Genomic DNA, 57,105 nt, shown 5'->3' with positions numbered 1-57,105 from the left:
CGATGTCACATTTCACGTCGTTGGCCCGGGCGATCAGCACGAACAGCTGCACGAACGTCCGCAGCCCCCGGGTGCCCGCCTCCCCGATGGTGACGGTGCGCTGCACCGGCTCCTGGGCCGCGGTCCGAGTGGCCGAATGCGACCGCGCCACGGCCAGATCGATCGACGTGGTGGTGGCCAGCCGCTGCGCGGCCGCCATGAACGCCTCGGCCTCGTGGGGGTTGTCGGTGTTCTCGGCCTGCCGCAGCAGTGCCGCGATCCGGGCCAACATCCTGTCGTCACTCATGACGCCAACCACCTTGCCCAACAAGAACTTTCAGATACATAGCGTGCGTGTCATCCCCCATGGCGGCAGTGTACGACTACCGTCCGACAAACCCGTCCAGCGCACCCACCAGCTGCGGCGACAGCGGCGCCTTGTTGGCGTAGTTGGCGACGTTGTCGGTCGGATCATCGCGCAGCACATGGCTGACACCCTTGAGCCGAACCACCGTCAACGCAGTGTGGGCCAGCGCGTCGATCAGCGGCTGCTCCGCCTCGCAGAACGCCTGCACGTCGGAGTCCGAGCAGGTCAGCAGCACCGGGGTGCCGTTCGGGATCTTCGCGGCCAAAGACAGCGGATCGATGGCGTCGGCCTCCAACACCGCCTTCGCGTTGCCGGGGTTCAGGATCGCGCCCAGACCCTCGGGCAGCTTGGTCGGCGGCGTACCCGTGGCGCGCGTCGACGCGACGGCGTCGGTCCATTCCTTGAGCACCTGGTCGGCCTGCTCCCGGGTTTTGGCGCCGGCCTTCACGTCGGCGTCGACCGACGCCCGCACCCGATTGGTGATGACGTCCAGATACCGCCCGGCCAACGGCTGCAGCAGCCCGACAGAGTGGATCTTCGGGGCGCCCGAACTGGTGTCGGTCGCCACTGCCAGCGCGTGCACCGTGCCTTCACCCAGGCCGTACACGGAGATTCGTGAGGTGTCGGTGCCGGACTGGGTGGCCAGGAACCGCACGGCCGCCTTGGCCCCGGCGGTGTAGACGGCACTGCCCACCTCGCGCAGGTTCTGTGCGTGCGGCCCGACGCCGGTCTTGCCGGTGCCGACCTTGTCGTACCGCAGGCTGTCGACGTTCTTGCCGGACAGGTACTCGGCCAGCTGCCGCATGTTGCCGACCTTGCCGGCGACGGCGTTGTCACCGTTGCGGTCGGTCTGGCCGCTCTCGGAGATCATCAGCACCGACGGCGCCGCGGCGGCACCGGGCACATGGCGATAGCTGCCATGGATGGTCAGGCCGTCGGCGACGAAGCTGACGTCCTCGTCGACCCAGTCGCCACCCTTGCCCGAGCTGCACGCCGCCAACGCCAGCACCGTCAGCCAAACCAGCAGGCGGACAAGCCATTTCATGACAGAACCCCCGTCACAGGCGCACTTCGATCCAGCTCACGACGTCGTCGAGCACCACGGCCTTCTCCGGCTCGTTGAACACCTCGTGGTACAGCTCCGGATAGACCTTGAGCGCAACATCGGAGGAGCCGACGCAATCGACCAGCTTGCGGCTGCCGGCCACCGGCACCAGCTTGTCCTCTTCACCGTGCACCACCAGCAGGGGCGCGGTGATGGCGGCGGCGCGCTGCGGCATGGTCTCGCCGACCCCGATCAGCGCCTTGGCGACTCCGGCGGGGAATCCGCCGTGATAGACCAGCGGGTCGGCCTGGTAGGCCGCGACCACCTGCGGATCGCGCGAGATGGCCTCGAACGGCAGATTCTCGACCGGCAGGCCGGGCGCGACGGTGCCGACCACCTTCGCGAGCAAGGCCAGCGGCAGCGCGATCTGGGCGCGCGCATCGACCGCGGGGCCGGACAGCACCATGAGGTGGTAGTCGTCCGGGTGCTCGACGCCGTACGCGAAGACGATGCCGCCGCCCATGCTGTGGCCGAGAACAACGCGCTTCAACTCGGGGTATTCGGCGGTCGCGATGCCGACCAGGTGGTGAAAGTCCCCGGTGTACTCGGAGATGTCCCGGACGAACACGCGCTTACCGGCCGAGCGGCCATGGCCCCGGTGGTCGAGCGCGAAGGTGATCAGCCCGGCCTCACCGAACCGTTGGGCGACATGGTCATAACGACGGGCGTGCTCACCGAAACCGTGGGACAGCACCACCACGCCGGTCGGGTCGGTGCCCGGTACCCAGACGTCGTAGACGATCTTGGTGCCGCCGATGCCGTCGAAGCTGCGTTCGCTGCGGGTGGTGGACATGCACAGACAATATCTGGGGTCTGCCCGCGGCGCGTCCGTCGCCGCCGCGAGGACCGCCAGATGTCACACCCCCTGCGTACCCTGAGTCAGGTGAGCGTCCTCAGCGAATCTGGTGCAGCAGACACGTCGCCCCGGTCACGCGATGCGTTCCTGGCCGACGCGGGGCGGCACCGGCGCGAGCTGCTGGCCCACTGTTACCGCATGACCGGTTCTCTGCACGACGCGGAGGACCTGGTGCAAGAGACCTACCTGCGCGCCTGGAAGGCCTACGACAATTTCGAGGGCAAGTCGTCGGTGCGGACGTGGCTGTACCGCATCGCCACCAACACCTGCCTGACCTCGCTGGAGGGCCGTCAGCGCCGGCCGCTGCCGTCCGGGCTCGGCCAGCCGTCGGCCGATCCGCACGCCGAGATCACCGAGCGCACCGACACCGCCTGGCTCGAGCCGCTGCCCGACGTGCACGACGCACCGGGCGACCCGCAGACCATCGTCAGCTCACGTGAGTCGGTGCGCCTCGCGTTCATCGCTGCGCTGCAACATCTTTCACCCCGGCAGCGCGCGGTCCTGGTGCTGCGGGACGTGCTGCAATGGAAGGCGGCCGAAGTCGGCGAGGCCGTCGGGACGTCCACCGCTGCCGTCAACAGCCTGCTGCAGCGGGCCCGCGCCCAGCTCGATGCCGTCGGCCCGAGCGAGGACGACGTCCTCGTTGCCCCGGAATCCGACGAGGCCAAGGACCTGCTGGCGCGGTACGTCAACGCTTTCGAGTCCTACGACATGGATGCCCTGGTCGAGCTGTTCACCGCCGACTCGGTGTGGGAGATGCCGCCGTTCGACACCTGGTACTCCGGTCCCCGCGACATCGTCGAGCTGTCCCGGTTCAAGTGCCCGGCCGAGCACCCCGGCGACATGCGGTTCGTCGTCACCACCGCCAACGGGCAGTCCGCCGCGGGCATGTACATGCGCAACCCGGAAACCGGCCGACACGAGGCGTTCCAGCTGCATGTGCTGGACATCAAGCCCAATGGCATCTCGCACGTCGTCGCGTTCATGGACCCGACGCTGTTCGAGAAGTTCGGGCTGGCGCCCCACCTCTGACCGGGCTCCCAACCGTCGTGACCGCAGACCGGAAGCGCCCCTGGGCGCCTCGTTTCGGTTTCTGCGCACTACTGCCGCTAGTTTCTGGATCGACCCAGTGACATGTTCTGAGGTGATGTTTACCCAGGTGGAGTGCCTGCTATAGCACCTTTCTGGAACGTGTTCTTACTTTGTGGCTATGATCTTCGTCATGAAGACCAAAGGCGCTCTGCTGTGGGAAGTGAACTCCCCGTTCCAGGTCGAGGAGATCGACCTCGGTGACCCCGTTGCCGACGAAGTACAGATTCGGATGCATGCCGCGGGCATGTGCCACTCCGACTACCACCTGACCACCGGTGCCACTCCGATGCCGCTGCCCTGCCTCGGCGGGCACGAGGGCGCGGGCGTCGTCACCAAGGTCGGCAAGAACGTCACCGGCATCGAAGAGGGCGACCACGTCATCCTCGCGTTCATCCCGGCCTGCGGCTCCTGCCCGCCGTGCATGAAGGGCTTCCGCTCGCTGTGCGACCGCGGCGCCGTCCTGCTGGGTGGCAAGTCGATCGCCGACGGTACCAACCGCATTCACACCGCCGGCGGCAAAGAGGTCGCGGCGATGAACCTGCTGGGCACCTTCGCGCCGTACATGACGGTCCACAAGGATTCCGTCGTCAAGATCGACAAGGACATTCCGTTCGAGTCGGCCGCCATCATGGGCTGCGCGGTGCCGACCGGCTTCGGCTCGGCCACCAACGTCGCGCAGGTTCAGCCGGGTGAGTCGGTTGTCATCGTCGGCGTCGGCGGCATCGGCATGAGCGCGCTGCAGGGCGCCGTGATCTCGGGTGCCAAGCACGTCATCGCCATCGACCCCAACCCGTGGAAGCGTGAGCAGGCGCTGAAGTTCGGTGCGACGCACGTCTACCCGTCGATGGCCGAGGCCATCGCGCCGATGATCGACCTGACCTGGGGCCTGATGGCCGACACGGTGATCATCGCCGTCGGTGAGATGAAGGGCGAGTACATCGAAGAGGCCATGATCCTCACGGCCAAGACCGGCACCTGCGTTGTCACCGGCATGGGCTCGATGATGGATGCCGACGTCAAGCTGAACCTCTTCCTGTTCACCATGCTGCAGAAGACGTTGAAGGGCAACATCTTCGGTGGCGGCAGCTCGCACATCGAGACCCCGCGCCTGGCCGCGCTGTACAAGTCCGGCCTGCTGAACATCGACGACATGATCACGCGGACCTACAAGCTCGAGGACATCAACCAGGGCTACCAGGACATGCTGGACGGCAACAACATTCGCGGCGTCGTCACCTTCGACGAGTCCGACTGGTAACTGTTCTTCGCGCGCTGCAAGACTGCCCCTTCTCTTCGGAGAAGGGGCAGTCTTGCGTCTGGCCCCGCTAGCGGGAGGTGCCCCCAGCTCGCGGGAGTTACTCCTGCGGCGGGCCGGCAGGCGGCGCAGGCTCTGCCGGCGCGCTGCTCTTGTGACGCGAGCCGGTCCACTTCACGAATGCGTAGAGGACCCCACCCAGCACCGCGAGCGGCAGCAGCCACGGCAGCAGGAAGCCGAACGCCAAAACTAGGTGAGAACCAAAGGCCCACAACGTATCCCAGCCTCGCTCGACCTGCCCGAAAAACCCGTGATAGCGCTCCGAGACAGGGCCGCCCGGCTGTTCTGCGGTGATCTGCACATCGATGGAGCTGTAGGTGATCTGGTCGCGGAGAGAGTCACGCTGTGCCTGCAAACTCTGCAACTCGGCCTGCCGCTTCGACAGCGCATCCTCGGCTTTGATCAGCGCGTCAGGGTCTTTGGAATCGCGCATGATCGCAAGCAGTCGATCCACCGACGTCTTCAGCGCGGTGATCCGGGCGTCGAGGTCGACGCGCTGCGTGGTGACGTCGTCGGTCTTCACCTCGAGGGTCTGGACGGTGCCGAGCCCATTGAGCGAGGCCAGCGCGGCGTCGAGCCCATTGGCCGGAACGCGCAACACGAGGTGGACGCTCGCCCGGCCCGAGGTCGATCCGGCGTCGTCCGAGCGCTCGTCGACGCGCCCGCCCGCTTTGTCGACGAGCGCGGTGGCCTTGTCCGCCGCTGCCACCGGATCCGCGGTGACGAGGATCAGCGACGCGGTCTTGACGACGTCCCGCGCCGGCTCGACAGGTGGCGGGGGCGCCTCGGGGGCATTGCCTTTGAAGTCCGCCCCACTCTTGAGCGGCGCCGCCGCCGGTGCGGAGTCGTTGTGCCGCGTCGAGTTGCTGCCGCCACATCCGGCCACCAACCACACCGAGGCGATCAACAGAGCGAGAAATACGACCGGCCGGAACCGCGTGCGCGTCATGCCATCCGAGCGTACCGAGCGATTCACAGGTTTTCCGTGGCGAATGTGCAGCCAGCTGCCCTGCCGCTGCGCCACGAGTTCGTCGCGCTTTTGCCGAGCCTGACCAGAAGGCGATGTTGCACGCGAATTTTCGCCGTCAGGTCAGGCTCGCGCCGATCGTCGTCCGTAGCGGTGCCGAACGCAACTGCACGGCGCTTCGAGGCCGGTTTCTCCGCCACCTGGTTGCGTTCGACACCGCCCGCGAAGGTGCAGCCGGGATCGCGTCCGGACTCCCGCTCCGAAACGGCCGAACCCCCCCAATCTCGTTGGAGATTGGGGGGTTCGAAAGTGACCGGGAAGAACTGCTACTGCTGCTACTTCGGAGGCATCCTGATGCCGCCGTCGACGCGGACGACCTCGGCGTTCATGTACGAGTTGGTGATCAGCTCGATGACCATCGAGGCCAGCTCCTCGGGCTTGCCCAGGCGGTGCGGGAACAGCACCGACTCGCCGAGCTTGGCCTTGAACGCCTCCGAGGCTTCACCCTCGCCGTAGATCGGGGTGTCGATCAGGCCGGGGGCCACGGTGTTCACGCGGATGCCGACTGCCGACAGGTCGCGCGCGACCGGCAGGGTCAGGCCCACGACGCCACCCTTGGACGACGAGTACGCCGCCTGGCCGATCTGGCCGTCGAATGCCGCGACGCTGGTCATGTTGACGATGGCACCACGCTCACCGGCCTCGGTGAAGTCGTTCTTGCTCATCTGGGTGGCGGCGATCCGGATGCAGTCGAAGGTGCCCACCAGGTTGATGTCGAGGACCTTCTTGTACAGGTCCAGGTTGTGCGCCGACTCGAACTCGCCGTCCTTGCCGATGGTGCGCTGGGCCCAGCCGACACCGGCCGAGTTCACCAGGGCACGCAGCGGGCCGAGGTCAGCGGCGGTCTTGACCGCGTCGATGATCTGCTCGGTGTTGGTGACGTCGACGGTGACGAAGACACCACCGATCTCCTTGGCGAGCGCCTCGCCCTTCTCGGCCTGAAGGTCGGCAATGACGACCCGGGCACCCTTGGCGGCCAACTGACGGGCAACAGCCGCACCGATTCCTGACGCGCCGCCGGTGACGACCGCGCTAGCTCCATTGATATCCACGCCGACAGCGTATGCGAGGCCATCCATTCAGTGGGACAGACCTCACAATGCTCAGCGAACTACTGGTTGCAGATCGTCACACGGGTGTGGAAGTGCCAGCTATCGATGTTGACCACATCACCGGGATTGCCGGGCACCGACCCGCTGGAGTCGAGCTCCGGGATGTAGATCTGGTTGATGGTGGCACCGAACCCGAGGCCGGTGTTGTCCTTGATCCCGCCGTCCTGGTGGATGGTCCAATTCACCATGCCGTCGGAATAGGTGTAGGTCCGGACGATATCGAGCTTCTTGCCGATGCCGGTGTTCGGGTTCCGCGTGACCACCATGGGGCTGCCGTCCAACGGCACACAGGATCCCTCCGCGTGCGCCTGCGGGGTCGGCGACCACGCCAGCCCGGCGACCAGCGCGCCTGCCATGGCAGCAGTGACGACTGCATGTTTCACGTGAATCCTCCCCGCAAACCCGACGGTCCTACTGTAGCCGCGAATTCGCTTCGACTCTCGGGGTCCGTTCAGGCCAATCGCTCGAGCACCGTCGCGACCCACCGCCGCACCGCCTCCGCCTGCGTCCGACTCATGCCGTCGAACACCACCGAGCGGACCAACTCGGCATGCCCGGGCGCGGCGGCCTTGAGCGCGTCCCGCCCGCCCGTGGTGAGGGTGACGACGGCCGCACGCCGGTCGTCGGCCGCCCCGGACCGCTCGATGAGACCACGCGCCCGCATCCGCGCCAGTTGGTGCGAGACCCGGCTCTGCTCCCACCCCAGGTGCGCACCGAGCTCACCCATCCGGCACTCGGGCAGTTCGCTGAGCGCCACCAGCACGTCGTAGTCCGCCAGCGACAGTCCGTGGTCGCGTTGCAGCTGCCGATTGAGCGCCGCTTGCAGACCGCCACTCATCGCCAGGTAGGCCCGCCAGAGGTCCTGTTGGTCGTCAGTCAGCCACACGAAATATATGACACATCATTTATGTTGTGACGTCCAGTAGCGACACCTAAGCTCACCGACAACGACAGGGGTAGAAATGACGAGAAACCCGACTGCCGGCATTGACATCCGCCGCGCCGCCGATCGCGACGCGACCCGCATCTCGTGGCTGGATTCCAAGCATTCGTTCTCATTCGGCGATCATTACGACCCCGCCAACACCCACCACGGCTTGCTGCTGGTGAACAACGACGACCGCGTCGCGCCGGGCTCGGGCTTCGAGACCCATCCGCACCGCGACATGGAGATCGTCACCTGGGTACTGCGCGGGTCGCTGGTGCACCAGGACTCGACCGGCAACTCGGGCGTCATTTACCCCGGGCTGGCCCAGCGGATGTCCGCCGGGCACGGCATCCTGCACTCGGAGAAGAACGATTCGTGGCGCCTCACAGGAGCCGAATCCCACAGTGAGCCAGTGCATTTCGTGCAGATGTGGGTGGTTCCGGATGAGTCCGGGAAGACACCGGGCTACCAGCAGCTGGAGATCGACGACGAGCTGCTGCGCGGCAAGCTGGTGACCATCGCCTCGGGCATGCCCGGCCATGCCAACGACACCGCCATCACCATCGGCCAGCGCAACGCCGCGCTGCACGGCGCCCGGCTGGAACCGGGCGACAGCGTCGAACTGCCATCAGCCAAGTACCTGCACCTGTTCGTGGCGCGCGGCGAGGTTGCTCTCGAAGGCGCCGGGCCGCTTCAGGAAGGCGACGCCGTCCGGCTCACCGCCTCTGGCGGCCAGCGCATCACCGCCACCACACCGGCCGAAATCCTGGCGTGGGAAATGCACACCGACCTGTTCGGCTCGTAACCCCACGCCGGCGGCCCCGCCCTGACCCCGGTCGGCGGCGGGGCCAATTGCGCTGTCCACCAGGGTGATTCATCTGTCATGGTCCCGTGATGCCGGCGTGACCAAAGTTGACAGAGTGTTTGCTGTGGCTACGCTGAAGGTCGTTGTATCGAACCGGAGAAAGGGCCACAATGTCGTTTCTCGGGCCGGATACCCGACTCGACACCTACCGTCGCGCGCGGAGAATCCTCAGGCGCACAACACTTCTGGCCCTGTGCGCCGGCCTCGTCGGCGCCATCGGAGTACCGGCGGCCCATGCCGCCGACGGCCGCTCGCTACTGGTCAACGCCATCACCAACTACCGCGGCAGCTTCCTGGTCTACAACTTCGGCGGCGACCACCCCGCGCCCCTGCTCAACGCCGCGGGCAACTGGTATGAGTCCGGTAACGGCGGGCACCTGACCGTCATCAAAGCGGCGTCCCAGCGCATGAACCCGCGCCTGCTCGTCGACTCCCACCGCGGCATCCAGTCCCGCTGCGAGCGTGATCCCCGCGCCCGCACCGCCGAAGGACTGTGGCAAGCCTCTGAGGTCTTCACCCCACTGGAAGCCTGGCAGGCGCTGGGCCGACCCACCATCGCGGTGAACGCCAACTTCTTCGACATCCGGGGCCAGCAGGGCGGGTCGTGGATGTCCACGGGATGCAGCTCGCCGCTGGGCGCCTACGTCGACAACACCCGCGGCCAGGGCCGCGCCAACGCCGCCGTCACCGGCACCATCCCCTACGCGGGCAAGCAGGGCCTGTCCGGCGGTAACGAGGTGTGGACCGCGCTCAGCACCATGATCATTCCGTCCGACGGCGCGCCGTACATGATAACGCCAAGCAGCACAAGCGATTTCCACGCCGCGACCGCAGCGGTCAACAACCTGGTGAACCAGGGCGCCCGGTTCGTCGCGGTCAGCGGCATCGGCCTCTTGGCACCCGGCGACACCGGCCAACTGAACGACGGCGGCCCCAGCGCCGCCCGCACCGCGCTGGCCTACGTACGCAGCCGCGACGAGATGTATATCTTCCAGGGCGGCAGCTACACCCCCGACCAGATCCAGGATCTGTTCCGGGGGCTCGGCAGCGACACGGCCATCCTTCTGGACGGCGGCGGCTCCTCCGCCATCGTGCTGCGCCGCGACACCGGCGGCCGCTGGGCCGGCTCCGGCACGCCACGCGGTTCCTGCGACACCCCCGCAGTGCTGTGCGACTCCCGAGAGCGCGCACTACCCGGCTGGCTCGGCTTCGCTTGAGGCAGCAGGCGTCACGCCACTTCTCCACCGGTGCCACAGGCACCGGAATCAGCCTCGGCGCCAGCACTTTTCGGCTGCTGCACAGCCTTGGCGCCCTGGCGCTGGGACGCCGCGTCTCCACGCGCGAGGTGGCCCGGGTCGTCGCCCATACCCACCTGCTCACCCGGCAGCTGCTCGGTAGCGGTCGTGGCGCCCGCAGCTTCCGCACCTGTGTACGGATCGGACTTCGGGTCGGATTTCGGATCGGGCTCGCGCTCTTCTGCCTTGCCGTCGGCCTCTGTGTAGGCATTGGCCTCAGCGTGTGGCTTGTGGGGCGTCTGCTCGTCGGTCTGGTCGTCCTCGCGGGTCGCCTGATCGGCTGGGCCGACCCGCCGCCGCGAACAAGTTTCCAGACCGGCGCGCGAGCAGCGTCTCGACCAGTGCGCACCCTCGCGCGTTAGTCACAAAGACGCCCGACGCGCATTCGCGTCGGGCGTCCTCAATGCCGCATTTCCGGGTGTCAGCCGGCGTGTGCGCCCGAGCTACCACCGGTGCCGGCGGTCGACTTGGCGGCGCCGTCCTTCTTCTGCTGCTTGGTCTTCGGGGTGTCGGTCTTGGCCGACCCGTCGCCGCTCGCGGTTTTATCCGACTTGTCCTTGGCGGACTTGTCGGCCTTGGCCGGCTTGTCGCCGCTCGCGGTTTTGTCCGACTTGTCCTTGGCGGACTTGTCGGCCTTGGCCGGCTTGTCCGTCTTCGTGCCCGTCTTGTCCGCACCCGCGGTGGTCGCACCGGTGGAGTCGTCCGCGGCGTGCTTCGGCTTCTTGCCACTGTCCGGCGTGGACGGGGTGCCGTCCGCGGCGGCGTGCTTGCCCGAGGAACCGTCGGTGCCCGCCTTGGGATCTGTCGTCGGGTCGGCCTTGGGGTCCGTCTTGGTGTCGCCTGCCTTGGGGTCGGTCTTGGGGTCGGTCTTTGGATCTTCGGCGGTCGTCGCGGTGCCGGTCTTGTCCTCGGCCGCCTTGTCCTTTGCACCGGCCGACTGCTCGGTGGCCAGCTTGCCGTCCTTCTTGCTCGTACCGGTGAGGCCGGTGAGACTGGCCGACAACGGCTGCAGCTTCGGCGTGGTCGACGGAATGTCGGTCGCGGCCGCCGTGCTGACGACGCCCTGCTTTGCCGCCAGCGAGTTGACCGTCGCACCCTGCGTGAGGCCGCCGAGCGTGCCCAGCACGCCGTTGAGCAGGTTCTGCACCGTACCGGCCAGGCCGCTCAGCGGGTTGACGCCGCTGAACTTGCCACCGGTGATCAGCTTGATCAGCGCCTCGATCGCGTTGTCCGGCGCGGCCGTCGGGTTGGCGCTGAAGAACTCCTTCTTGAAGCCCGTGACCAGCGAGTTCATGATGTCTCCCGGCACTTGCTGCCAGTTGACGTTCGGGAACGAGAAGAACGGCGTCGGGGTGCCCGGGTCGTTCAGGGTGCGGCTGTAGGTGCCGTCCGGGTTGCGCACCACATCGGTGTAGCCCAGGTTCACCAGGCTGGTCATAGCCGGGGCCAGCGCGTTGGCCAGCTTGTAGATGGGGCTGCCCAGCGTGCCGAAGCTGATCATATTCAGCACGTCACCGGTCAGGTACATCGGTTCCATGAACGGCAGGGTTTTGGTCGGGACGGTCAGATAGATGTTGACCGCCAACGGATTTCCGGTCAGCAAGCCGCCGGCGAGGGCGCCCAGCTGCGTGGTCAGCTGGTTGGTCAGGGTGGCGGTCGAGATGCCGCGCAGCAGGTAGGTCGGCAGGGTGCCGGCAACCAGGTTGTTGGCCAGGCTGAACGGGTTGGGCCAGGCGGCCAGGTCGGAGAACGGCTGGTATTCGAGGGTCGCGTCGACCTTGACGGGCAGCAGGTTCGCGCCGCCGATGGACAGCCCGGTGTTCAGCAGCGGAATTCCGCCGCTGTGCGCGGCAGCCACATCCGGGGTGATCAGGTTGATGCCCAGCAGGTCGCCGAGCGGGTAGAAGCGCGCCAGCAGGCCGCCGTTGGCGCGGCCCAGGTTGTTCAGCAGGATCATCGGCAGGACGGTCAGGCTGCCGAGGACCGGGCTGGCGCCGGTATGCGTGGTCCCACCCGGCTGGTTGGACAAGTCCGCCAGCACCTTCGAATACGCCTGCCCCATGGAGAACGCTCCGAGGCCGAAGCCGACGCTGATAGGCACCCGCACGTCGATCAGGTCCAGCTTGTCCAAGCCCAGGATGCCGCCCACGGTGTCGATTGCGCCTTGCAGCACCGTCACCAGCGGGCCCAGCGCCGGCAGCTGCGAGGCCCGGCTGAGCACCGTGTTCAGCAGCCCCATGGCGCCGACATCGAGGTACTGCGTGTTGTTGATGGCGTTGGCGATGGCGTTCGCGGTGCCCGGGGTCCAGCCCAGGTCCAGCCCGGCGATCTTCAGCAAGCTGAACACCGGCCCGGCCGTGACGATCTTGACGCCCGGAATGTTCAGATTGCTCAGGTCGAGGATGTTGCTGAGGTTGATACCCAGAACGTCCAGCAGTCCGCTGAGGGTGATGTTGCCCTGGGCATCCATGAGTTGCAGGCCCTGCAGAAGCGGCACCAGCGCGCCCGTGATCAGCGGGCCCAGGGCCGCGTTGAGCAGCGGCGTCAGCTGGATGGGCAGCGCGTCGAGAATCTGGCTGAGCAGATTCTTCGGCAGCTGGTTGATGAGATTGGTGAGGTTCAGCCCGCTGAGACCGCCGAGGCCGCTGAGCGCCTGGACGATCGCCGGCGCCAGTGCGTCGATGCCGTTCTGCACCTGGTTGTACACGGCATTGCCCAAGCCGCCGGTGATGTCGGGCCAGACGCCCGGCTTCGGGAACGGCGTGGTGAACGCGGACAGGTTGACCGCCGGGTGCGACGACGGCACCACCACCGGTCGCGGAGCCGGCGCGTTCGGCACCGACGCCGTCACGGTCATCGCGGTAGCTGTTGCGGCAGCCGCACCCAGCAATGCCGCCCGCTTTGCTTGAACCCGCCCAGCGAGTTGCATAACAGCCATCAGCCCCGTCCCCTCAGCCACCGCAACTGGTTATCAACCGGACGGTAACATTAATGCATCGCAGCTCCAACACCCACCCTGACCTGCCGCTTTCCCAGATTTGGCAAATGGCTGAATAAGGCTCACCCCGGCCGGTGAACGCGGCGCAGTCAGCAAATTTTCGCGCAGTGAAAATTCTTTGCTGAAACACGAGCGAGACGTGACGTGACCACACCCGCAGCCTGGCAAATGTTGACGCTATTGGTGACTGTGATGCCCGACCGCCGCAGGTCCGAACGTGATTCAAGCCATAGTCGTCGCAAGCCACCTGACACCAACCACCTTCGCAACCAAGACGAAGACAGCCGGCTCACAGTGTGCTGACAGGCAGCGCGCATCAATTCAGGCAAACACGAAAACCCGCGCCCTCGGCTACAGCTGCGGCGTCAGATCCAATTTGGTCAGAGCACTCATCTGACTGACCTTCCAATCGGCTCCCGCGCGCTTCAGGACGAGCCGGTAGGAGAGGTACCGCAGCGAGGGGATGCCTTTGGTCAGCGGGCTGGTCGCGACGGAGTTGGTGTAGACAATGGCGGTGGCCTCATTTGCACCGATACTTTCCACCGCTGTGCCCATCACCTTGGTCTGATTGGTGACCTGAGCCTGCTTGTTGCTGGCGACGATCGAGTCGACGAACTTGCGGTACTCCTCGGCGAAGCCGCCGGTCAAGTACTGCTGCGCCCGGTCCGCCAGCTTGTCCATGTCGTTCGGCGAGTACGACCACAGCGTGGTCACCGCCGCGGCAGCGGTCTTTGCGACCTCGAATTTGTTGTGCACCAAGGCACGGTCCGCCAGATACGGCTGAGCCGCGGCACCCGCGAACGCGGTGGCACCGACGAACAATGCCGCCGCCACGACACCCGCCGCCAGCAGCTTGCGCCCGGCAGGACGGTGCGGCACCAGCACCACGGGCGCCGCCTCGGACTCCTCGGCCGTTACCTCGTCGGTCGCTTCGGTATCCGAATCTTCTTGCGCGGCAGCATCTTCGGGCTTAGCTTCGGCGTCGGTTTGCGTGGCGGCATCGTCAGCGGCAGCCCCGTCAGCGGCGACGTCTTCAGCCGCGGTCTCTCCAGCCGCAGCCGCGCCGACGCCGACCTGATGCCGCGGCAGCCGGTGGCGGCGCCGGGCAGCCTTGCCCTGCGGCGCATCGGCCGTCCCCTGCGCAGCGTCGGCCACTGACTCCCCGGGGGTCACATCACCGGATTCATGCGGCTGATCTTCCACTGCTGCCCTTCCTGCGTTGCCGTTACCACCCAACGCGATCCGCTTTCCACGGTCGCGTTGCCGTCCGGCGTCGTCGTCGTCAGCTTCATCGCGATCAGCACGTCCGCGCTGCCGTCGTCATTCCACCGCGCGACACCCGCGGCCTCAACCGTCCCCTCCGCCGGCTGTGCGCGCGCCACCTGGAGCACGATCTGGTCACGCCTGTCCTTGAACTGCTTGGCGAACTCGCCAGTGGCTTGTCCCGCAATCCGCTCGACGTATTTGTTGGCGTGGAACGGGTCGACCGCGGTGAAACCCTTCATGAACTCCTCCACGTAGCCCAGCACGGCCGCCGACTTGGCCTGGCTCGTCACGTCTTCCTCGTGCTGCACCAACAGATAGCTGCTGGCCGCGATCGTGGCGATCACCAAAACCGTTGTCACGCAAGCAATGACAGTCAGCACCACGCGGCGAGGCGTCGCCGCCACGGCCTTGAAGTAATCACCGGCGACAAAGCGCTTGGCGGCATCGATCTTGCGGCGCGGGCTCATCAACGTCCTCCCCGCGGGCTCTTGAGCACTGTCAGGTTCGACAACTGCCACTTGCCGTCCCGCGACTTCACGAAGTCCACCCGCACGGTCGCGGTGATGAACCGCAGCGAGTTGGTGTCGACGCCGCGCTGCCCCTGTAGGGCGAGCAGCATCGTCGCCTTGTCGGCGTCGGCAGTCAACACCGCGCTGCTCACCGCGTAGTACTGGTTGGTCGTCGGCTTCTTGCTGCTGATCTGCTGCTGCTTGATCAGCTGGTCGCGGTAACCGTCGGTGACCAACGCCTGGGCGGTCTTGAAGTCGTTCTGATAGGTGTCGACGCCGTAGCTCAGGACGTGCTCGACGATCTTGGGGCCCTGCTCCGAAATCTGGTGCCGCGCCTCGTCGACCGCGCGGTCATGGCGGAACTGCACGCCGTAGCTCAGCCCCACTGCGGCCACACAGATCAGGGCCGCGGCCGCGAGCACCTGCCCGGCCCGCCGGCCCGGGTCGCGCTCGGGCGCCGAAACGACGCGAACTTCCGTGTGCACCAACAGATCTGCAAAGGTGCGATGACGCGGATCCCACAGTGGCCACAGCCAGCCGAGCAGTACCGCAGCGGTGTCGAGCAGATGCGCGAGGTCACGCAGGATGAGCCGGCCCATGCCGGCAGGAACGCCGGCGGGTACCCGCTCCACCCGGATCGAGAACAGCGAACGGCCCAGGCTCCACCCCGTGATCGACGGCAGCAGCCACCGGTTCACCAGGATCGCGGCCGCCGCCAGCGTCGCCAGCCCGGCGTACACCCACAGCGTCCAGTCGGCCCGGGCAGCGTAGCCCAGCAAGGCCATGACGGCGATGACTGCCACGCCCAGCACCACGTCGAGCGCGAAGGCGCCCGCGCGCGCCGGCCACGACGCCAGCACCGGTGCCGCCTGGACCGCCGCCTCGGCGTGCCCAGACTCGGTGCTCACTGCCTCGGGGCTCGTCGTCTCCTGTCCAACCGTCACGAGGTGACCTGGTCGAGCTTGGCCACCTTGAACTTCCCGTCCACCGGTGCCATCTGCGCTCGCATCCGGTAACCGACTTCCTTGTCCTTCTCAGCGCTGTTGCTGATCTTCACGCGCAGCGCCACCAGGACGTCGATGGACCCGTCGTCGTTGTGCTTCTCGACGGCGGCCCGCATCTGTGAGATCTGCACCTGCACATTGGCGGCCTTGTACGCATCGAGCGTGATACCGCTCATGAACGAAGCCTGCGTCGCGTACGCGCCGGTGGCGCACTCGATGATCTTCGTCTGCGCAGCGATCATGGCCGACGTATCAGGCGCCTGGGTGGCCGTCACGCAGTCCTTGGCCGCCGTGATGGCGGCCGTCTCGTTCGCCGCCAGCGCCTGGCTCTCGCGATGCGACTTGAGCGCGAACCAACCGCCCGTGCCAACCGCGGCGGCCAGAATCACCAATAGTGCACACACCGTCAGGGCGATGCCCCGCCCGATCCGGGCGGGGCGCCGCGCACCCTCTGATTCGCCGGTTACGTCCGGTTCCTCGATCGATTCCTCGGCAGACGGCTCTGTCGTCACCACGTCCTGCGACGTGACGTCCTGCTCATCGGTGGGGTTCAGCTGGCTGGTGCCAGCATCTCCTTCCATCCGTCGTCTCCTGGGTTGCTCGAGTTGTTGACCGAATACTTCACACCATTCGGTCCGACCACTTGACCGCTCTGCGGGTTGTAGGTGGCCGCTGGTCCTGCAGCCGGAGTGTAGATGCACGGGTTGGGTTGCTGTCCACTACAGGCGACAGTGCCCTGCCCCGGGGCACTGACCGGGTCACTGGACGGAGCCGACGCCCGCTCCGGAGGCGGCAGCATGTTGGCCGGCAGTGGGTTCATCCCGTTGTTGATCGACGGCGCCGGGATCACCTTGCCCGGATCGACCGGCTGATCACAGCGCGCGGCCGGAGCCGGGCAGTTCACGACCTGGTCCGGGTCGCCGTACCAGGGGTTGGTACCCAGCGGCTCGTAGGGCTTGTTGTCGCGGCACTCCATCGGGCTGGCCGCGCGCTTCGCCGGGTTGTCCACACAGGGCAGGTTGCGCGAACCGCGGACCGTGTTCTGGGCGTCCTTCGGAATCTTGCAGTACAGGCCCGACGCCAGCGGCGCGGTGGACGTATCCGCCGGGGACCGCCACTGTGACGCCGGCAGGAAGCCGGTGAGGCATGGCGGCGGCTGGTTGATGCCCAGCGCCAGGTTGATCGGCAGTTCCTTCTCGTAGACCGCGGTCAGCGAGTCGACGATCGGACCGGCCATCGGCAGCACCACGAGCACCTGTTCGAGGCCCTTGTTGTACCGCTTCAGCATGTCCAGGACGATCTCGACGTTGGCCAGCGACTGCGGCAACGCATCACGGACCTCGCCGAACACCGCGTTGAGCTGGTCAGCCGTCGGCGCGCCCTGCTGGATGGCGCCACGCAGCGCCGCGTCCTGCTGGGCCGACTGCGCCGCCAGCACGTTCAGGTTCCGGGCCCACCGCGAGATGGCGTCGCCGGACTGGACCTGACTGTCGATGATCGGTCCCGAGTTCTGGATGATGTCGTCGACCGAACCGAGGTTGTCCTTGAAGTCCCCCGCCAGCGCTTGAGTGCCGTCGACGAGGTGCTGCAGTGACGGACCGAGGCCGCCGATCGCTTCCGAGGTGTAGTCGAGCAGTGCCCCGATCTTCTCCTTGGGCAACGCCTTCAGGCCATTCTCGGCCGAGTCGAGCGCCGGGCCGACTTCCTTGGGCACCGTGCCCTTGGAGATGGTCTGGCCCTCTTTGAAGTACTGGCTGGGGTTGTCCGGCGACACCAGGTCGATGAACTGCTCACCGACCGCCGACACCGAGTGGACATTGGCCACCGTGTCGACCGGAATCTTGTACTTGTCGTCGATGTCCATCTTGACGCGGGCGCCGGTCTCGGTCGGCTCCACCGCCAGCACCTTGCCGATGGTGATGCCGTGGTAGGTGACGTTGGCCGTCTTGTACAGACCCGCCGAGTTCGGCAGGTCGGCATACAGGCGGTACATGCCCACGCCGAGGTAGGTCGGCAACTGCAGGTAGACCAGGGACAGGCCGACGAGCGCGGCCACCGTGAGGATGCTGAAGATCACCAACTGCATCTTCAGAAACCGGGTGAGCATCGGTCACTCCCCCCTTTCCACTCGCGGCCCGCCCGGCGCGGTGGCCGGGTTCGGGGTGAATCGGACATCCGGGATCATCGTCGCCGGATCGCGGCCCCACGACTGCTCCAGCGCGCGGGCCATACCCGACAGACCCGTGCCGGTCAGGATGCCGTTGTCGACGGCACTCAGCGTCAGGTCCAGGTGCAGCGAGATGTTCATGTAGTCGCCACGGATGACCTTCGGGATGTTGTCGATCGGGAACGGCAGCGTGAACAGCAGCTTCATGGCCGGCACCAGGTTCGGTGACGTCTTGGCAATCTGTTTGAGCGCCCGCTGCAGCGTCGCCAGGTTGGTGTGGAGGTTGGCGTTGCTGTTCGACAGCGTCGTGTCGGCGGCCTTCGACAACCGGCCCAGCGCCAGCACCGCGTTGGTGAACAGGTCCTGGGTCTTGTTGAAGTGCTCGATCAGCGGCGGCGTCTCGGTGAGCACCCGGTCCAGGGTGTCGTTGCGGTCCGCCACGACCTTCAGCAGCGTGTCACTCGACCGGATGGCCCGCGTGATGTCGTCGCGCTGCTGGTTGAGCTCGTCGGTGAAGGTGTCCAACCGGTGCAGGAACTCTTTGATCTGATCGGCGCGCCCGTTGAGGATGTTGTAGACCTCGGACTGGATCTTCTCGATGTTCGGCACACCACCGCCGGTCAGGATGCCGGAGATACCGGCCAGCGTCGTCTCGATGGTCGGGAACGGCTTCGAGTTCTCGAGGGTGATGGTGTCGCCGTTGCGCAGGGGCTGCGCGTCGGGATGGGCCGGCTGGTCCAGCTCGACGTGCTGCGAGCCCAGGAGGCTCGTCTGGCCGACCCTGGCAAACACGTTGCGGGGCAAGTGAATACCCGGGTTCAGATCGACCGTCAGAGTGGGAACCCAGTTCTTCAGGGCAATCGCACGCACCCGGCCGACGAACACGTCGGCCACCCGGACGCGGCTGTTGGCGTTGAGGCCCAACGTGTCCGACATCTGGATGTAGACCGTCCAGTTGCCGTCCACCGTGCCCGGTCCACCGGGCAGCGGCACGTTGGCGATGCCGCGCCAACCGCAGGAGCTGAGGATCAGCGCCGCGGCAGCCAACACGCCGACCCGGCGGGCGTTACGCGCCCAGCTCCGCGATTTCGGATCGATCGACCCGGTCATCACTGGCCTCCAACTTCAGCAGGAAGTGCGGGTCCGGCCGGCGCCGGCGCCGGTCCCGGGGCGGGCCCGGGTGCCATGGCACTCATCGGACTCGGGTCATTGCCCGGTCGCGGCGGCGAAACCGGTCCTGGCTGCGGGTACCACGGCGGCGGCAGCGGGCTGCTCTCGTTGTAGGCATCCGGCGGACCGGCCATGTTGACGCCACCGGTCGGCGGAATGATGTCCGGCCCACCCATGAGCTCGGCCAACGACTCCGGGGTCAGCAGGTCCTGGGTCGACTGCCCGACCTTCAGCCCCTGCATACCCGGCGCGGTGACCCAGCCTGCCTCGTGCTGACCGTGCGACCACGGGGTGTCACGCGAGAACACACCCGGCACAGTGGTGTCCTTGAACCCGCCCGGGGGCTGCAGGCGCGGCTCCGAGTAGGTGACCAGCTTCGGCAGCGTCATGGCGGTGGTCGCCATGTTGATGCCGAACGGCAGGTAGTTGAACTTGATCGCGTCCATGACCGGCGCCAGGTACTGCGCGCACAGTTCAGCGGAGTCCTGGTAGCCCAACCGGCTGCCGGCCTGGATCGAGCTGCAGATGAACTGCAGCGGGTTCGAGAAGTTCGTGACACCCGGCAGCACGGGTGCGGAGACCAGACCGCCGGTGGCCGGCGAGTAGATGTTCTCCAGGTTGGCCAGGAAGTTCGGGTAGGCGTGCAACGCCCGCTCCAGACCGTCGCGCGCCTCCGGCTGCACGACGGCCGTCGTCGCCTCGGAGACATCGTTGATGTCGTGGGCGAGAACGCTGCCGTTCTTGTCCAGGAAGCTGCGGGTCGTGGCCATCACCTTGTTCAGGTCCTTGAGCGCGCTCGCCAGTTCCTGATCGGTGTTGGTGAACTTATTGGTGAACGAGGCCAGGTCGTTGTTCAGCGAGACGAACTGCTGGTCACTCTTGTGCAGGGCGTTGACGAACACCGCCAGGCTCTTGATCACCTGGATGAAGTCGCCGCGGCCCTGGTTCAGAGTGTTCACCGCATCAGACAACCCCTTGAGGGTCTTGTTGATCTGCGCGCCCTTGCCCTCGAAGCCGTTGGCGAACGACTCGATGATGTCGCCGAACGGTCCCTTGGGCTGTTCCTTGGTGGGACCCAGCTCGGCGAGGATGCGAGTCAGCTGGTTGCGCAGCTCGTCGTACTCGATCGGGATCTGGGTCCGCTCGATCGGGATGACGGCACCGTCTTTCATCGCCGGTCCGCCGGTGTACGGCGGCGACAACTGGATCACGCGCGACGCCACCAGACTCGGGTTCAGCACCGAGGCGGACGCGTTCTGCGGCACCTTGTACTTGCTCGAGTAGTGGAAGACGACCTTCATCTTCCCGTCGGGCGACGTCTCGAGGGTGTCGATGGCCCCGACCTCGACGCCCATGATGAGGACCTTGTCGCCGGGGTACAGCGCCAGCACCTCAGGGAAGTACGCCGTCACCGTCGTGGTGGTCAGCTTGCGGTACAGCTGCAGCCCGAAGAACCCGACGAGCACGATCGCCACGAGCGCAAGGGCACCACCGATGAGCGTCCCCTTGGACAGGTTCGGCTTCTTGATATTCCGGATGTTGAAAACAGTCGACATCGTGGCGGCCCTATCCTTGCGACCCTGGCGGGAGGAACGGCGGGTTACCCGGCAACGGCGCGGTACCGGCCGGTCCGGCGTTGGGACCCGGCCCTGGCGGCGCCGGCGGAGCGATCAGCGGCCCGGGGATCGGAGCGAATCCGGGAGCGATGTCGTTGTCACCGGGCTGCGGCGTCAGCGGAACCGTCCGGGCACCAACGGGAGCGGGCGGCAACGGCACCGGCGTACCGGGCACGTTCTCGGCCGGCTGTCCCGGGAAGGCGGCCGACGGCACACCCGGGCCGGTGGGCACACCGGCCGGGTTCGGCGCCGAGGAGACGACATCCGGCGGCGCGTAGCCGGGGCCACCGAACGGACCGACGCTGAGGTGCGAGCACGGCAGCGGATCGGCCGGCGACGGGTCTGCGCCGGCCCCCGGGGTGTACGAGCACGGCGAGCCGGGAGGTACCGCGGGGCCGGGGTGCTCCGGCGTGCCTTCAAGCTTCGGCGGAGCCGGCGGCGGTGCACCGTTCGCGAAGCGCGTGCCGTTGGGATCCGGCCACTGCGCCTCGGGCAGACCGGCGCTGCGCCAGAAGTCTTGGGGGTTCAGCCCGCGCTTCTTGAACGCGGCGTCCACGAACGGCTGCATCAGCTGCGGCGGCAGGATGTTCTCGACCATGACCTTGAAGTACGGGCCCGATGCGATGGCCTCCGACAGCGAAGCCACGAACTTGCCCGCCGACACCAGCGTGTCGGCCAGGTCCTGCCTGCGCGCGACGAGGATGTCGCCGATGGTCTTGAGCTGCTCCAGCACGTGGTTGATGTTGGGGTTCTCGTCGATGGTCGCCTGGAGTTGGTGCGACACCTTCGAGATCCGCTCCAGCAGCAGGCCGATGGCCTCACCGCGCTGGTTCAGGGCGTGCAGCAGCGTCTGGGCGTTGACGAGCAGCGCGTTCACCTGACCACTGCGGTCGCTGAGGACCGTGGCGATCTTGTTGGCGTTGGCCAACAGCGACCGGACCTGGTCGTCACGCTTGCCGATGGTCTCCGAGAGCTTTTGCACCCCTTCGAGCGCGGCGCTCAGGTGCGGCGAGGTCTGGTCGGCGGTCTCGGACAGCACGTTCAGCGAGTCCTTGATCGTCTTGGTGTCCCAGCCCTGCGAGGCCCGCGTGACATCGAAGATCGCGTCGTAGATCTGGTACGGCGTGGACGTCTGCCCCAGCGGCAGGGTGCCCCTTGCCGGCAGCTTGTGGGTGCCCTTGGGCTCGATCTCGATGGCCTTGCGACCCAGGATGGTCTCGGTCTTGATCAGCGCGCGGCTGTCCGAGCCGATGGTGTTGGTGCCGATCTGGAAGCCGATGATCACCTTGTCGCGATCGATGTCCATGGACTTGACCTGGCCGACGTTCACACCGTCGATGCGGACGAAGTCGCCCACCATGAGGCCGCCGGTATCGCTGAACTGGCCGTAGTACGTCGGGGACGCGAAGAGCATGGGCACGTTCGTGACGGACGCTCCGACCGCCGTCACCAGCGCGACGACAGCGAGGCCCATTGCGCCTCTGCGGACCCGGTCGGATCCTTCTATGGTCCTCACTTCGGCGTGCACCTTCCCGACGGCTGGTTGAAGAGCTTGACCGTGCGCACCGGACCGCCCGGCTGCAAACCGTTCATCTTCACCTCGACGTCACAGACGTAGAAGTTGAAGAAGTCACCGTAGACACCACCTGCGCGGCCCAGAATCTTCAGCGCCTGCGGGACCTTCTGCAGGGTGTCGTTCAGCTGCTCCTTCTGGTCGACCAATGACTGCTGCGTGGTCTCCACGTAGCCGAGGGTGTCGTGCAGCAACGGGCGGTTGTCGCCCAGCAAGTCACCGAGGGAGTTGGCGGCATTGCTGATGTTGGCCACCGAGTCGGCGATCGGGTCAGCGCGGTTCTTCAGCCCGGTCACCAGCGCCTCGAAGTTCTTGAGCGTGTCGTCGAACTGCTTCTGGTGCTTGACCGTGGTGTCGAGGACCGTGTTGAGGTTCTTGATCACCTCACCGATGGCCTGGTCCTGCTCCCCGATGGTCGAGCTGAACTGCGCGGTCTGATCGAGGATGTTGTTGATGGTCCCGCCCTCGCCCTGGAAGATCGTCACGATCGACGAGGCGATGGTGTTGACCTTCTGCGGATCCAGCGAACGGAACAACGGCCGGAAGCCACCGACCAGCGCGTCGAGGTCAAGCGCGGGCTCGGTGCGCTCGATCGGGATGGTGCCGCCGGGCGGCAGGATCTGGTTGCTCTCACCCCGCCGCAGGTCCAGGAACCGGTTACCGAGCAGATCCAGGTAGCGGATGTGCGCCGAGGTCTGCTGGTACAGCGGAACCGACTTGTCGACGTTGAAGTGCACCCGCACCTTGCCGCCGGGGATCAGTTCGACATCGGTGACCTTGCCGACCTCGACGCCGAAGGCACGCACGAACTGGTCGGCCTTGAGGCCGCTCGTGTTGTCGAAGATCGCGTAGTAGTCGTTGTTCCGGCTGAACCGGAACTGACCGAACACGATGAAGATGCCTGCCGTGAACGCCAGCAGGACCGCGGAGAAGATGGCGAGTTTGATCGCCGTGCCCTTGATGCTCATGGGTTGATCGTGTTCTCCCCGTCTTGACGACCCCAGACGTATTCGGACGCGAACGGCGAACCGAGACCGAAGTGGTTGTACGGCGCGATCGACGCGCCAGTGTCCATCACCATGTACGGCATCGGGAGGATGTCCTTGGTGACCGTCCAGCAACCCGGGCGGCCCATCGGACCGCCGGAGGCGTTGATCCGCGGGAGGTTGTCCGGGTAGACGTACTGGTTGGCCGCGCCGACGAGCTCGGTGTGGGTGACCAGCGAGAAGCCGTTGCCGCCCAAGCCCTTGGCCGCGGCCGGCGCACCGGCGGCGAACCCGCGGAACAAGCAGTCGAGCTCGGGGGCGTATTTGTCCAGCAGTGCCGAGGTCGGCAGCAGGTCCTGCGCACCGCGGACCAGGTACGGGCCGCCGCGCTCGAGGATGTCACCGCCGGTGTTGCCGAACCCGACCGCCGACATCAGCGCCTGATCGATGTTGCCGCGCTGATCGTTCAGGGTGCGCTCGGTGGTCACGGCATTCTTGAGCCCGTCCCACAGGTCCGGCGACGCCTTCGCGTAGACCTCGGTCAGGTCGGCCAGCGCCTTGGTGTCGTGCCGGAAGGTCGGCATCCGCTGATTCAGGTCGGCCAGAATGGTGTTGCCGTTGACCAACGCCTGACCGAACTTCTCCCCCAGCCCGTCGAGGGCCTGGGCGGCCGCCGTCAGCGTCTGGTTCAGCTTGATCGGGTCGACCTGCTCGGAGATCGCCGTGATGGTCTCGAACAACGTGTTGAACTCCGTCGTGACGCACGCGGTCGGCGGCGTCGGCGGGGAGCACTTGGACACGTCGATGGTGTCGCCACCCCGCAGGCGCTGCAGCGCCGGGCTCGGCGGTGAGGTGAACGAGACGTACTTGTTGCCGAAGGCCGTGGTGGCCAGCAGCTTCACGTCGACGTTCTTGGGCAGCAGGCCCAGGTACTGCGGGTCGACGTTCAGGACCAGCTTGGCCTCGGGCGTCTGGCCCTGATGCCCGACGACCTGAATTTCCTTGACGCGGCCGATGGGCACGCCGTTGTAGGTGGCCTTCGAGCCGGGATCCATGGACAGACCCGACCGCGGGGTCAGCACGTAGAGCTGGGCCTTGGTGTCGAAATACCCACGGAACTGGGCCCAGGTCAGGCTCAGCACCACGGCGGTGACGATCGCCATGATCACGCCGGCGATCTTGTAGGGCGGGGTCCGGTCCTTGTTGAGCGGCGCGCGCACCTGCCCATCGGCGACCGGCGGCAGCGGCTGTGGATTCGTCATCGGGTCACACCGTCAGGTTGAAGTTCGGGTCGGTGCCATACAGCGCCAACGAGAAGAGCAGAACGACCGTGACGATCGCGATCAGTGACGTACGCATCGAGCGGCCCACCGCCTCGCCCACACCGACGGCGCCGCCGCTGGCGTAGTAACCGAAGTAGGCGTGGTTGAGGAGGACGACCACCGACATGATGATGACCTCGAGGAACGACCACATGACGTCGTCGACGCGCAGGAACGTGTGGAAGTAGTGCTCGTAGGTACCGACCGACTGTCCGTAGAACAGAGTGGTCACCAGCTGAGCCGACAGGAACGACAGCAGGATGGCCATCGCGTACAGCGGGATGATGACGACCATGCCCGCGATCAACCGGGTCGACACCAGGAAGGACAGGGACTTGACGCCCATGACCTCGAGGGCGTCGACCTCTTCACTGATGCGCATGGCGCCGAGCTCGGCGGTGGCACCGGCGCCGACCGTCGCGGCCAGGGCCTGACCGGTCACGACCGGGGCGACGACGCGAATATTGGCCAGGGCGGCGAAGAAGCCAGTAAAGGCCGCGACACCGATGTTGCCCAGGGACGCGAAACCCTGGATGGCGATCAGTGAGCCGGCGGCCAGGGTGACGAAGCCGATGATGGCCACCGTGCCGCCGATGACGGCCATGGCGCCCGTGCCCATGCCGACCTCGGCGATGAGCCGCAGTACCTCTTTGCGGTAGTAGCGGAACGCGTGCGGGATGTGCCCGACCGCCGAGACGACGAAGACCGCGACGTGACCGAGGCTGTCGAACATCCTCGCCGGCGCAGCACCGATTTCGGCGACCTTGGAGAACGCCCGGGGGAACCGCCCCCGGAGAACTGTCGATGTACTCATTCCGTCACCCGGCCTGCGTTCCGAACTTGACGCCGATCGTGGTGAGCACGACGTTCACCCCGAACAGCGCGATGACACAGAGCACCAGCGTTTCGTTCACCGCGGTGCCGACACCCTTGGAGCCGCCTGCCACGGTGAGCCCGCGGTAACAACCGACCAGCCCAGCGATCAGGCCGAAGATGGTGGCCTTGAGCACCGAGATCACGACCTCGGGGAAGCCCGTCAGCAGCGTCAGCGTCGAGACGTAGGCGCCGGCGTTGACGTTCTGGATGTAGACACCGAAGAAGTAGCCACCGACCAGGCCGATGATGATCACCGCGCCGTTGAGCATGAAGGCGACGAACGTGGAGGCCACCACGCGTGGCACCACCAGGCGCTCGATCGGGTCGATGCCCAGCACCTCCATGGCGTCGATCTCTTCACGGACCGTCCGGGCGCCGAGGTCGGCGCAGATGGCCGTCGACCCCGCGCCGGCAACCACGAGCACCGTCACCAGCGGGCCCAGCTGGGTGACAGCACCCAGGGCCGCGCCGGCGCCGGAGACGTCAGCCGCGCCGAACTCCGCGAGCAGGATGTTCAGCGTGAAGATGATCAGCACCGTCAGCGGGATGGAGACCGCCAGCGTGGGCAGGAAGGCCACCCGGATCAGGAACCAGCTCTGAAGGACGAACTCCTTCCACTGGAAGGGCCGCGAGACCAGCGCCTTGAAGGTGAGGATGCACATCTTGACGAAGCCACCGATCTTGGTGAATGGCTTGTCCAACTGGTCCTTGAGATAACTGACCAAGGTGTTGTCCGAGGCTGTCACTGATCAGCCTTCCCTTCCGGAAAACGGCCGTTCCGCGGCTTCACGCGTGGCACGCCCCCTCCTTAGCCCCTAGCACAAACTGAGTGATTTCTGTCTCGCTACTCCCGAGTAGTAAGACGGACCACAGGAGAGTACCCGATACACCGCGTACCCCGTGACCCAACTGAGGGATAATTGCGTTCAGTTTCAGCAAACGCGACATGGGCCCATCCGCCCTCCGCTCAGGTGGTGGAATTTCTCAGCGCGTCGTCACTTGCCACGCTTACGACACACTTGTATCACCGAACCGCTCGCGTAGTTCCGTTTTAAGTACCTTGCCAGAAGGATTTCGCGGAAGCGCGTCGACGATTTCGAGTGCCTTGGGGTGCTTGTACCGCGCCAGTCGTTCGGTCAGGAAATCATCGAGATCCGCCAGCGTCAGGGCACTTTCGCATTCGACGTGCGCGTTCGGCGTCACCGCGACGACCGCGACGGGCACCTCACCCCACTTTTCATGGGGGCGTCCGATCACCGCGACTTCGGTAATTGACGGGTGCGCGGCCAGAATGTTCTCTACCTCTGCACAGTAAATATTTTCGCCGCCGGAAATAATCATGTCCTTTTTACGGTCGACGACCCAGATGTAACCCTCATCGTCCTGGCGAACCAAGTCGCCGGAATGGAACCAACCGCCGGCGAATGCCTCGGCCGTCGCTTTCGGGTTGTTCCAATATCCCGCCATGAGGGTGGGTGCACGGTAGACGATCTCCCCGACCTCGCCGACAGGCACGTCGTTCATGTTGTCGTCGACCACGCGCGCGGACACGGTCGGGATCACCCGTCCGACCGATCCGAGCTTGCGCAGCGCGTCCTGGCTCAACAGCATGCACGTCACCGGCGACATCTCGGTCTGACCGAACGCAGCAAAGATCTGCGTGCCGGGGAACGTCGCCGCCATCTCCCTCAGAAGAGTGTCCGACGCGGGCGCCGCGCCCCACGACAACACACGCAGTTTCACGTTGCGGGGCTTGGCCTGCTGTGCTGCGCACACCGCCTGCCACTGGGCCGGAACCAGGAAGATCGAGGAGACGCCCTCGGCCTCCAGCACGTCGAGCAGGGCGCCGGGGTCGAACGCGCCTAGCGGGTAGATGACCGTCGGCAGACCCAGCAGCAGGCCGCCGATCATGTTGCCGATGCCGGCGATGTGGAAGAAGGGGACGCCGATGAAGCCGACGTCGTTGTTGATGTCTGGCGCGATGGTGAACAGGTTGGTCATGCCCTGACCCATGATGTTGACGTGCGTGAGCACGGCACCCTTGGGGTACCCGGTAGTGCCTGAGGTGTACATGATCAGCGCCGGCGAGTCCTCGGGGATATCGACAGGCGCGGGTGGCGCTCCTTCCTCGGCGAGCACATCCTCGTAACCGAGCACGTCGCCCTCGGTTGCGCCGCCGGCGACGATCACTGTGCCCAGCGACGGTTCCAGCTCCCGCACCGCGGTGGCTACCGGGGCCAGCACCTGCTCGGTGATCACGGCCTTCGGGTCACAGTCCCGGACCAGGTAGGCGATCTCGGGCGGCGTCATACGGAAGTTGACCGGCACCGCAATGGCGCCGAGCAGGTTGGCGGCCAGGAACGCCTCGACATATTCGGTACGGTTCAGCATCAGGATGAGCACGCGGTCGCCGAAGCCGACCCCTCGACGGCTCAGCGCTCCCGCGAGTTTCGTGACCCGACGCTGCAGCTCACCCCACGTGACGGTCTGGCCCACGAACCGCATCGCGGTGGCCTCCGGCTGCATGAGGGCGTGGCGGGCGAGGTGGGTGGTCCAGTTCTGCCGACGAGCCAGATAGGGCTGCTCGAGTGCTGCGGATGACACGGTCTGCTCCTGCGTCTCGATCGGCATCGCGGCGGAATTGACGTGACCACGACAAGCGATGCTGATATTTGATCAAATATAGTGTTGCCGCCGTCACAATAAGACGCCGGCACCAGCCGGACAACCGCCGGGGTCGCCCTGCCTGCCCAGAAGAAGGACTGCCGTGAACGCCTCGGCCAAACCGCTACCCGGCCCCCAGCGGGCCCGCCGGCGGGAACAGCTGTCCGACGAGGTGGCGGCCCATCTCCGGGCGGCCATCATGTCGGGCAGTTTGCGTCCGGGCACCTTCGTCCGGCTCGACGAGACCGCTGACGCGCTCGGCGTGAGCATCACGCCGGTCCGCGAGGCGCTACGCACCCTGCGCGGCGAGGGCATGGTCCAACTCGAACCCAACCGTGGTCACGTGGTGGCCGCGTTCACGCGCGACGACATCGCCGACGTCTTCTGGCTGCAGGCCACCATCGCCACCGAGATCGCGGCGAACGCGGCCCGGCGCATCACCGAGCCCGTGATCGCCGAACTCGGCAGGCTCACCGACGAGCTCGCCGATGCCGTCGCCGCGGGTGATGTCGACGCAATCGCCCTGGCGGAGTTCCTGTTTCACCGCGAGTTCAACCGCGCCGCCGGCCGAACCAAACTGGCGTGGTTCCTACTCCATGCGGCGCGGTACCTACCAGTGCGCATCTACGCCGCCGACCCGGAGTGGGGCGCCGCGGCCGTCGCCAATCACCGGGCACTGGTTGCGGCGTTGCGGGACAAGGACATCGATGAGGTCGTCCGGCAAACCCGCCGCCAGTTCGACGACGCCGCCGAGCGGTTGACCGACCGCCTCGACGAACTCGGGCTATGGCCCTCGGGCTAGCTAGCTGGCCGAGAGCTGCTCGGCGCGCGTCTTGAGGTTTCCGGCCAGGTGATCGAGTGCGTCATTGACGACCTTCTTGACCATCATCGACGGGATGCCCGGCATGTCGACCTCGACATCCATGTCGACGGTCAGCAGGGCACTCGCCCCGAGATCGACCACCGAGAACAGCTGCTCCTGCTTGGAGAACAGGTTGCCCTGCTGCATGACGGTCTGGATCTGACCGTCGCCCGGGTAGTAGACCGCCTGGATGTACGAGCCGTCCATGCCCTGAATCTTGGTGTCCAGCCGGAGCTGGCTGGGACGACCGTCGTCGTAGCGGTGCAGGATCCAGCAGCCGGTGACCTCTTCGTTCCACTGCGGGTAGGCCTCGAAGTCGGCCACGATCCCCAGGATGTGCGTTGCTGGTGCGGCCACCTCGACGGTCTTGCTCACGATCGGCATGCCGCCGAGCATATCGAGGAGCGCATTCCGTCGATCCCGCGCATGCGTCCGCTGACCCTGAACTGACGGCGCACGTCTCTCGACATTTCCCGCCCTGGGTACAGGCTCAACGCGTCCGGCGCCCTCCGCCGAGGTTGATCCTGCGTGTGCGGCGCATTTCTGCGAGTAGCCTGCGCCCCGACCTCAGGCTCAGCTGACGACGGCGGTCTCCAGCAGCTCGCGGATGGGTGCCGGGATAGGGACGGGACGCCGGGCGTCCCGGTCGACGTAGACGTGCACCCAGCTGCCGACCGCGGCGGCGAGCCGCGCATCAGCCTGAGTGGAGTGCTCCGTTTCCTCGGCCCACAGCCCGGTGCGGTAGGTGACGCTGCTGTTGCCCAACCGGGTCACCGCCAGCCCTACCACCAGCTGCGACGGAAACCTCAGCTCCGCGAAGTAGCGGCAGCCCGATTCGGCGACCACCCCGAGCCACGGCGCGGCAACCGGGTCGATGTCGCACGTGGTGTTGATCCACGCGTTGATCGCGGTATCGAACAGCTCGTAGTAGACCGCGTTGTTGAGGTGGCCGAACATGTCGTTGTCGGTCCAGCGGGTCTGCACGGGCCAGTGCACCGGAAATTCCGCGGCGGTCAGTGCCTGCTCCATGCCCGCCAGTCTGTCAGGCTGGTGCCATGTTGATTCGCGGTGCCGTACTCGAAGAGATCGGGCGAGCCCGCCCGTATGCCGAATCACGGCCACTCACCATCAGCGAGCTGAATCTGGACGCGCCGGGCGACGGCGAGGTGCTGGTGCGTATAGAGGCGGCAGGCCTCTGCCATTCCGATCTGTCGGTGGTGGACGGCAACCGGGTCCGTCCGGTGCCGATGCTGCTCGGCCACGAGGCCGCCGGCATCGTCGAACAACTCGGTGGCACTTCGGATTTGGCCGTCGGACAGCGGGTGGTCATGACGTTCCTGCCACGCTGCGGCCAGTGCCGGTCCTGCGCGACCGACGGCCTGGCCCCCTGCATCCCGGGCAGCGCCGCCAACGGCGCGGGCACGCTGCTCAGCGGCGAGACGCGGCTGTCCCGGAGCGGCCGGGCGGTTCTGCATCACCTCGGGGTGTCCGCCTTCGCGACGTACGCGGTGGTGGATCGCCGATCGGTGGTACCGGTAGACGCTGACGTACCTCCGGTGGTCGCATCACTGCTCGGCTGCGCGGTGCTGACGGGCGGCGGCGCGGTCCTCAACGCCGGCCAGCCGAAACCCGGGCAGACGGTGGCCATCGTCGGCATGGGCGGGGTCGGCATGGCCGCCATGCTCACTGCCCTGGCGCACGACGACGTGCGGGTCGTCGCGGTGGACCGGCTGCCCGACAAGCTCGAGCAGGCCCGCGCGCTCGGCGCGCACGATGCGGTCACCGACCCCGGCGACATCAAGGCCGACGTGGTGATCGAGGCCGCCGGCCACCCCGCCGCCCTGGAGACCGCGATCGGCATGACCGCCCCCGGCGGCAAGACCATCACCGTCGGGCTGCCGCACCCTGATGCGCGAATCACGTTGTCGCCCTTGGCTTTGGTCGCCGATGGCCGCTCGCTGATCGGGAGCTACCTCGGGTCAGCGGTGCCGGCGCGAGACATTCCACGCTTCGTCGACCTGTGGCGGTCCGGCCGGCTGCCCGTCGAGAAGCTGGTGTCCGACACCATCACCCTCGACGACATCAACACCGGCATGGACGCCCTGGCCGACGGCCGCGCCGTGCGCCAGATCATTACCTTCTAGCAAGCCCAACGTGAAGAAGATCGCGTGATTTCACCCACCGAATCTTCGTCATCTAGTTCACGTTCGGCGGGCGGAAAATGCCTAGAACCAGCCGTCCCGCATCTCCAGCGTCGTCCGGTCCAGCGACTCCAGCAGGTCCAATTGCGGTGCGGTCTTGGGCAATTCGAACCGGAAGAAGTACCGGGCCGCCTGGCGCTTGCCGTCATAGAAATCGCCGTCTTTGCCCGCGGCCGCGACAAACTGCTCCAGCCACAGCCACGCCACGACGATGTGCCCGAACGCTTCCAGGTAGACGTGGCTGTTGGCCATCACCGCAGGGACGTCGCCCGAGCCGAACATGCCGGCGGTCACTCCAACCAGCCGCTGCCACGACGCGTCGAGCGCGGCCGCCAACTCGGCGCCCTCGCCACCCAGGGCGGAGGCCGTCCCCACCGTCTCGGCGATGACCTGCCCGAGTGCCGCCAGGCTTGCCCCGCCGCGCTGAGTCACCTTGCGGCCCAACAGGTCCAGGCTCTGGATGCCGTTGGTACCCTCGTGGATCGGGTTCAGCCGGTTGTCCCGGTAATGCTGCTCGACGTCGTACTCACGCGTGTAGCCGTACCCGCCGTGCACCTGGATCGCCAGGTTGTTGGCTTCCAGGCACCACTGCGACGGCCAGCTCTTGGCCACCGGCGTCAGGATGTCGATCAAGAGACCGGCCGTGTCGGCCTCGGCGTCCGATTCCGCACTGTGCTGCACATCCGCCAGCCGCGCACAGTACAGACCCAGGGCCATTCCGCCTTCGACATAGGCCTTCTGCGCCAATAACATTCGACGGACGTCGGGATGTTCGATGATGGGCACCTGAGGCGTCGTCGGGTCCTTGACGTCCAGCGGCCGGCCCTGCGGCCGCTCCCGCGCGTACTGCACCGACTTGAGGTAGCCGGTGTAGCCCAGCGCCACCGCGCCCATGCCGACGGCCAGCCGGGCCTCGTTCATCATCTGGAACATGTAGACGATGCCGCGGTGCGGCTCGCCGACCAGATAGCCGACCGCGCCGTTCTCGCCGCCCGGATTGAACTGTGTGTCACCGAAATTCAGCACGGTGTTGGTGACGCCGCGCTGCCCCATCTTGTGGTTCAGCCCCGCGATGGCGACGTCGTTGCGCTCGCCGATGGACCCGTCGGCGTTCACCAGGTACTTGGGCACGATGAACAGCGAGATGCCCTTGGTGCCAGGGGGCCCGCCGGGGAGCTTGGCCAGCACCAGATTGACGATGTTGTCGGTGATCTCGTGCTCGGCGCCCGAAATCCACATCTTCGACCCGAACAGCCGATAGGTGCCGTCCTCGCGCGGTTCGGCGCGCGTGGCCACGTCGGCCAGCGACGATCCGGCCTGGGTCTCCGAGAGCGCCATGGTGCCCGAGAAGCAGCCTTCGAGCATGGGTTTGACGTAGGTCTCGATCTGCTCGGGCGTACCGAACCTGGTCAGCAGATTGGCGTTGGCGATGGTCAGCATCAGATACCCCGATGTCGACACGTTGGCGGCGGCGATCCAGGCAAACGCCGCCTGTGCGACGACCGCGGGCAGTTGCGCCCCGCCGACCGACTCCTCCATCGACATGCCGATGAGATCAGCCGAGACGAATGCGTCCCAGGCCTCTTTGATCTCGGGGACCATCGTGACGGTCTGTCCGTCGAAGGTCGGCTCGTTGGCGTCGCTCTTCTTGTTATGCGGCGCGAAGTAACGCTCAGCCAGCTGCTCGCTGAGGTCCAGGACCCCGTCGAAGGTCTCGCGTGAATGGTCGGCGAACCGCTTGCGGCCGGTGAGTTCGTCGACCTTCAGCCATTCGTACAGCAGGAAGTCGAGGTCCCGGCGGGACAGCAGCAGAGATTTCATCGGGCCTCGGTCACCTCTCGAACGCGCTGGTCAGTGTGATGCGCCGCCGCCGAGGGGGTCCTCGGTGCGGATCGTTTCGTCGCGGATCAGTCCGCGCAGCAGTGCGGTGCTGAACTCGACGGCGATCTCGGAAGCCGTGCGCCGGCCGTGCGGCCGCAGCCACCGGTAGGCGCCCAGCGTCATCCCGATGTAGCCCAGTGCCAGCACATGCGAGTCGCAGTCGTTGAACTCGCCGCTGGCGATGCCGCGGTCGATGACGTCGCGGACGTGCTCATAGACCGTGGTCTCGGCCTTGCGGATGTACGCCACCTGCTCCTCGGTGAACCACTCCGTGATGTACGGCCCCTCCTGGAAGTACACCGCCGCGGACTCCAGGTCGGTGGCGATGCCGGTCAGCAGGCGCCGGGTGAAGTTGAAGATGGTCTCGCGCGCCGAGGCCGTCGGATCGTCATGCAGGGCGTCGACGGTGAAGTCGGCGGTCGACTTGTAGATGTCCCACAGGATCAGCGACTTGCTGGCGTAGTAGTGGTAGACGGTCGCCTTGTTGAGTCCGACGGCGTCGGCGACGTCATCCATGCGGGTGCCGTGGTAGCCGCGGGCCGCGAACAACTTGGCGGCCACTGCCAACAACTCCTCGCGCCGCGACGAGCCGTTCGACCCAGACGACGCCCCCGCGGGCGACCCCGTTGCAGCACCTTTTGTCGACGACTCTGTGGACATGTCAGCTCACTCTATGCAGCCGGGCGCCAGTCCCGGGACCAATCAACTGGTTGGCCAGTCTATGCCGTGGCATGTCCACAGCCGATCCGCCACTCACTGGCCAGCTCCAGCAGCTAAGCTCACGAGTAACAAGCTTGTCGGTTGGAGGTACTGATGGATCCGAGTCCGGATTACGACGCGAGCGACGAGATCGAGTACTTCTTCAACTGGGTCCCGTGGGGCCTGCGCGGCGTGTACCCGCCCCCGGCATATCCCCCGGTCTAGCCGCCTCTGAATTTCACCCCACCGACCGGTGTCTCGGCGCGTGCCGTCGCACCGGTCGGAATTTTGCTGTACCAAATCGCCGCCGTCCCGTAGACATATCCCCGGCATCGCCCCGCAGTGGATTTTTGGTCGGGTTATGAGCGACTGCTAATTTATGAGCGATTGCTAACTGGTATAGGGGGCAAGGGCACCGTCCAGACGTGGATGGGGGAGACTCTTGCAAGCAAACCAACACAGATCGGATCGAATTCGATGATCATCGGGATTCCCCGCGAGTCTCTGGCTGGTGAGACGCGGGTTGCCGCCACTCCTGCAACTGTCGGGCAGCTGATCAAGCTCGGCTATTCGGTAGTGGTCGAATCTGGCGCGGGTGCCGCCTCCAGTTTCGCCGACGCCGCCTATGTAGAGGCCGGGGCCAGTATCGGCTCCTCCGCAGAGGCGCTGTGCGCGGACATCGTTTTGAAGGTCAACGCGCCTGACGACGGTGAGATCGCCGCCCTCAAGGACGGCGCCACCCTGGTCTCGCTCATCTCCCCCGCCTTGAAGCCGGAACTGGTCGAGAAGCTCGCCACCCGCCCGATCACGGTGCTGGCCATGGACGCGGTGCCGCGTATCTCGCGCGCCCAGTCCCTGGACGTGCTGTCCTCGATGGCCAACATCGCCGGCTACCGCGCCGTCGTCGAGGCCGCCCACGCTTTTGGGCGGTTCTTCACCGGCCAGGTCACCGCGGCCGGCAAGGTTCCCCCGGCCAAGGTCCTCGTCGTCGGTGCCGGTGTGGCCGGTCTGGCCGCGATCGGCGCCGCCGGCTCGCTGGGCGCCATCGTGCGCGCGACCGACCCGCGCCCCGAGGTCGCCGACCAGGTCGCCTCCCTCGGCGGGGAGTACCTGTCCGTCGCGGATCAAACGGCCGAGGTCGCCGAAGTTTCCAAAACCGGCTACGCCAAAGAGATGGACGACGACTACAAGGCACGCGAGGCGCAGCTGTACGCCGAGCAGTGCAAGGACGTCGACATCATCATCACGACCGCGCTGATCCCGGGCCGTCCCGCGCCGCGGATCATCACCGGGGAGATGGTGGCCTCGATGAAGTCCGGTTCGGTGATCGTCGACATGGCCGCGGCCAACGGCGGCAACGTCGAGGGCACCGTCAAGGACCAGGCCATCGTTACCGACAATGGTGTCACGATCATCGGGTACACCGACCTGGCCGGCCGCCTGCCTGCGCAGGCCTCCCAGCTGTACGGCACCAACCTGGTCAACCTGCTCAAGCTGCTCACCCCGGAGAAGGACGGCCAGGTCGTCCTCGATTTCGACGACGTGGTGCAGCGCGGGGTGACCGTCGTGCGCGACGGTGAGATCACCTGGCCGCCGCCCCCGGTGCAGGTCTCCGCCGCTCCGGCCGCAGCCGCTGCCGCCGCTCCCGTGGTCTCGAAGATCAAGGAGCCGATGTCGACGCAGCGTCGTCTGGGCATCACCTTCGGCGCCGCGGCCGTGCTGTTCGCGCTGATCGCCGCGTCGCCGGCCGCTCTGCAGGTCCACCTGACGGTGTTCGCGCTGGCGATCGTGATCGGCTACTACGTGATCGGGCACGTGCACCATGCGCTGCACACCCCGCTGATGTCCGTGACCAACGCGATCTCCGGGATCATCGTGGTCGGCGCGCTGCTGCAGATCGGGCATGACAACACCCCGATCACCGCCCTCGCCGGCGTGGCCATCTTGCTGGCCTCGATCAACGTCTTCGGTGGCTTCGCGGTGACCCGCCGCATGCTGGCCATGTTCTCCCGCAGCTAGAGCCTGCTGACCTCAGAACCTTTGGAACGGATTCATGTTCAACGCAGAAACCATCACCAACGTGGCGAACGCGGCCTACGTCGTCGCTGCCCTGTTGTTCATCCTCGCTCTGGCCGGCCTGTCCAAGCACGAGACCTCCAAGGCCGGTAACGCCTTCGGCATGGCCGGCATGGGCGTGGCGCTGGTCGCCACCATCGTCCTGGCCATCAACAAGCACATCGAGCCCCTGGGCCTGGCGCTGCTGATCGGCGCCATGGCCGTCGGTGCTGCCATCGGTCTGTGGCGCGCCAAGGTCGTCGAGATGACCGGCATGCCCGAACTGATCGCGCTGCTGCACTCGTTCGTCGGTCTGGCCGCAGTGCTGGTCGGCTGGAGCGGCTACCTGCACGCCGAGTTCGACCCGAACGGCCAGGGCGCGCTCGAGCTGGCCAAAGAGGGCATGCTGGGGATTCATTCGGCCGAGGTCTTCATCGGTGTGTTCATCGGTGCGGTGACCTTCACCGGTTCGATCGTGGCCAACCTGAAGCTCTCGGCCAAGATCAAGTCCGCGCCGCTGATGCTGCCGGGCAAGAACTTCCTCAACGTCGGCTCGCTGGTGCTGTTCGTCGCGCTGACCGTGTGGTTCTGCATCGCGCCGAACCTGTGGCTGCTGGTCGGCGTCACGGTCCTGGCCCTGCTGCTCGGCTGGCACCTGGTCGCCTCCATCGGCGGTGGCGACATGCCCGTGGTGGTGTCGATGCTCAACAGCTACTCCGGTTGGGCCGCGGCCGCCTCAGGCTTCCTGCTCTCGAACGACCTGCTGATCATCACCGGTGCGCTCGTCGGCTCCTCCGGTGCCTACCTGTCGTACATCATGTGCAAGGCCATGAACCGGTCGTTCATCTCGGTCATCGCCGGTGGCTTCGGCATCGAGGCCGGCCCGGCCGAGGACAAGGACTACGGCGAGCACCGCGAGATCACCGCCGAAGGCGCCGCCGAAATGCTCGCGTCGGCCAGTTCGGTGATCATCACGCCCGGCTACGGCATGGCCGTCGCCCAGGCCCAGTACGGCGTGGCCGACCTGACCCGCAAGCTGCGCGAGAAGGGCGTCACCGTCCGCTTCGGTATCCACCCCGTCGCGGGCCGTCTGCCCGGCCACATGAACGTGCTGCTGGCCGAGGCCAAGGTGCCCTACGACATCGTCCTGGAAATGGACGAGATCAACGACGACTTCGACGACACCGACGTCGTGCTCGTCATCGGCGCCAACGACACCGTCAACCCGGCCGCGTCCGAAGACCCGGGCAGCCCGATCGCCGGCATGCCGGTGCTCACGGTATGGAACGCCAACAACGTCATCGTGTTCAAGCGCTCCATGGCCTCGGGCTACGCCGGCGTGCAGAACCCGCTGTTCTTCCGCGACAACAGCCAGATGCTGTTCGGCGACGCCCGCGACCGCGTCAACGACATCCTGGCCGCGCTGTAGTTCTTCCGCACAGACTGCCCCTCACTTTCGAGTGAGGGGCAGTTTTGCGTTCGGGCGTCAGCGGACGAAATCGGTTATCGCCGCGAGGAATTGGTCAGGCGTCTCGACCATGGGGCTGCTCCCCGAACCAGCGATGAATCATTTCCCGCCACCAGCGCCGAGCTGGGGCGACTGCTCACGCACAGGCGGTGAGGTGACCGTGACGCGGGTACCGCCATCGGCCGAGTCGACGAGCATCGAACCACCCATCGCCTCCAACCGCGCCAGCAGCGAGCCCAGCCCGACGTGCCCGTCGGCCACGTACCGGGCCACCACGGCCGGATCGAAGCCGACGCCGTCATCCGACACCGTCAGGACGACGCGATCGCCGATACAGCCCAGCCGCACCCACACCGATGTGGCTTGCGCATGCTTGCCGATGTTGGTGAGCAGCTCGCGGGCAGCCCGGTACAGCAGTTGCTGAGAATCGGGCTTGCCGACATCCTCGAGGTCGGCCCGCACGTCCACCTCGTAGCGAGACTCGAACTGCCGCAGCAGTTCCCGCACAGCGGGCGTGAGGCCGAGCTGGGCGAGCACCTGCGGGTGCAGCTCGGTGACCGTCGAGCGCAGTGCCGCCGCGGTGTCTTCCAACGCCGCGTAGACCGCGTCGAGTTCCGGGCCGGGCGTTCGTTCCCGGATTTCATCCAGCTGGAGACGGGCCGCCAGCAGGGTCTGCAACGGGCCGTCGTGCAGCCCGTCGGCCACTTCCCGGTTGTGCCGCTCGTCGGACTGCATGGCCTCGGACACGAGTTGGCGGCGAACGTCCTGCAGGGCCTGCACGCGCTCCTGACGTCGCACCAGGACGAAGCACAACACCGTGGTGGCGACGGCGAGCCAGATCAGGAATCCGAAGTGGGTGTAGACCATGTTCGGCAGGCCCATGCGGTCGTCGTGCTTGGAGTAGAAGATCCACACCGCCAGATAGCCCGTCGCCGTCAAGGTGCCGATCGCCGCTGTCATCAGTGGGCGATCCTGGAACGCGACCGAGATCGGCAGCAGGAAGAACACCGGCAGCAGGGCCGCGGTCGCGCCGCCGGACACCAGGCACAGCGCGAGGATCACCACCAGGTCGATGCCGGTGGACGCCCAGTCCGCCCAACGTGGCACCGGGCCGCGCAGCACTGCCACCAGCCAGATCACCGCTGCGATCGCGTACAGCCCCAGGATCGCCGCGTACACCTCCGGCAGCCAGTGGTCGACCTCCCAAATCCACACCAGGACGCCGATCAGCGCGATCAGCGGCAGCCGCAGCCCGGCGGATATCCGCACCGGCTCAGCAACCAGGTACTCGCCGATCCGGCGGAGTGTCGGGCTCACCTCAGTCCAGCAGCTTCCGACGCATCGCCTCGGCCACGGCCGCCGCGCGGTCCCCGACTCCGAGCTTCTCGTACAACCGCTGCACATGGGTCTTCACCGTCGACGGCGCCAGGTACAGCTCCTTGGCCATGGCCGGGATGGTCGCGCCCTTGGCGATCAGCTGCAGCACCTCGCGTTCGCGCGGACTGAGCGCCGGGGCATCGGGCTCGGCCCGGCGCCGGATCTCACCGGCCAGCCCAGCGGCCAGGCTGGGTGCGACGACGTCGCGGCCCTTCGCGCATTCGAGGATCGCATTGACGAGCTCACTGCGGGTCGACTCTTTCGGCAGGAAGCCGGCCGCGCCGTCCTGCAGGGCCCGGTACACGATCTCGGCCTCGTCGTGAGCGGACAGCAGCAGTACCCGGGTCGGCAGTCCGTCGCGCCGCACCGCCGCCGCCACCTCGGCGCCGTCCATGCCGGGCATGCGGTAGTCCAGCAGGGCGACCTGGGGCTTGTGCGTACGGATCGCCGCCAGCGCCGACGTCCCGTCGTTCGCTTCGGCCAGCACCTCGATGGAGCCGCTCGCCGTGAGCGCGCGGACGACACCGTCACGAAACATCGGGTGGTCGTCGCCCACCACCACGCGAACCCGTTCGTCGGTCATGCCGTCAGCGTCGCACGGCGACCAGCGAAAAGTACTCCGATCGCCAATTGACGGCCACGTGTCCCCCGATCAGGGGACGCGGGAATCCTCCGGGGGCTGGGCCGATCACCCGATACCCGCAGAGCTCGCGTCGGGGCACTCTTGAGTCATCACCGGAACACACCGGGGCAACACACCAAAAGCTTACTCACACAGGAGAATTCAGATGAGCAGCACCGCCCGCACCTTCGGCTTCTCGATCATCGCCGCCGGCGTCTTGGGGGGCTCGGCACTCGGCCTGGCCGGCGCCGCCGGCGCCACCACTCTCGGACCGGACGTCCGTCCGCCGCACATCGTGGCCACCCCGTCGATCACCGCGCCGCCGGCCGGCACGCCGCTGCCGGGCGTGCTGTGGCACCGCGGCATCTACCGCGTGGCCACCCTGATGCCCGGCCAGGTCCGCTGACCTACCCAAAGCCCGGACTCCCTCCCCGAAGTCGTCGCGGGGAGGGAGTCCGTCGTCGCGCACGGCCCTGGCCGCTGCGTCACCGACCGCCCGTCACATCGTTAGACAAGTGGCATATCGTGGCGGTCATGGACTTCGCGTTGTCGGCAAAAGCGCAGGATTACCAGCACAGGCTCACCGAGTTCATGACCGAGCTCGTGCTGCCCGCCGAGGCCTCCTACCACGCCTATCGCGAGGAGAAGGGCCCGAAGGACCACACGGTGCCGCCGGTGGTCGAGGAGCTCAAGATCGAGGCGCGCAAGCGTAGCCTGTGGAATCTGTTCCTGCCCTCGGAGTCCGGGCTGACCAACCTGGAGTACGCCCCGCTGGCCGAGATTTCCGGTTGGAGCATGGAGATCGCCCCCGAGGCCATCAACTGTGCCGCGCCGGACACCGGCAACATGGAGACGCTGCACCTGTTCGCCAACGAGCAGCAGCGCAAGCAGTGGCTCGAACCCCTCCTGGGCGGTGAAATCCGCAGCGCCTTCGCCATGACCGAGCCGGCCGTGGCGTCCTCGGATGCCCGCAACATCGAGACGACGATGCTGCGCGACGGCGGCGACTACGTCATCAACGGCCGCAAGTGGTGGATCACCGGCGCTGCCGACCCGCGCTGCAAGATCCTGATCGTCATGGGGCGCACCAATCCGGATGCGGCGTCACACGCCCAGCAGTCGATGATCCTGGTGCCGGCCGATACCCCCGGTGTGGATATTCAGCGGTCGCTGCCGGTGTTCGGCTGGCAGGACCAGCATGGGCACTGCGAGATCGTCTTCGACAACGTCCGCGTCCCGGCGGAGAACCTGCTGCACGAGGAAGGCTCCGGTTTCGCCATCGCGCAGGCCCGGCTGGGGCCGGGCCGCATCCACCACTGCATGCGCGCCCTCGGTGCCGCCGAGCGTGCCCTGGCCCTGATGATCGACCGGGTGTCCACGCGCGTGGCATTCGGCAAGCCGCTGGCCGAGCAGGGCGTGGTGCGTGAGTCGATTGCCAAGTCGCGCAACGCGATAGATCAAGCCAGGCTCTTATGCGAGAAGGCCGCCTGGACCATCGACCAGCACGGCAACAAGGCCGCGCATGTGCTGGTGTCGCAGATCAAGTCGGTGGCCCCGCAGGTCGCTTGCGACGTGATCGATCGCGCCATCCAGGTGCACGGCGCCGCCGGAATCTGCGATGACGTGCCGCTGGCCCGGCTCTACGCCTGGCACCGGGCGATGCGGTTGTTCGACGGGCCTGACGAGGTGCACATGCGCACCATCGCCCGCGCCGAACTCGGCCGAGAGAAGTCGGCACTGGCGGCCGCGGCGTTGGGTCGCTGATGCGATCGACTGGCTTGGAACTCGCCGGCGCCTGGAACTTCCGCGATGTCGCCGAGGAGACGGGCATCGCTCCCGGCCGGTTGTTCCGCTCCAGCGAGCTGAGCGGACTGGCCGAAGACGGCCGTAAAGCGTTGCAGCACTACGGTATCACCGATGTCGCCGACCTTCGGTCGCTACACGAGGTCGAGCGCCGCGGCCCCGGCCAGGTACCCGACGGCGTCGCTGTCCATCTGCTGCCGTTCCACGAGCTGGCCGCCGCCGGCACCGAGGAAGCCGAGGCGCCGCACGAGAACGCCTTCGAGAAGATGATGACGACGAAGCCCGACGACGAGGACGTCGCCGCGGCCGCCGGTCGCTTCATGGTCGAGGAGTACCGTCGCTTCCCCACCCTGCCGGGCGCGCATCTCGCAATACGCCAGGTGATTTCGATGCTCGCCGACTCCCGCCCGGTGATCGCGCACTGTTTCGCCGGCAAGGATCGCACCGGGTTCACGGTGGCGACGGTGCTCGGTGCCGTCGGGGTGGAGCGCGACGCGATCCTCACTGATTTCCTGCGCAGCAACGACGCGGTGCCGCAGCTGCGGGAGGGCATCCTGGAGACCATCCGCACCCGGGCCGGGCAGACGGCCGAGGTCGTCACGTTCGCCGAGGCCCGGCTCACCGAAGAGGTGCTCGGCGTCCGCGAGGAGTACCTGGACGCAGCGCTCGGGGTCGTGGCGGCCGACTACGGTTCGCAGGCGAATTACCTTGCCGCCATTGGCGTTACCGATGAGCAGCTGGCGCGGTTGCGGAGCGTCTTGCGCGGCTGGTAGCTGCACGGACAACTAAGCGCGCGCAGTGAGTGCCACCCGAACCTCGTCTGCCACTTTCATCGCGCCCATCAACATCGAATACTGCTTGATGCGATGGTCGCTGTGCCGTACCACCGCCTCACCGGTGATCCGCAGGTCCGCGCCGTCCTGCACCACCTGAACGACGACGGTCTGCTCGTGGCTCTGGCCACTGAGGTCCAGGGTCCCGATGAGCCGCCACGAGTCGCCGCTGCGTTCGATCGATGACGAGCGGAACTTCGCCTGCGGAAAGCGCTTGGCCTGCAACGTTTTCAGCGCATTGTTGCGAACCAACGTCTTCTCTGGGCCGGACAACGGCGTCATACCGCCCTCGCCCGTCAGCACATCCAGAGAGTTCAGGTCGACGGTCACCTCGACCACGGTCGGTTCGTCCCCGTCCACATCCACCGCCGCCGACCATGATCGCATCGCGATGGTCAACCGGTGTCCCATCCGGGCCGCGGTACCGGTGACGCCGGTGTGCAGAAGTAGCTCGCCGGCCGACGAGTCCAGAGTCCGTTTTCCTGCAGTCAACTACCCACCACCAATCCTGTCACCCATGCCCCCGCAGCCAGCAGCGCGGCGGTGAACTCCACTCCCATCGCCAGGGCCACGCCCTTGATGGCGTGCTTGGTCGACGTCCACGCCCGGGTCGTGTCCCGCAGCGCCGAGTACTCGCACAGGTACACCCCCAGCACGAAGCCGAGGGCAAGCCCCAGCACCGGGATCACGAAAAACCCGATGACACCCAGGATTCCGCCGACGACGAGGCTGCGGGCGGACACCTCGGCCCGCCGCATCCGGCGCATCGGCCAGAGGTACTTGATGACCTCACCGGCCAGGAACAACGCCGCCGCGACACCGAGCACCACCCAGGCCGTCGCGGTGTGGACGGCTACCGCCCACACCGCGATCGCGAGGAACACGAGGAGCCCGCCGGGTAGCACCGGCACCAGGATGCCGACCAGACCGATCGCGATGACCAGCGCGACGAGCACTGTTCCCAAGGTGTTCACGATCAGGGTTCCAGGACGGCCTTGCCGTGAATCTTCCCGTCGGCCAACGCTTGCAGGGCGGCTGCACCGTCGGACAACGGAAAGCGCATGGGCTCCGGCGGTCGCAGACCGGCCTCGACCAGCTTCGCCAGTCCAGCGCCGACCTCCACGGCCGAACCGGGCACCTGGCGGATGAACTCGCCGTACCCGACGCCCACCACGCTGATGTTGCGCAGCAACAGGCGGTTCACCTTCACCGACGGAATACCTTGTCCGGCAGCGAAACCCAGGACAAGCAACCGACCTTCGGGAGCCAGCACCCGAATCGCATCATCGAAGGCGTCGCCGCCGACCGGGTCGACCACCAGGTCCGCTCCCCGACCGTCGGTGGCCGCCAGTGCGGCGTCGCGCCACCCGTCGGTGAGCGGCAGCACCACGTCGGCGCCGACTGAGGCCACGAAATCCGTCGCCTCGACGCGGTGCACCATGGCGATCACCTTGGCGCCCATGGCCTTTGCGATCTGGATGGCCGCCACTCCGATGCCGCCGGCCGAGCCGAGCACCAGCACCGTCTCCCCCGCCCGCAGCCCGCCGCGGCGGGCCAGCGCGAAGTACATGGTGTAGTAGTTGCCCAGCAGGCAGACGGCAGCCGCATCGTCGAGTCCGTCGGGCGTCGGGATCACCGAGTCCGGCAGCGCCAGCGCCCGCTGCGCATAGCCACCCATCATGGTGAACGCCGAAACCCGTTGACCGGCAACGAAACCAGAGCCCTCGGGCGCCGACCGGACGGTACCGGCCACCTCCATACCCGGGGTGAACCCGGGCGGCAGCTTGAGCTGGTACTCGCCACGGAGCAGCAGCAGGTCGGGAAAGCAGATGCCGGCCGCACCGACATCGATGACGACCGCATTGCCCGAAGGATCCGCGGCATCATCGATATCGGTGTAGGCAAGGCCCGAAGGGCCCGTCAGCGACTGCGCGACAAGCGCTTTCACCTATATCAGCCGAGCGCGAACGACGCGGCCTTGGCGGCCGAGAGGTCGGTGATCTCGCCCCACTTGGCGGCGATGTCGTCCACTGACGGCACGTCGCCGAAGGTGATGCCCTCGTTCTGGAACAGCGCGGTGCGCTGCACCTTGCCGCCGCCAACGATGAAGATCGAATCGGTGTCGGGCAGTTCCTCGGTCATCAGGTAGGCCACCACCGGGGCGACGTACTCCGGCGACAGCTTCGCGAAGACCTCAGGCGGCACGATGTCCTGCGTCATGCGGGTCGCGGCAATCGGCGCGATGGCATTCAGCTTGATGTTGTACTTGGCGCCTTCCTGGGCCAGCGTGTTGATCAGACCGACCAGACCCAGCTTGGCCGCGCCGTAGTTGGCCTGGCCGAAGTTGCCGAACAGACCGCTGGTGGAGGTGGCGACGACAACACGGCCGAAGCTCTGCTCGCGGAAGTGCGGCCACGCGGCGCGGATCACGTTGTACCCGCCGTACAGGTGCACTTTGAGCACGATGTCCCACTGCTCGGTGGTCATCTTGTGGAAGGTGCCGTCACGCAGGATGCCCGCGTTGGACACCACGCCGTCGATCTTGCCGAACGCCTCGAGGGCCGTCTTGACGATGTTCTCGCCACCCTCGGGCTCGGCGACGCTGTCGTAGTTGGCGACAGCGCGGCCGCCGGCGGCCTTGATCTCCTCGACGACCTGGTCGGCCATGTTGTGGCCGGCACCGGTGCCGTCGCGGGCACCGCCGAGGTCGTTGACCACGACACAGGCGCCTTCGCGGGCCAGCGTCAGCGCGTATTCACGGCCCAGGCCGCCACCGGCACCAGTGACGACAATGACGCGATCCTGCACTCCGGGCATGGGTTTCCTCTCGTGGAAGGGCAACGGGACAGCCCACCGCAGTGGGCACCCCTTTGTGTATACGGCGGCCGATCAGCCGCCGCATCGTCGGGTCGGTCTAGCGTCGAACGGCCTAGAAGAACTTGCGCGCGATCTTCCACGCCCGGTCGGTGTACGGCGGGTAGATGAGCTGTCCGAGGTCGGGCCGGGTCGGCTTGGTCATCACCGACTTGGCGTGGCTGAACTCCAGGAAGCCGTACCGGCCGTGGTAGGCGCCCATGCCGGACGGGCCGACGCCGCCGAACGGCAGACGAGCCGTCGATACCTGGAAGATCAGGTGGTTGACCAGCATGCCGCCGGCCGGCACCTCGCGGATGAAGCGCTCACGGATGGCTTTGGCCTTGGTGAACAGGTAGGCGGCCAGCGGCTTGGGCCGGGCGTTGACGAACGCGATGGCGTCGTCGAGCGAGTCGACGGTGATCACCGGCAGGATGGGCCCGAAAATCTCCTCGGTCATCACCGGCGCGTCCAGCGGCGGGTCGACCACCACGGTCGGCTGCATGGTGAGCCGGGCCGGGTTGGTGCCGCCGCCGGTCACGACGTCCCCGCCCGTGCCGAGATAGCTGCTCAGCCGGTTGAACTGCCGCTCACTGACGATCGGCAGGCCGTCGGGGTCATCGGCGGTGAAGGCCACGATGGCATCGCGAATCTTGGTGACCAGCTCATCGCGGATGGGCTTCTCCGCCACCACATAGTCCGGCGCGACGCAGATCTGGCCAGAGTTGACCACCTTGGCGAAGGCGATGCGCTTGGCGGCGACGTCGATGTCCGCGTCGGCGGCGACGATCACGGGGCTCTTGCCGCCGAGTTCGAGTGTCACCGGCGTGAGGTGCTGCGCGGCCGCCGCCATGATCTTCTTGCCGATCTCGGTACCGCCGGTGAACATGATGCGGTCCAGGCCCTGCGCGATCAGTTCCTGGCTGACCATGCCGTCGCCCTCCACCACGGTGACGGCGTCGTTGTCGAGGTACTTCTCCACCAACTCGGCCATCAGCCGCGACGAGGCCGGGGCGAACTCAGATGGCTTGAGTACCACGGTGTTTCCCGCGGCGAGCGCGCCAACCAGCGGGCCGAGCGTGAGGTAGAACGGGAAGTTCCAGGCGCCGATAATCAGCACCGTGCCGTACGGCTCGTACTCCACCCAGCCGCGGCCGGGCAGCTGCGAGCGCTCCAGCAGACGGTAGCGACGTTTCGCCCACTTGTGCAGGTTCTTGGCCGCGTCCTTGGCCTCGGCGATGGTGCCGACGCTGTCCGCGAGCCACGCCTCGAAGGGCTTACGGCCCAGATCGGCCTCGAGCGCCTTGGCGATGGCGGTCTCGTTCTCCTCCATGGCCTGGGCCAGTGCGAGCAACTGACGCTTGCGCCACTGCAGGTCACGGGTGCGCCCGGTGGCGTAGGTCCTTCGGAGTCCGGCCACGACAGCCGGGATGTCAGCAGCCGTTCGGCCGACAGATACAGCTGATTCAAGGGTCATGAGTACGTCCTTACGTGAGCCAGGCAACACCGGAATCCTAACCAACCAGCCGGTTGGTTTGAAGAGTCAACCGCTCGAAGTCAGCTCTTACACGCGGTCACGAAGGTGGAAAACGCCTTGTCATCGGCGGTATCGACCTGCACCCAGCGGTTCAAGCGGCGCATCTCGTCCTGCGAGGTGACCGAGGTGGACGACCAGCCGTGCGCGTCGAGCCACTCGGCTACGTCGGCCCGCTCGGGGTCCTCGTACATCAGGTCCTGCACGTTGATGGTCTGGCCGATGCCGAACTGCCCGGCGAGCTTGTCGAACCGGTCCCGCATCCGCTGCCGGCGTTCGGCGGCGTGCTCGCCGACCGTCTCGACCGAGATGCGGCTACCCGGCGCACTCAACGCGGTGATGTTCTCGAAGAGGCGGTCCTGCGCGTCGGCCGGCAGGTACATCAGCAGCCCTTCCGCCAGCCAGGCGGTCGGTGCCGACTCATCAAAACCCGTGTGCCGCAACGCTTTCGGCCAGTCGTTGCGCAGATCGATCGGCAGTTGGTGCAGCGCCGCGGCGGGCGTCGCGCCGTGCGCCTTCAAGGTCTGGTCCTTGTACTCCAGCACCTTGGGTTGGTCGATCTCGAAAACCGTGGTGCCGGCCGGCCAGTTCAGTCGGTAGGCGCGGGAGTCCAGCCCGGACGCCAGGATCACCACCTGGCGGATGCCGGCCGCGGCGGCGGCGGCGAAGTACGCGTCGAAGAAATGCGTGCGCACCGCCTGGTAGTTGCCCATGTGCTCGAGCACCGCCGCAACCTCGGGATCAGCGTCGGCCATCCTGTTGTTGAAGTCGGAGTCGAGGATCGTCTCCCACACTCCGGTGCCGGCGCCGGCGACCAGGATCTTCGCGAACGGATCGCGGATCAACGCGTCGTCGCGTTCGGTTTCCCCGGCCCGCGCGGCAGCCACCATCACCGCCGTCGCGCCAACACTGCTTGCGATATCCCAGGTGTCGTCGTCGGAGCGTTCGCTGCCCATGTTCTAGATGTACCAGCTGGCGCCGGTCTATTCAGTGACCTGCCACAGCTTGTTGGCGAGCAATAGTTCGAGCCGCTCGATGACGGCCGTCAGCTCCTGGTGACTGCCGACGTACCCGGCGTAGAAGCCCATCCCCCACATCACGGCGATCAGCATCTCCACCACGGTGGCCACCTCGGTGTCCACGGCCAGTTCACCGCGTTCGATGGCGTCGCTCACGGCCCACGCCACGAACTCACGGGAGGCGACGAGCGCGTCGTGCTCCTCCTGGCGCAATTCGGGATGTCGCTGCGCTTCGAGGATCGAGGTCACCAGAAATGCGGCAGCCGAACGGTCCTCGGAGTCAGCCTGGATGGCGGCGACGAAGAAGGAGGACAGCCGCCGGATGAACGTGGTCTCCTCCTCGGCCCGGCGACGGCCGGCGGCAACCACCATGGCGTTGGTTTGATCGAGGACCTCGCCGTAGAGCACCCGTTTGTTCGCGAAGTAATGATTGATCGCTGGGCGCGTCAGATCCGCGCGGATGGCGATGGCTTGGAATGTTGCTGCGTCATAACCGAGTTCACTGAAAACCTCGCGTGCGGCGCGCAGGATGCGCTCACGGGTTTCGGCCGCCTTCGCCGCGGGAGGGCGACCCGGACCTCGGGTGGCGATGTACGGCATCGTCAAATTGTGCCATAGATCTCGGCCCGGCCCTGCTCGTATATGAAGCACAGCGCCCGGAATGGCTTCGTCCAGCAAACTGGCAGCCCTGCCAACGATCGATTGCTGCGCCGAGCGCGGTTCATGGCCGTGGCCCGGTCCCGATCCGTAGCCCGGCCAGGAACGACCCGCGATCGCCGGCGACCGCAACCGGCCGTGCCCGGCACACATCAGTTGCCGGCGCGCGACCGTGTCAGCCAAATTAATGTTGGGCGCCATGGCGGGCGTGGTGTCGCGGGAGTCGCTGGCGGTGCGCTGGCAGCAGGTGCTCGCGCGGCCGCGAGACGGCGACCCCGAACACGACGCCCTGCGCCGAGCCACCCGCGCCGGTCTGGTGCTGCCACTCGTCGCCGTCATCGGATTGGCGGTGGGAACCGCCGTCGGCAGCACGGCGCAGACGACCATGTTCGCGATCTTCGGCGCGGTCGCACTGCTGGTCGTGGTCGATTTTCCCGGCAACCGCGCGGCGCGGGCCGTGGCCTACGCCGGACTCGGTTTCAACGGCACGGTACTGATCACCCTGGGCACGCTGCTGTCCCCGCACCCGTGGCTGGCGGTGCCGGCGATGTTCGCCGTCGGGGTGCTGGTGATGTTCTCCGGCGTCCTCAGTGAGATCATCGCCGCCGGTCAGCGCGCCACACTGATGACGTTCGTGCTGCCGGTGTGCACTCCGGTAGGCCCTGTCCCGGACCGGCTGCTCGGCTGGGCCGTCGCCTGGACCATTGCCGTACCGGCGGCACTGTTCCTGCTGCCGCCGACTCATCACGACGACCTGCGCAAGCACGCTGCACAGGTGTGCCGGCTGCTGGCGGCCCGGCTCGAGGGGTCCGCGACAGCTCAGGAGCTCTCGGATGCGATGGAGGTGCTGGGTGACAACTTCCTCGGCGCCGACTTCCGTCCGGTCGGGCTGACCGCGGGTAGCCGCGCCCTGGTCCGGGTGGTGGACGACCTGCGCTGGCTGTGCGACCGCGCCACCGACGCCACCGGTTCGCTGCTGGCCGAGACCCGCGGACCGGCCATCCGGGTACTGAACGACTGCGCCCGGGTGCTCAGCACGCCGCGCGCCGAGGGCCGCGATCGCTACCGCGCCGACCTGGCCGAGGCCCTGACCGCGCATCGAGCGGCGACCCGCGGGCGCTACCGCGAGGACATCGAACTGATCCGCGCCGAACCCGATGATCTGCTGGCCGTCGCGACCGGGCGAAAACTGTTGCGGCTGAGGACATTCTCGGCATCTGTCGGGGCGACGGGCCGAGTCATCGGGTTGGCGGCCGACGCCGACGCCCGCCCGGTCTGGGCCCGCGTACTGGGTCGACGACTGCCGGCCGCCGGGAACCTCGACAGGGTGCTGTCCGAATCCCAGGCCATGTCGGCCATCCCGTCGGGGTTCGTCGCGACGAGAGCCGTGGTGGTGCAGAACAGCCTTCGCACCGGAATCGGGCTTGCCGTGGCGGTGGCCGTCGTCCACTTGTTTCCGCTCCAGCACGGATTCTGGATCGCCATGGCATCACTGTCGGTACTGCGCAGCAGCGCGCTGACCACCGGGACCCGGGTGGTGCGCGCCGTCGGCGGCACCGCGATCGGATTTCTCCTCGGCACCGTGGTGATCCACCTGATCGGGGCGAACCCCGTGCTGCTGTGGTTCGTCCTGCCGATCGTGGCGTTCGGTTCGGCGTATGTGCCCGATGTGTTTTCGTTCGTCGCGGGCCAGGCGATGTTCACCATGCTGGTGCTCACCATCTACAACCTGATCAGTCCGGCCGGCTGGCGCGTCGGGCTGATCCGCCTCGAGAACGTCCTCGTCGGCGCCGCGGTGGGCGTCGTGGTGTCGCTGCTGCTGTGGCCGCGCGGTTCGGCGGCGGTCGTCCAGCGCACGCTCGAGGCGGCACGCACCGCAGGAACGCAGTACCTGACCGCGGCCGTGCGGCGGGTGACCCGCGGTGCCTCCGAGGCCGCCACCGACCGGGTGCACGCCCTGAGTTTCGACGCCCTGACAGCCTCCCGGACCGTGGATGACGCTGTGCGCCACTTCCTTTCGGAGAGTGGCGGGGCCACCGAGTTGCGGGCGCCGGTGGTCCGGGCCGCCAATCAGACCATCCGGTTGCGGGCGGCGGCCGACCTCATCGCTGACGTCGTGCCGCCGCCGCTGACCCCCTATCGCGCCGCCCGCGCGGTACTCGAGGAGCACACCGCGGCAATCTGCGCCCGAATCTCGGGTACCGAAGACCGGAACACCGCAGAGCTGGCCCCTATCAGTGACGACTTCGTCCTGGCCCTGCGCGCCGAGGCCGAGGGCGGAACCTTGTCGGTCGAAGCCGCCCTGCCGCTGGTGACCGTCGCCGCCAGCCTCGGAGAGCTGGAGCTGCTGTACCCGGACGCGTCGCCGGCGTGATCAGCGCCCGGGCCGGTGCGGCTTCAGTGCATCCGGCGGGATCGTGCCGAACTTGCCGGACTGGAAGTCCTCGAACGCCTCGATGAGTTCCGACTTGGAGTTCATGACGAACGGCCCATAGTGGAACACCGGTTCACGGATCGGCCGGCCTCCGAGCAACAGCACCTCGAGCGCGGGCCGGTTGGAGTCCTGCCCCTCGTCAGCAGCGACGGTGATGCGGTCGCCCGGGCCGAGCACCGCGAGCTGGCCTTGGTGGATGGGGTGTCCGACCGGTCCGACGGTGCCGCGTCCGGACAGGATGTAGACCAGCGCGTTGAACTTGCGGTTCCACGGCAGGTCAAGTCGCGCGCCGGGCGCAATTGTCGCGTGCGCCATGGTGATCGGCGTGTGCGTGCCGCCCGGGCCCCGGAGCCGCTCCGGCGGCGACATCCCATCGCGGTCTGCGTCCATCTCACCGGCGATGACGCGCACCAGCGCGCCGCCGTCGTCGGACGACAGCAGGGTGACGTCGGCGCCCTCGATGGCCTGGTACCGGGGCGCGGCGAACTTGTCCTTCTTGGGCAGGTTCACCCACAGCTGCAGGCCGTGGAACAGTCCCCCGCTCTCGACGAGTTCGGCCGGCGGCGTCTCGATGTGCAGAATGCCCGAGCCCGCGGTCATCCACTGCGTGGCGCCGTCGGTGATCAGACCGCCGCCACCATGTGAATCCTGGTGCGCGAAGCGGCCGTCGATCATGTAGGTCACCGTCTCGAACCCGCGGTGCGGGTGCCAGTCGGTGCCCCTCGGTTCACCCGGCTCGTAGTCGACCTCACCCATCTGGTCCAGATGGACGAATGGGTCGAGGTCCGCCGGGCTGACCCCGGCGAAGGCACGAACCACCGGGAATCCTTCGCCCTCATAGCCACGTGGGCCGGTCGTGATGGACCGCACCGGGCGTTCTGTGTCGCTCGGCGCAGCGGGAGCAATACGCGGCAAGCTGATCGTGTCAGCGGTGATAGCAGGCATGCCCTCAATAACCGGACCGCGGTCCGATTAATTCCTGATAGCGGCAGTGCTGGTCAGCGCGCCGCCAAGGCGGCCATGGCAGCGCTGCGCGCCACGTCCGACGAGTCCGCCGCCAGCGCAGCATCCGCCGCGGACCGACATTGGTCGAGCGTCACCCCGGCCAGCGCGGCGCCGACCGCCCGCACCGCGGCAGCCGCCGTCGACAGCGACGTGACGCCCAAACCGACCAGCACGCACGCCAGCGCCGGGTCGGCCGCCGCCTCGCCACACACCCCGACCGGCTTGCCCTGATCCACGCCGGCCCGCGCCGCCGAATGCACCAGCGCCAGCACCGCCGGCTGCCATGGGTCGCTCAGCGTCGCCAGATCGGCCGACATCCGGTCGGCGGCCATCGTGTACTGCGTCAGATCGTTGGTGCCGATCGACAGGAAGTCGACGTGCCGCAGTATCCGATCGGCCAGCAGCGCGGCGGCGGGCACCTCGATCATCACGCCGGGCTTCAAACCGAAGGACCGAACCTGCGCCGCAAAGGCTTTCGCTTCCGCCGGCGTCGCGATCATGGGGGCCATCACCCACGGGCGCTGGCCCGTCGCCGCGGCCGCATCGGCGATCGCCTGGAGCTGACGCGTCAGCAGGTCCGGGTTTCCCTGGGCGATCCGGATGCCGCGGACCCCGAGCGCCGGATTGGCCTCATCGGGATGCCCGGCGAATCGCAGCGGCTTGTCCGAGCCCGCGTCAAGGGTGCGTACCACCACCTTGCGCTCCGGGAACGCCGCCAGCACCTCGCCGTAGATCTGCGCCTGCTCGGCGACGCTCGGTTCGAGATCCCGGTTCAGGAAGCACAATTCGGTCCGAAAGAGGCCGATGCCCTCCGCCGGGGTACCGGCCGCGGCGTCCGCGGCCGCGCCGTCCTGCACATTGGCGAGCACGGCCACCCGGTGTCCGTCGGCGGTGACGCCCGGGCCCTGCCAGCTATCGGCGAGATCGGCTTCACGGCGTGCGTGCGCCACCGCCTCGGCGGCCGCACCCGCGTCGGGCTCGACCGTCACGGTGCCGCGAGTGCCGTCCACCAGCACCATCGTTCCCGGCTGCACCTGCGCGAGACCATGGACTGCGACCACGCACGGGATGCCCAATTGACGGGCGATGATCGCGGTGTGACTGGTCGGCCCACCCAGGCTGGTCACCAACGCGACCACGAGCCGCGGGTCCAGCCCCGCGGTGTCGGCGGGCGCCAGATCTTCGGCACACAGCACCGACGGCACGTCCGGCACCGGAACCCCGGGCTCAGGGAGTCCGCGCAGTTCGGCGATCACCCGATCCCGGATATCCCGGAGATCGGCGACCCGCTCGGCCATCAGTCCGCCCATTCGGGTGAACATCTCAACGAACTGATCCGCCGTCGCCATCACTGCTCGCACCGCGGGCAGGCCGCCTGCGATGCGCTTCTCCGTGGCCGCCGCCCAGGCCCGGTCCTGCGCCAGGGTCGCCGTCGTCGCCAGGACCTCCGCAGCGGCTCCGGTGGCGCGCGCAGCCCGGTTCCGAAGGCGCTCCGCAACCGTCACCGAGGCTGCCGCGAAGCGCTCCCGCTCCCCCGCGCGTTCCGGTTCTCCCAGTTCAACCGCGTTGTCATCGGCCTCAGGCGCAGGCCGCGGGCCCGGCCACAGCACGGGCGCGTACCGCACTCCGCCGACGGCGGGCACCCCGCGCAACACAACGGGAAGGCCGCTGGTTTCGACGTCGACCGTCAGCGGCGACGGGCTCACAGATGTCGCGTTCATGTGATCCAGATTACTCATAACCGTTGACAAGTCAACATATCCAAGCGTAAAACAAACAATATAAAGATTGATTCGGATGCGTTCCCACAAGCTTGGAGGGTCATGTACGCGGAAGAGCGGCAGCAAGCCATCGCCGCGCGAGTCCTCGCCGACGGCCGCGCCTCGGTCAACGAACTGGCCGAGGCCTACGCCGTCACCACCGAAACCGTGCGTCGCGACCTCGACGTCCTGGACAAGGCCGGCGTCGTCCGCCGCGTGCACGGGGGAGCGGTGCCCGCCCGCACGCTCCACCTGGTGGAGCAGGGCGTGGTCCAGCGCGACTCCTCTCAGACCCAGCAGAAGGCCGCGATTGCCGCCGCTGCGACTGCGCTGCTACCCGCCGCCGGCGGGACGGTGCTGATCGACGCCGGCACCACGACCGCGCGCATCGCCGAACTCATCCCCGCCGACCGCGACCTCGTGATCATCACGAACTCGATCCCCGCGGCGTCGAAGCTGACATCCAACCCGACTGTCACCCTGCAGCTACTCGGCGGCCGGGTCCGGAGCCTGACCCAGGCCGTCGTGGGGGAACAGGCCCTGCGGACGCTGGACTCCCTGCGCGTCGACGTCGCCTTTGTCGGCACCAACGGCATCAGCGTCCGGCACGGCTTCTCCACCCCGGACAGCGACGAGGCCGCCATCAAGCGCGCCATGGTCCAGTGTGCCAACCACGTTGTGGTGACGGCAGATTCGAGCAAGTTCGGCCACGAAGCCCTGGTCAGTTTCGCACCGCTGTCGGCGGTGCGAACGGTCGTCACCGACAACGACGTCCGCGACCATGCGCGCCGGCAACTCGTCGACGCCGGCATCGAGGTCATCTGCGCCGAGGCCGGGTCATGATCGTCACCGTCACCCTCAACCCGAGCCTGGACCGCACCCTCACCGTCGACGAACCGCTGACCAGGGGAGCCGTGCACCGGCTGACCCCCGTCTCCACCGAGCCGGGAGGCAAGGGCGTCAACGTATCGCGCGCGCTGACCCAGAACGGCATCGACACCGTCGCGCTGCTGCCGGCCGCCGATCACGACCCGATCCTGGCGGGGCTGCGGACCCATGGGGTGCCGTTTCACAACATCGATATCCACGGCACCGTGCGCAGCAATCTGACCATCACGGAAAACGACGGCACCACAACCAAACTCAACGAGCCCGGGGCCCACCTGGCGAACGCCGACCTGGCGGCACTGACCGCCGCCGTCTGCGACCACGCCACCCGGGCCACCTGGGTGGTGCTGTCCGGCTCACTCCCGCCGGGGGTGCCTGATGATTGGTACGCCGACGTCGTGACCCGGCTCGCGGCGCTACCCTGCCGCGTCGCGGTGGACACCTCCGAACGTCCACTGACGGCGCTGGCCGAAGGCTTCTCCATCGCGGCGCCGGATCTGATCAAGCCCAACTCCGAGGAACTGGCGTGGCTGACCGGGCGCTCGGCACCGGACCTGGAACAGGCTGCCGCCCAGGGCAATCCGCTGCCCGTGATCTCCGCGGCGCAACAACTGGTCGCCCGTGGGGCCGGCACGGTGCTCGTGACCCTCGGCGGCGCAGGCGCGGTCCTGGTCGACCACGACGGGACCTGGGCCGCCACCGCGCCATTGATCGTCCCGCGCAGCACTGTCGGCGCGGGTGACGCGTCGCTCGCGGGCTATCTCGCCGCGGCCATCGCCGGTGCGTCACCGACCGAACGGCTCCAGACGGCCGTCGCCTACGGCAGCGCGGCTGCCTCGTTACCGGGTTCTGCGCTGCCCAACCCAGAGCAGATCAACGTGAAAGCCGTTCGGGTACAGGCTGTCACGTCCGTATCCGCACCCCTCTGATCCCGTCCTATTCAAAGGAACTTCCATGCCGATCATCACCTCGGATCTGGTGGCACTCGACGTCGACGCCGGTCCCGACAAGCAGAACGTGATCGAACTGCTCGCCGCCCGGATGGCCGCAACGGGCCGCGCCACCAACGGAGATGGACTCGTCGAGGCCGCACTGGCACGCGAATCCCAGTCCGCCACCGGACTTCCCGGCGGCATCGCGATCCCGCATTGCCGGTCGCCTCATGTCGACGAGCCGACCATCGGCTTCGCCCGCCTGGCGCCCGCCGTCCCGTTCGGTGCCCCAGACGGGCCCGCTGACCTTGCATTCCTGATCGCGGCACCCGAATCCGGTGGCACAGAGCACATGAAGCTGCTGTCCAGCCTGGCGCGGGCCCTCGTGCGCAAGGACTTCGTCGAACAGTTGCGTGCCGCGCGCACCGCCGATGAGGTGGTCGCGCTCGTCGAAGACGTCGTCGGCCCGGTACCCGCATCTCCGGCTCCAACTCCGGCTCCGGCAGCCTCGGCCCCCGCTGCCGAACCCACGCCGACAACCGCCATCATCGCAATCACGGCCTGTCCCACCGGAATTGCCCACACCTACATGGCCGCCGACGCGCTGAAACTCGCCGCGGACCGCGCTGGGGTGACCTTCAATGTCGAAACCCAGGGGTCGTCCGGTTCCACCCCACTGCCGGCGGAGACCATCGCCGCGGCTGATGCCGTCATCTTCGCCACCGACGTCGGGGTCAAGGACAAGGCGCGGTTCGCCGGCAAGCCTGTGATCGCCTCCGGCGTGAAGCGAGCCATCAACGAACCTGACACCATGATCGCCGAAGCCGTTGCCGCGGCCGAGGATCCGCAAGCCGCCCGCGTGCAAGGGGAGACCACGGCCCCTGCCCCCACCGACGCCCGCGGCGGGTTGGGCTGGGGCACGCGACTGCGCCAGATCCTGCTGACCGGTGTCAGCTACATGATCCCGTTCGTGGCGGCGGGCGGCCTGCTGATCGCGCTGGGCTTCCTGTTCGCGGGCTACGAGATTGCCAACAAGCCGGCCGGACAGTCGGATTCACTCGCGCACATCATCGCGACCACCAACTCGCTGACCAACCTGCCGGCCGGAGGACTGCTGCAGTACCTCGGTGCGGTGCTGTTCACTCTGGGTGGGCTGGCCTTCGGATTCCTCGTCCCCGCGCTCGCCGGGTATATCTCGTTCGCCATCGCCGATCGTCCCGGTATCGCACCGGGTTTCACGGCAGGCGCGGTGGCCGTCACCGTCGGCGGGGGGTTCATCGGCGGCATCGTCGGCGGTCTGATCGCCGGGTTCGCCGCCCTGTGGATCGGCTCTTTCAAAGTGCCGCAGTGGTTCCGCGGCCTCATGCCCGTGGTGGTGATCCCACTCGGCGCCTCGCTGATCGTCGGCCTGTCCATGTTCCTGTTGCTGGGCCGCCCACTGGCCGCCGTCACCGCAGGCCTGACCCACTGGCTCGGCAGCATGTCCGGCAGCTCACTGATCCTGCTGGGCGTCATCCTCGGCCTGATGATGTGCTTCGACCTGGGCGGCCCGGTCAACAAGGCGGCCTACGCCTTCGCCGCGGCGGGCCTGAACGTGAGTGATGCCGCGTCACTGCGGATCATGGCTGCTGTCATGGCCGCGGGGATGGTGCCGCCGCTGGCCATGGCGCTGGCCTCGACCGTCCGGCCCCGGCTGTTCACCGAACCCGAGCGCGAAACTGGCCGTGCCGCTTGGCTTCTCGGCGCTTGCTTCATTACGGAAGGTGCCATTCCGTTCGCCGCGGCCGACCCGCTGCGGGTCATCCCGTCGATGATGTTCGGTGGCGCCGTCACCGGAGCTCTGGTGATGACTTTCGACGTGACCTCCAAGGCTCCGCACGGCGGCATCTTCGTCTTCTTCGCCATCGACCACCTCATCTGGTTCGTGGTGGCCGTCCTCGTCGGGGCCGTATGCAGCGCCCTGGCAGTTATCGCCGCCAAGAGCGCCGGTAGGGCGCTCCCCGCGGTCGACACCACCGAGGCTCTGCAGCCCGCAGGGCGCTGAACGACTCCCGACAAACAACCAACCCCACACCCAGAAGGAGAAGCCATGCCCAGCAAGACCGTCACCGTCGGATCCGCCATTGGCCT

General features: G+C 67.2%; 53 protein-coding genes and 1 pseudogene (2 of these 54 running past the window's edge). 18 read left to right on the top strand and 36 right to left on the bottom strand.

Annotated features, from left to right (window positions below; genetic code table 11):
- The 3 genes from ACX12F_RS00770 to ACX12F_RS00760 all read right to left on the bottom strand — a co-directional run.
- Window positions 1-286, bottom strand: the 5' end (the start) of a protein-coding gene (locus ACX12F_RS00770) for a DUF2786 domain-containing protein (protein WP_459367834.1). 464 nt of this gene lie to the left of the window's left edge; only the first 286 of its 750 coding nucleotides appear in the window; it begins with the start codon at window positions 284-286; the stop codon falls past the left edge of the window.
- 76 nt (window positions 287-362) lie between these two features.
- The gene (locus tag ACX12F_RS00765; protein ID WP_459367833.1) at window positions 363-1,391 is read right to left on the bottom strand and encodes an alpha/beta hydrolase family protein; all 1,029 of its coding nucleotides are present in this window, start codon (window positions 1,389-1,391) and stop codon (window positions 363-365) included.
- A 13-nt stretch (window positions 1,392-1,404) separates the two neighbouring features.
- The gene (locus tag ACX12F_RS00760) at window positions 1,405-2,244 is read right to left on the bottom strand and encodes an alpha/beta hydrolase (protein ID WP_459367832.1); all 840 of its coding nucleotides are present in this window, start codon (window positions 2,242-2,244) and stop codon (window positions 1,405-1,407) included.
- 60 nt (window positions 2,245-2,304) lie between these two features.
- Between ACX12F_RS00760 and ACX12F_RS00755 the strand changes: the two genes are divergently transcribed.
- Together ACX12F_RS00755 and ACX12F_RS00750 are read left to right on the top strand one after the other, a co-directional pair.
- A complete protein-coding gene (locus tag ACX12F_RS00755) occupies window positions 2,305-3,339 on the top strand; it encodes a sigma-70 family RNA polymerase sigma factor (protein ID WP_459367831.1) in 1,035 nt (344 codons plus the stop codon).
- 190 nt (window positions 3,340-3,529) lie between these two features.
- Window positions 3,530-4,657 carry an NDMA-dependent alcohol dehydrogenase gene (locus ACX12F_RS00750; RefSeq protein WP_459367830.1) on the top strand — a complete coding sequence of 376 codons (1,128 nt, stop codon included), beginning with the start codon at window positions 3,530-3,532 and terminating at the stop codon, window positions 4,655-4,657.
- A 97-nt stretch (window positions 4,658-4,754) separates the two neighbouring features.
- On the opposite strand, the gene ACX12F_RS00745 is transcribed toward ACX12F_RS00750, so the two are convergent.
- The 4 genes from ACX12F_RS00745 to ACX12F_RS00730 all read right to left on the bottom strand — a co-directional run bounded on the left by ACX12F_RS00745 (window position 4,755) and on the right by ACX12F_RS00730 (window position 7,748).
- The gene (locus ACX12F_RS00745) at window positions 4,755-5,663 is read right to left on the bottom strand and encodes a DUF4349 domain-containing protein (RefSeq protein ID WP_459367829.1); all 909 of its coding nucleotides are present in this window, start codon (window positions 5,661-5,663) and stop codon (window positions 4,755-4,757) included.
- A gap of 353 nt (window positions 5,664-6,016) precedes the next feature.
- Entirely contained in the window at window positions 6,017-6,820 is an 804-nt protein-coding gene (locus tag ACX12F_RS00740; protein WP_138228089.1) for an SDR family NAD(P)-dependent oxidoreductase, read from the bottom strand.
- Window positions 6,821-6,852: 32 nt separating this feature from the next.
- The gene (locus ACX12F_RS00735; protein WP_459367828.1) at window positions 6,853-7,236 is read right to left on the bottom strand and encodes a hypothetical protein; all 384 of its coding nucleotides are present in this window, start codon (window positions 7,234-7,236) and stop codon (window positions 6,853-6,855) included.
- Window positions 7,237-7,304: 68 nt separating this feature from the next.
- A complete protein-coding gene (locus tag ACX12F_RS00730) occupies window positions 7,305-7,748 on the bottom strand; it encodes a MarR family winged helix-turn-helix transcriptional regulator (RefSeq protein ID WP_459370566.1) in 444 nt (147 codons plus the stop codon).
- 67 nt (window positions 7,749-7,815) lie between these two features.
- On the opposite strand from ACX12F_RS00730, the gene ACX12F_RS00725 reads away from it, so the two are divergent.
- The 3 genes from ACX12F_RS00725 (at window position 7,816) to ACX12F_RS00715 (ending at window position 10,303) form a co-directional block, all read left to right on the top strand.
- On the top strand, window positions 7,816-8,586 hold the full coding sequence (locus tag ACX12F_RS00725) for a pirin family protein (protein ID WP_459367827.1): 771 nt from the start codon (window positions 7,816-7,818) through the stop codon (window positions 8,584-8,586).
- Between the two features lie 170 nt (window positions 8,587-8,756).
- Complete coding sequence (locus ACX12F_RS00720; RefSeq protein ID WP_459367826.1) at window positions 8,757-9,863, top strand: phosphodiester glycosidase family protein; 1,107 nt, start codon at window positions 8,757-8,759, stop codon at window positions 9,861-9,863.
- A complete protein-coding gene (locus ACX12F_RS00715) occupies window positions 9,860-10,303 on the top strand; it encodes a hypothetical protein (protein WP_459367825.1) in 444 nt (147 codons plus the stop codon). The genes ACX12F_RS00720 and ACX12F_RS00715 overlap by 4 nt, the downstream gene beginning before the upstream one ends.
- A 59-nt stretch (window positions 10,304-10,362) precedes the next feature.
- Here ACX12F_RS00715 and ACX12F_RS00710 read toward each other — a convergent pair whose 3' ends face one another.
- The 14 genes from ACX12F_RS00710 to fadD5 all read right to left on the bottom strand — a co-directional run bounded on the left by ACX12F_RS00710 (window position 10,363) and on the right by fadD5 (window position 28,059).
- Window positions 10,363-12,879, bottom strand: a complete 2,517-nt coding sequence (locus ACX12F_RS00710) for a hypothetical protein (RefSeq protein WP_459367824.1) — start codon at window positions 12,877-12,879, stop codon at window positions 10,363-10,365.
- 411 nt (window positions 12,880-13,290) lie between these two features.
- On the bottom strand, window positions 13,291-14,142 hold the full coding sequence (locus ACX12F_RS00705) for a mammalian cell entry protein (protein WP_459367823.1): 852 nt from the start codon (window positions 14,140-14,142) through the stop codon (window positions 13,291-13,293).
- Window positions 14,109-14,672, bottom strand: a complete 564-nt coding sequence (locus ACX12F_RS00700) for an Rv1363c family protein (RefSeq protein ID WP_459367822.1) — start codon at window positions 14,670-14,672, stop codon at window positions 14,109-14,111. Before ACX12F_RS00700 ends, ACX12F_RS00705 begins: the two co-directional genes overlap by 34 nt.
- Window positions 14,672-15,658, bottom strand: coding sequence for an RDD family protein (locus tag ACX12F_RS00695; protein WP_459367821.1), 987 nt, complete (start codon window positions 15,656-15,658; stop codon window positions 14,672-14,674). The genes ACX12F_RS00700 and ACX12F_RS00695 overlap by 1 nt, the downstream gene beginning before the upstream one ends.
- The gene (locus ACX12F_RS00690; protein WP_459367820.1) at window positions 15,655-16,299 is read right to left on the bottom strand and encodes a hypothetical protein; all 645 of its coding nucleotides are present in this window, start codon (window positions 16,297-16,299) and stop codon (window positions 15,655-15,657) included. Before ACX12F_RS00690 ends, ACX12F_RS00695 begins: the two co-directional genes overlap by 4 nt.
- Entirely contained in the window at window positions 16,269-17,825 is a 1,557-nt protein-coding gene (locus tag ACX12F_RS00685) for an MCE family protein (RefSeq protein ID WP_459367819.1), read from the bottom strand. Before ACX12F_RS00685 ends, ACX12F_RS00690 begins: the two co-directional genes overlap by 31 nt.
- Window positions 17,826-17,828: 3 nt before the next feature.
- Window positions 17,829-18,995 (bottom strand): virulence factor Mce family protein, encoded by a 1,167-nt coding sequence (locus ACX12F_RS00680; RefSeq protein WP_459367818.1) that lies wholly within the window; start codon window positions 18,993-18,995, stop codon window positions 17,829-17,831.
- Window positions 18,995-20,611 (bottom strand): virulence factor Mce family protein, encoded by a 1,617-nt coding sequence (locus ACX12F_RS00675; protein ID WP_459367817.1) that lies wholly within the window; start codon window positions 20,609-20,611, stop codon window positions 18,995-18,997. The genes ACX12F_RS00680 and ACX12F_RS00675 overlap by 1 nt, the downstream gene beginning before the upstream one ends.
- Before the next feature lie 10 nt (window positions 20,612-20,621).
- On the bottom strand, window positions 20,622-22,187 hold the full coding sequence (locus ACX12F_RS00670) for an MCE family protein (protein WP_459367816.1): 1,566 nt from the start codon (window positions 22,185-22,187) through the stop codon (window positions 20,622-20,624).
- Complete coding sequence (locus ACX12F_RS00665; RefSeq protein WP_459367815.1) at window positions 22,184-23,212, bottom strand: virulence factor Mce family protein; 1,029 nt, start codon at window positions 23,210-23,212, stop codon at window positions 22,184-22,186. Before ACX12F_RS00665 ends, ACX12F_RS00670 begins: the two co-directional genes overlap by 4 nt.
- Window positions 23,209-24,492 (bottom strand): MCE family protein, encoded by a 1,284-nt coding sequence (locus ACX12F_RS00660; protein WP_459367814.1) that lies wholly within the window; start codon window positions 24,490-24,492, stop codon window positions 23,209-23,211. The genes ACX12F_RS00665 and ACX12F_RS00660 overlap by 4 nt, the downstream gene beginning before the upstream one ends.
- A gap of 4 nt (window positions 24,493-24,496) precedes the next feature.
- On the bottom strand, window positions 24,497-25,366 hold the full coding sequence (locus tag ACX12F_RS00655; RefSeq protein ID WP_459367813.1) for an MlaE family ABC transporter permease: 870 nt from the start codon (window positions 25,364-25,366) through the stop codon (window positions 24,497-24,499).
- Between the two features lie 4 nt (window positions 25,367-25,370).
- Entirely contained in the window at window positions 25,371-26,174 is an 804-nt protein-coding gene (locus tag ACX12F_RS00650) for an MlaE family ABC transporter permease (protein ID WP_459367812.1), read from the bottom strand.
- 262 nt (window positions 26,175-26,436) lie between these two features.
- A complete protein-coding gene (gene fadD5 / locus ACX12F_RS00645; protein ID WP_459367811.1) occupies window positions 26,437-28,059 on the bottom strand; it encodes a fatty-acid--CoA ligase FadD5 in 1,623 nt (540 codons plus the stop codon).
- A gap of 136 nt (window positions 28,060-28,195) precedes the next feature.
- Between fadD5 and ACX12F_RS00640 the strand changes: the two genes are divergently transcribed.
- A complete protein-coding gene (locus tag ACX12F_RS00640; RefSeq protein ID WP_459367810.1) occupies window positions 28,196-28,894 on the top strand; it encodes a GntR family transcriptional regulator in 699 nt (232 codons plus the stop codon).
- On the opposite strand, the gene ACX12F_RS00635 is transcribed toward ACX12F_RS00640, so the two are convergent.
- Window positions 28,895-29,338 (bottom strand): SRPBCC family protein, encoded by a 444-nt coding sequence (locus tag ACX12F_RS00635; protein WP_459367809.1) that lies wholly within the window; start codon window positions 29,336-29,338, stop codon window positions 28,895-28,897.
- Window positions 29,339-29,527: 189 nt separating this feature from the next.
- Window positions 29,528-29,983, bottom strand: coding sequence for an acyl-CoA thioesterase (locus tag ACX12F_RS00630; protein WP_459367808.1), 456 nt, complete (start codon window positions 29,981-29,983; stop codon window positions 29,528-29,530).
- A 26-nt stretch (window positions 29,984-30,009) separates the two neighbouring features.
- On the opposite strand from ACX12F_RS00630, the gene ACX12F_RS00625 reads away from it, so the two are divergent.
- A complete protein-coding gene (locus tag ACX12F_RS00625; RefSeq protein ID WP_459367807.1) occupies window positions 30,010-31,098 on the top strand; it encodes an alcohol dehydrogenase catalytic domain-containing protein in 1,089 nt (362 codons plus the stop codon).
- Window positions 31,099-31,179: 81 nt separating this feature from the next.
- On the opposite strand, the gene ACX12F_RS00620 is transcribed toward ACX12F_RS00625, so the two are convergent.
- Window positions 31,180-32,976 (bottom strand): acyl-CoA dehydrogenase, encoded by a 1,797-nt coding sequence (locus tag ACX12F_RS00620; RefSeq protein WP_459367806.1) that lies wholly within the window; start codon window positions 32,974-32,976, stop codon window positions 31,180-31,182.
- A gap of 30 nt (window positions 32,977-33,006) precedes the next feature.
- Window positions 33,007-33,696, bottom strand: a complete 690-nt coding sequence (locus ACX12F_RS00615) for a TetR/AcrR family transcriptional regulator (protein WP_459367805.1) — start codon at window positions 33,694-33,696, stop codon at window positions 33,007-33,009.
- Between the two features lie 147 nt (window positions 33,697-33,843).
- Here ACX12F_RS00615 and ACX12F_RS00610 point away from each other — a divergent pair.
- From ACX12F_RS00610 to pntB, 3 genes and pseudogenes are all read left to right on the top strand, one after another.
- A pseudogene (locus tag ACX12F_RS00610) lies at window positions 33,844-33,960 on the top strand (CAP domain-containing protein); the annotation flags it as partial.
- A gap of 252 nt (window positions 33,961-34,212) precedes the next feature.
- Entirely contained in the window at window positions 34,213-35,754 is a 1,542-nt protein-coding gene (locus ACX12F_RS00605; protein WP_459367804.1) for a Re/Si-specific NAD(P)(+) transhydrogenase subunit alpha, read from the top strand.
- Window positions 35,755-35,788: 34 nt separating this feature from the next.
- Window positions 35,789-37,219, top strand: coding sequence for a Re/Si-specific NAD(P)(+) transhydrogenase subunit beta (pntB, locus tag ACX12F_RS00600; protein ID WP_459367803.1), 1,431 nt, complete (start codon window positions 35,789-35,791; stop codon window positions 37,217-37,219).
- A 138-nt stretch (window positions 37,220-37,357) separates the two neighbouring features.
- Here pntB and ACX12F_RS00595 read toward each other — a convergent pair whose 3' ends face one another.
- Window positions 37,358-38,575 (bottom strand): sensor histidine kinase, encoded by a 1,218-nt coding sequence (locus ACX12F_RS00595; RefSeq protein ID WP_459367802.1) that lies wholly within the window; start codon window positions 38,573-38,575, stop codon window positions 37,358-37,360.
- A gap of 1 nt (window position 38,576) precedes the next feature.
- Window positions 38,577-39,218 carry a response regulator gene (locus ACX12F_RS00590; RefSeq protein ID WP_459367801.1) on the bottom strand — a complete coding sequence of 214 codons (642 nt, stop codon included), beginning with the start codon at window positions 39,216-39,218 and terminating at the stop codon, window positions 38,577-38,579.
- Window positions 39,219-39,423: 205 nt separating this feature from the next.
- Here ACX12F_RS00590 and ACX12F_RS00585 point away from each other — a divergent pair, with 205 nt between their 5' ends.
- From ACX12F_RS00585 to ACX12F_RS00575, 3 genes are all read left to right on the top strand, one after another.
- Window positions 39,424-39,663 carry a hypothetical protein gene (locus tag ACX12F_RS00585; protein WP_459367800.1) on the top strand — a complete coding sequence of 80 codons (240 nt, stop codon included), beginning with the start codon at window positions 39,424-39,426 and terminating at the stop codon, window positions 39,661-39,663.
- A 128-nt stretch (window positions 39,664-39,791) separates the two neighbouring features.
- A complete protein-coding gene (locus tag ACX12F_RS00580) occupies window positions 39,792-41,021 on the top strand; it encodes an acyl-CoA dehydrogenase family protein (RefSeq protein WP_459367799.1) in 1,230 nt (409 codons plus the stop codon).
- Complete coding sequence (locus tag ACX12F_RS00575; RefSeq protein ID WP_459367798.1) at window positions 41,021-41,833, top strand: tyrosine-protein phosphatase; 813 nt, start codon at window positions 41,021-41,023, stop codon at window positions 41,831-41,833. The genes ACX12F_RS00580 and ACX12F_RS00575 overlap by 1 nt, the downstream gene beginning before the upstream one ends.
- 12 nt (window positions 41,834-41,845) lie before the next feature.
- Here ACX12F_RS00575 and ACX12F_RS00570 read toward each other — a convergent pair whose 3' ends face one another.
- The 7 genes from ACX12F_RS00570 to ACX12F_RS00540 all read right to left on the bottom strand — a co-directional run bounded on the left by ACX12F_RS00570 (window position 41,846) and on the right by ACX12F_RS00540 (window position 47,899).
- Window positions 41,846-42,385, bottom strand: a complete 540-nt coding sequence (locus tag ACX12F_RS00570; RefSeq protein ID WP_459367797.1) for a YceI family protein — start codon at window positions 42,383-42,385, stop codon at window positions 41,846-41,848.
- On the bottom strand, window positions 42,382-42,867 hold the full coding sequence (locus tag ACX12F_RS00565) for a DUF456 domain-containing protein (RefSeq protein ID WP_459367796.1): 486 nt from the start codon (window positions 42,865-42,867) through the stop codon (window positions 42,382-42,384). The genes ACX12F_RS00570 and ACX12F_RS00565 overlap by 4 nt, the downstream gene beginning before the upstream one ends.
- 2 nt (window positions 42,868-42,869) lie before the next feature.
- Window positions 42,870-43,841: an NADPH:quinone oxidoreductase family protein gene (locus ACX12F_RS00560; protein ID WP_459367795.1), complete on the bottom strand. Its 972-nt coding sequence runs from the start codon at window positions 43,839-43,841 to the stop codon at window positions 42,870-42,872.
- A gap of 5 nt (window positions 43,842-43,846) precedes the next feature.
- On the bottom strand, window positions 43,847-44,710 hold the full coding sequence (locus tag ACX12F_RS00555) for an SDR family oxidoreductase (RefSeq protein WP_459367794.1): 864 nt from the start codon (window positions 44,708-44,710) through the stop codon (window positions 43,847-43,849).
- A 112-nt stretch (window positions 44,711-44,822) separates the two neighbouring features.
- Window positions 44,823-46,223: an aldehyde dehydrogenase family protein gene (locus tag ACX12F_RS00550; protein WP_459367793.1), complete on the bottom strand. Its 1,401-nt coding sequence runs from the start codon at window positions 46,221-46,223 to the stop codon at window positions 44,823-44,825.
- Window positions 46,224-46,303: 80 nt separating this feature from the next.
- On the bottom strand, window positions 46,304-47,236 hold the full coding sequence (locus ACX12F_RS00545) for a class I SAM-dependent methyltransferase (RefSeq protein ID WP_459367792.1): 933 nt from the start codon (window positions 47,234-47,236) through the stop codon (window positions 46,304-46,306).
- Window positions 47,237-47,263: 27 nt separating this feature from the next.
- Window positions 47,264-47,899, bottom strand: coding sequence for a TetR/AcrR family transcriptional regulator (locus ACX12F_RS00540; RefSeq protein ID WP_459367791.1), 636 nt, complete (start codon window positions 47,897-47,899; stop codon window positions 47,264-47,266).
- Window positions 47,900-48,143: 244 nt separating this feature from the next.
- On the opposite strand from ACX12F_RS00540, the gene ACX12F_RS00535 reads away from it, so the two are divergent.
- Window positions 48,144-50,330, top strand: coding sequence for an FUSC family protein (locus ACX12F_RS00535; protein ID WP_459370565.1), 2,187 nt, complete (start codon window positions 48,144-48,146; stop codon window positions 50,328-50,330).
- On the opposite strand, the gene ACX12F_RS00530 is transcribed toward ACX12F_RS00535, so the two are convergent.
- A complete protein-coding gene (locus ACX12F_RS00530; protein WP_459367790.1) occupies window positions 50,331-51,335 on the bottom strand; it encodes a pirin family protein in 1,005 nt (334 codons plus the stop codon).
- Between the two features lie 53 nt (window positions 51,336-51,388).
- A complete protein-coding gene (gene ptsP, locus ACX12F_RS00525) occupies window positions 51,389-53,116 on the bottom strand; it encodes a phosphoenolpyruvate--protein phosphotransferase (protein ID WP_459367789.1) in 1,728 nt (575 codons plus the stop codon).
- 102 nt (window positions 53,117-53,218) lie between these two features.
- Between ptsP and ACX12F_RS00520 the strand changes: the two genes are divergently transcribed.
- The 4 genes in view from ACX12F_RS00520 to ACX12F_RS00505 are tightly spaced (at most 45 nt apart) and all read left to right on the top strand, a layout consistent with a single transcriptional unit that may run on beyond the window.
- Complete coding sequence (locus ACX12F_RS00520; RefSeq protein ID WP_459367788.1) at window positions 53,219-53,998, top strand: DeoR/GlpR family DNA-binding transcription regulator; 780 nt, start codon at window positions 53,219-53,221, stop codon at window positions 53,996-53,998.
- The gene (pfkB, locus tag ACX12F_RS00515; RefSeq protein WP_459367787.1) at window positions 53,995-54,972 is read left to right on the top strand and encodes a 1-phosphofructokinase; all 978 of its coding nucleotides are present in this window, start codon (window positions 53,995-53,997) and stop codon (window positions 54,970-54,972) included. Before ACX12F_RS00520 ends, pfkB begins: the two co-directional genes overlap by 4 nt.
- A 25-nt stretch (window positions 54,973-54,997) precedes the next feature.
- Complete coding sequence (locus ACX12F_RS00510) at window positions 54,998-57,019, top strand: PTS fructose transporter subunit IIABC (RefSeq protein ID WP_459367786.1); 2,022 nt, start codon at window positions 54,998-55,000, stop codon at window positions 57,017-57,019.
- Between the two features lie 45 nt (window positions 57,020-57,064).
- Window positions 57,065-57,105 carry the start of an HPr family phosphocarrier protein gene (locus tag ACX12F_RS00505; RefSeq protein ID WP_155900347.1) on the top strand. 217 nt of this gene lie beyond the right edge of the window, so only the first 41 of its 258 coding nucleotides appear in the window; its start codon is at window positions 57,065-57,067; its stop codon lies off the right edge, out of view.

The organism is Mycolicibacterium sp. HS_4_1 (genome assembly GCF_054515875.1).
This window is presented reverse-complemented; position numbering and strand designations above follow the sequence as displayed.

Coding starts and splice junctions, on each gene's coding strand:
- ACX12F_RS00675 (WP_459367817.1), bottom strand. CDS start 20,611: ATGTCGACTGTTTTCAACATCCGGAATATCAAGAAGCCGAACCTGTCC.
- ACX12F_RS00625 (WP_459367807.1), top strand. CDS start 30,010: ATGTTGATTCGCGGTGCCGTACTCGAAGAGATCGGGCGAGCCCGCCCG.
- ACX12F_RS00550 (WP_459367793.1), bottom strand. CDS start 46,223: ATGACCCTTGAATCAGCTGTATCTGTCGGCCGAACGGCTGCTGACATC.
- ACX12F_RS00585 (WP_459367800.1), top strand. CDS start 39,424: ATGAGCAGCACCGCCCGCACCTTCGGCTTCTCGATCATCGCCGCCGGC.
- ACX12F_RS00720 (WP_459367826.1), top strand. CDS start 8,757: ATGTCGTTTCTCGGGCCGGATACCCGACTCGACACCTACCGTCGCGCG.
- ACX12F_RS00555 (WP_459367794.1), bottom strand. CDS start 44,710: ATGCCCGGAGTGCAGGATCGCGTCATTGTCGTCACTGGTGCCGGTGGC.
- ACX12F_RS00660 (WP_459367814.1), bottom strand. CDS start 24,492: ATGACGAATCCACAGCCGCTGCCGCCGGTCGCCGATGGGCAGGTGCGC.
- ACX12F_RS00510 (WP_459367786.1), top strand. CDS start 54,998: ATGCCGATCATCACCTCGGATCTGGTGGCACTCGACGTCGACGCCGGT.
- ACX12F_RS00725 (WP_459367827.1), top strand. CDS start 7,816: ATGACGAGAAACCCGACTGCCGGCATTGACATCCGCCGCGCCGCCGAT.
- ACX12F_RS00710 (WP_459367824.1), bottom strand. CDS start 12,879: ATGGCTGTTATGCAACTCGCTGGGCGGGTTCAAGCAAAGCGGGCGGCA.
- pntB (WP_459367803.1), top strand. CDS start 35,789: ATGTTCAACGCAGAAACCATCACCAACGTGGCGAACGCGGCCTACGTC.
- ACX12F_RS00655 (WP_459367813.1), bottom strand. CDS start 25,366: ATGAGTACATCGACAGTTCTCCGGGGGCGGTTCCCCCGGGCGTTCTCC.
- ACX12F_RS00535 (WP_459370565.1), top strand. CDS start 48,144: ATGTTGGGCGCCATGGCGGGCGTGGTGTCGCGGGAGTCGCTGGCGGTG.
- fadD5 (WP_459367811.1), bottom strand. CDS start 28,059: ATGCCGATCGAGACGCAGGAGCAGACCGTGTCATCCGCAGCACTCGAG.
- ACX12F_RS00690 (WP_459367820.1), bottom strand. CDS start 16,299: ATGGAAGGAGATGCTGGCACCAGCCAGCTGAACCCCACCGATGAGCAG.
- ptsP (WP_459367789.1), bottom strand. CDS start 53,116: ATGAACGCGACATCTGTGAGCCCGTCGCCGCTGACGGTCGACGTCGAA.
- ACX12F_RS00520 (WP_459367788.1), top strand. CDS start 53,219: ATGTACGCGGAAGAGCGGCAGCAAGCCATCGCCGCGCGAGTCCTCGCC.
- ACX12F_RS00630 (WP_459367808.1), bottom strand. CDS start 29,983: ATGGAGCAGGCACTGACCGCCGCGGAATTTCCGGTGCACTGGCCCGTG.
- ACX12F_RS00540 (WP_459367791.1), bottom strand. CDS start 47,899: ATGCCGTACATCGCCACCCGAGGTCCGGGTCGCCCTCCCGCGGCGAAG.
- ACX12F_RS00745 (WP_459367829.1), bottom strand. CDS start 5,663: ATGACGCGCACGCGGTTCCGGCCGGTCGTATTTCTCGCTCTGTTGATC.
- ACX12F_RS00700 (WP_459367822.1), bottom strand. CDS start 14,672: ATGAGCCCGCGCCGCAAGATCGATGCCGCCAAGCGCTTTGTCGCCGGT.
- ACX12F_RS00590 (WP_459367801.1), bottom strand. CDS start 39,218: ATGACCGACGAACGGGTTCGCGTGGTGGTGGGCGACGACCACCCGATG.
- pfkB (WP_459367787.1), top strand. CDS start 53,995: ATGATCGTCACCGTCACCCTCAACCCGAGCCTGGACCGCACCCTCACC.
- ACX12F_RS00740 (WP_138228089.1), bottom strand. CDS start 6,820: ATGGATGGCCTCGCATACGCTGTCGGCGTGGATATCAATGGAGCTAGC.
- ACX12F_RS00685 (WP_459367819.1), bottom strand. CDS start 17,825: ATGCTCACCCGGTTTCTGAAGATGCAGTTGGTGATCTTCAGCATCCTC.
- ACX12F_RS00665 (WP_459367815.1), bottom strand. CDS start 23,212: ATGAGCATCAAGGGCACGGCGATCAAACTCGCCATCTTCTCCGCGGTC.
- ACX12F_RS00760 (WP_459367832.1), bottom strand. CDS start 2,244: ATGTCCACCACCCGCAGCGAACGCAGCTTCGACGGCATCGGCGGCACC.
- ACX12F_RS00750 (WP_459367830.1), top strand. CDS start 3,530: ATGAAGACCAAAGGCGCTCTGCTGTGGGAAGTGAACTCCCCGTTCCAG.
- ACX12F_RS00635 (WP_459367809.1), bottom strand. CDS start 29,338: ATGCCGATCGTGAGCAAGACCGTCGAGGTGGCCGCACCAGCAACGCAC.
- ACX12F_RS00755 (WP_459367831.1), top strand. CDS start 2,305: ATGTCACACCCCCTGCGTACCCTGAGTCAGGTGAGCGTCCTCAGCGAA.
- ACX12F_RS00530 (WP_459367790.1), bottom strand. CDS start 51,335: ATGCCTGCTATCACCGCTGACACGATCAGCTTGCCGCGTATTGCTCCC.
- ACX12F_RS00575 (WP_459367798.1), top strand. CDS start 41,021: ATGCGATCGACTGGCTTGGAACTCGCCGGCGCCTGGAACTTCCGCGAT.
- ACX12F_RS00605 (WP_459367804.1), top strand. CDS start 34,213: ATGATCATCGGGATTCCCCGCGAGTCTCTGGCTGGTGAGACGCGGGTT.
- ACX12F_RS00615 (WP_459367805.1), bottom strand. CDS start 33,696: ATGTCCACAGAGTCGTCGACAAAAGGTGCTGCAACGGGGTCGCCCGCG.
- ACX12F_RS00765 (WP_459367833.1), bottom strand. CDS start 1,391: ATGAAATGGCTTGTCCGCCTGCTGGTTTGGCTGACGGTGCTGGCGTTG.
- ACX12F_RS00580 (WP_459367799.1), top strand. CDS start 39,792: ATGGACTTCGCGTTGTCGGCAAAAGCGCAGGATTACCAGCACAGGCTC.
- ACX12F_RS00545 (WP_459367792.1), bottom strand. CDS start 47,236: ATGGGCAGCGAACGCTCCGACGACGACACCTGGGATATCGCAAGCAGT.
- ACX12F_RS00680 (WP_459367818.1), bottom strand. CDS start 18,995: ATGACCGGGTCGATCGATCCGAAATCGCGGAGCTGGGCGCGTAACGCC.
- ACX12F_RS00620 (WP_459367806.1), bottom strand. CDS start 32,976: ATGAAATCTCTGCTGCTGTCCCGCCGGGACCTCGACTTCCTGCTGTAC.